The following is a 54,832-nucleotide window of genomic DNA, read 5'->3' on the forward strand; positions in this document are numbered from 1 at the left end:
CCCCCCCTCCCCCGTAAAAAATATGGGGGGGGTTTAAAAAACCGGGGTCCCCCAAAAAAACCCCCCCCCCCCCCCCACCCCCGGGGGGGCCCCCCCCCCCCCGGGGCCCCCACCCCTTTTCCCTTCCGGTCCGCTTCGATGCGCATGATCCGCGCGCCGACGGATATGTCCGGCAGATCGAGCTTCATCGCGAACGTGTCGTGCTGCACCGTGCCGTCCGCGGCATGCGGATGGCGATCAACGTCCGCGTCAGCGACTTCATCGGCGTCGCGCTGCGCGGCAACGACGAGGCCCAGACCCTCGTCCTCGTGCATCGCGATCCCTCGCTCTCCATTCCGCTGCTGGTCAGCGCCGATGGCGACGAACTCGTTGAGGCCTGGGCGATCTGGAGCGAGCTGTTCGCGCTTCCGCAGCTCGACGAAGGCGCACGCCAACCCGCGCCGCGGCGTCGCCGCGCCAACGCGATCCGCCACCGCCGTCCGAAATTTCTGATGCGCCGCCGCACCGGTGTCGCACGCGAGTTGTCGGTGCATCGCGACGAGCGCGAGATCATCGCGCGGAGTTAGGCCGCTCGCAGCACCGCGTCGGCCAGCAAACCCGCAAAGAGCAACAGCCCCGCATCGCGATTCGAGTAGAACAGGCGCTTGCAGAGATCGCCGTCGCTGATATTCAGCCGCGCGATCTGCGAGGCCAGATGCACGGCGAAGGCCCCAAGTCCGAGCCAGGCCGGCCAGCGCGCATCGCCCGACGCCAGCGCCACGCCGATCAGCAGCACCGCCAGGCCGTAGAACAGGATCAGCGCCTGGTGCGTATGCGCGCCGAACAGGCGCGCGGTGGACTTGATGCCGATCAGCGCATCATCCTCTGCGTCCTGATGCGCGTAGATCGTGTCGTAGCCGATCACCCAGGAAATCGCGCCGGCATAGAGCACGAGTGCGGTGACGTCGATGCGCCCGAAGGTGACGGCAAATCCCATCAGGGCGCCCCAGGAGAACGCAAGCCCGAGCACGATCTGCGGCCACCAGGTGATGCGCTTCATGAACGGGTAGATCGCGACGATCAGCAGTGAGGCAATGCCGGTCAGGATCGCGAAGCGGTTGAACTGCAGCAACACCACGAGCCCGATCAGCGCCTGCGCGACCATGAAGGCCAGCGCCTGCTTCGCGCTCACCTGGCCCGACGGCAGCGGTCGCGAGCGGGTGCGCTCGACCTTGTCGTCAAGATCACGGTCGGTGATGTCGTTCCAGGTACAGCCTGCCCCCCGCATCACGAAGGCGCCGATGAAGAACAGGACGATGGTGAGCGGCAGCCCGCGGACGTCATGCGCCATGCCGGCGGCGAGCGCCGCCGACCACCAGCACGGCATCAACAGGAGCCAGGAGCCGATCGGACGATCAAAGCGGGACAAGCGCAGATAAGGCCGCGCCCATTGCGGCGCACGCGTATCGACCCAGTTGCCGGTGGAATCGGCAACTCGGGCGGATGTGTCGCTCATCGCGTCAGGACGTTGCCGTTGAGTGTATCGAAGGTGCTGCCGCCCTTCTTGCCGGCATTGGCCTCGGGCGCCGAGCCCGAACCCAGCACTTCGCTCAGCGACGGACCGGCCGGTCCGCGCGGCTGGTTCTGCATCTGCTGCGCGACGTTGCAGACCTTCGCCGTCATGGCCTCGGTGTTCTTGTGGCCGTCCTTCATCTGCGCGCCGACCTGCGCCGGAATCCCGCATTTCGAGGCGTTGGCCTCGATGTACTTGATCATCTTGGTCTCAGCCTGGCTGAAGTTGCGGATCAGCTTGCAGGCCTCGTCAGGCGGAGCGTGACGGTCGCTCGCGGCCTTGATCAGCTTGCCGCGCTTTTCGGCATCCTCGCGCAGAGGCATGAAGGCCTTCATGCAGTCCTCGCCGGGACCGGCTTGCGTCGGCGGCGCCGCGCTGAAGGCGCCGGCGCCACCGACAGGCGCGGCGCCGTTCACGGGGAAGGACGATTGCGGCGCGCCGCCGACGGAGGCGACGGGCGCCGAGCCGTTCACGGGCGGAAACGCGGAACTTGTTGGAGCCTGGCCCGGCAGCGGCGCAGGGAAACCCTGCGCATAGGCACAAACGGCGCCCATCGTGACCATGGCGGCAGTGATCGGAACCATCAAATGACGGATCATCAAGGCAGTCTCTCCGGCAGGAGCTTGCGGGGTTCGGCGTCTTCCCAATTGAAGCGCAACCAGCGTGCTCGCGATTTTACGATTCCCGCCGGCCCTTAACAACCCGTTGAATAGGGCAGGAGCGCGGCGCGCCGACGCACCATTTTGGCAAAATTTACCCCGAAACTACTGCTTTCGGTTAAGAACGGCGGCAAATCGGACCTTTGAACCATGCCCTCCCACGATTTCCGCGGCCCCCGCCTGTTCGTCGATGCCCCCCTTGCCCAGGACGGCAGGGTCGAGCTCGACCGCGACCAGAGCAATTATCTCGGCAATGTGCTGCGGCTTGCCGCCGGGGCCGAAGTCTTGGCATTCAACGGCCGCGACGGCGAGTGGCAGGCCGCCATTGAAGGCCGCAAACGGCCGGACGGCCTCGTCATCCTCCAGCAGACCCGGCCGCAGGACCGGCTGCCCGACCTCTCTTACGTCTTCGCCCCGCTCAAGCACGCCCGGCTCGATTATATGGTGCAGAAGGCCATCGAGATGGGCGCTGCCTGCCTTCAGCCGGTGTTGACCCGGTTCACCCAGGCTTCCCGCGTCAATACCGAGCGGATGCGCGCCAATGTCGTCGAGGCTGCCGAGCAATGCGGCATTCTCAGCATCGCCACCGTTGCCGAGCCGGTGCCGCTGGAGCGCTTCCTGACCCAGCGCGCCGCCGGCAGGCTGCTCGTCTTCTGTGACGAGGCGGCGGAGCTCGAAAACCCCATTCAGAGCCTGCAAGGCGCAGGCGCGGCAGAGGGAATCGACGTGCTGATCGGCCCCGAAGGCGGCTTTGCCGGGGAAGAGCGGGCGCTGCTGCTGCGGCAGCCGAATATCCTGCGGCTGGCGCTGGGACCCCGGATCATGCGGGCCGACACGGCCGCGGTGGCCGCTCTGGCGCTGGTGCAGGCGGTGCTGGGCGATTGGCGTGGCAAAATGGCCTGATGCCGATATTGGCCGACCGTTAAGCGATTGATCCTTTGGAGGTCGAAACCGCTTTCGGGCCATGCTAAGGCCTGCGGCAATTCGCTCCCCTTGCTTGCCCTGCCCGGTTCCACCGGGACGATGGACCCCGACATGACCGCGACTGCCACCTCAAATGCTGCCGGCTCCGCCGCCTGGGCGGACACGCTGCTGCTGTCGTTCGCGCAGGCGGGCTATGTCAGGGCCGAGCCCGCGATCCTGCAGCCGGCCGAACCGTTCCTGGATCTCTCCGGCGAGGACATCCGCAAGAGCCTGTACCTGACCACGGACCTCTCCGGCGAGGAGCTGTGCCTGCGCCCGGACCTGACCATTCCGGTGGCCCGCGACTACCTCAGCTCTGGCCGTGCCGGCCAGCCGGCCGGGTTCAGTTATCTCGGCCCGGTGTTTCGCTACCGCAACGGCCAGAGCAACGAATTCCTGCAGGCCGGCATCGAATCGTTCGGCCGCCAGGACCGCGCCGCGGCCGATGCCGAGATGCTGGCGCTGGCGCTGGAGGCGACCGCCGCCTTCGGCGTCCGCGACGTCGAGATCCGCACCGGCGACGTAGCGCTGTTCAACGCGCTGCTCGACGCGCTCAACCTCTATCCGGTCTGGCGCCGCCGCCTGGTCAAGGATTTCAACCGCAAGATCAGCCTGGAGCAGGATCTGGAGCGGCTGGCAGCCGCGACGACCGCGACCCGCAGCGAATATGAGGGCGTGCTCGCGGCGCTCGCCGGCTCCGACCGCAAGGCGGCACTCGCTTTCGTCACCGATCTGATGTCGATCGCCGGCACCACCAATGTCGGCGGCCGCAGCACGGCCGAGATTGCCGACCGCTTCCTCGAGCAGTCGACACTGAAGGGCGGTGCGCTGCCGCGCGAGGCCATCGCCGTGCTCAAGCGTTTCCTGTCGATATCGGGTAACCCCGATGACGCCGTCGCCGAGCTGCGCGCGCTCACCAATGACGCGAAGCTCGACCTCAGTGCTGCGGTCGACCAGTTCGAAAGCCGGGTCGGCTTCATGGCCGCGCGCGGCATCGATGTGAAGGGAACGCGCTTTTCGACCGCGTTCGGACGCGGGCTCGACTACTACACCGGCTTCGAATTCGAGCTGCATCACCGCGGCAACGGGGCCGAGCCGCTGGTTGCCGGCGGCCGCTATGACGGGCTGATGACCCAGCTTGGATCGGCCGAGCCGATCCCTGCGGTCGGTTTCTCGGTCTGGGTGGATGCGCTGACCCGGATCGGCCGCAAGGTGGGAGCTTAAGTCATGAGCGCGCCATTCGTTCTGGCCGTTCCCTCCAAGGGCCGCCTGCAGGAAAACACCGAGGCCTTCTTCGCCCGCGCCGGGCTCAAGCTGTCGAAGGCGGGCGGCGCCCGCGACTATCGCGGCACGCTCGCGGGCCTCGACAATGTCGAGGTCGCCTATCTCTCGGCGAGCGAGATCGCCTCGCAGTTGTCCCGCGGCTCGGCGCATCTCGGCGTCACCGGGGAGGATCTGGTGCGCGAGACCATCGCGGACGCCGACAAGCGCGTCTCCCTGATCGAAGGCCTCGGCTTCGGCTATGCCGACGTCGTCGTCGCGGTGCCGCAGGCGTGGATCGACGTCCGCACCATGGCCGACCTCGACGACGTCACCACCGGTTTCCGCGAGCAGCATCACATGCGGATGCGGGTCGCGACCAAGTTCATCAACCTCACCCGCGCCTTCTTCCAGAGCCAAGGCATCACCGATTACCGCATCGTCGAAAGCACGGGCGCGACCGAAGGCGCGCCGGCCGCCGGCAGCGCCGAGTTGATCGTCGACATCACCACGACCGGCGCGACGCTCGCCGCCAACGGATTGCGGGTGCTCGACGACGGCGTGATCCTGCGCAGCCAGGCCAATCTGGTCGCCTCAAGGGACGCCGATTGGTCGCCGCAGGCGCGGGAGACCGCGCGAGTCATCCTCGATCACATCGCGGCGCGGGCGCGGGCCAACAAATACCGCGAAGTCCGCACCCGCTTCCGCCAGTGCGACGCGGCCATGCTCACCGAGGCCCACGAGCGCTTCGGCGTCGAAGCGCCGTTCGGCGGACCGACCTCGTCGGGCATGCTCACGCTGCACTGCCCGCCGGGCCAGCTCTATGCACTCGCGAGCTTCCTGCGCGGGCATGGCGCCGAGACCGTCTCGGTGGTTTCGCTGGATTACGTGTTCGACCGGGAGAACCCGCTGTTCGCCAGGCTCGAGGCGTTCCTGCGGCAGTGAGCCCAAAGTTTGTTGAGCAATTCCGTTCAGCGTAGCGACAGCAAACAGCAGCTACCATATGCTGTCGGGATGACCTTGCAAGAAAACCTGATCGCCTCTGGAACCTTGATCCATGACGCTGGGCTCTGACGTTTCCGGCATGACGACCACCGCGGCCAGCGCCGCCGCGAAGGGACTGTCGATTGTCGTCCCGCTCTACAACGAAGCGGCGGGCCTCGCCGCCCTGCACCAGCGCATCTGCGATCTCGCAAAGACCTTGCGGCAGCGCTATCGCCTGGCTTGCGAGATCGTTTATGTCGACGACGGCAGCGCGGACGCGACACTGTCGATCGCCCGCGCACTGCCGGCCGACGCGGTCGACGTCCAGGTGGTGTCGTTGTCGCGCAATTTCGGCAAGGAGGCCGCGCTGATGGCCGGCCTCGACCATGCCCGGCTCGGCGCGGTGCTGTTCATGGACGGCGACGGCCAGCATCCGCCGTCGCTGGTCGAGCGACTGGTGCGGCACTGGATCGAGGACGGCTACGACGTCGTCTATACCGCCAAGGCGCATCGCGATAACGAGCCGTTCCTGCGGCGGCTCGCCGGACGCGGCTTCTATGCGCTGATCAATTGGGGCGCGCGCCAGAAGATTCCGGAAGACGCCGGCGATTTCCGCCTGCTGTCGCCGCGCGCGGTCGCAGCACTGAGGCAGCTGCCCGAGCGCAACCGCTTCTTCAAGGGCCTCGCGAGCTGGATCGGCTTCCGCCAGATCCGCGTTGATTACGAACCGGCGCCGCGCACCCATGGCGTGACAACCTTCAGCGCCGCGCGCCTGCTTGGTCTTTCGATCGAAGGCGTCACCTCGTTCTCGGTGGCGCCGCTGCGCTTCGCCAGCCTGCTCGGCGTGATCCTCGCCGGCGGAGCGTTCCTGTTCGGTCTGTCGATCCTCTGGGAGGTCCTGACCACCGGCAAGCAGGTGCCCGGCTATCCCTCACTCGTGATCGGCCTGATGACGATCGGCGGCGTGCAGCTCATCATGATCGGCATCGTCGGCGAATATATCGGCAAGATCCTGTCCGAGCTGAAGGCGCGCCCGATCTACTTCGTCGCCGAGCACAGTGAAAAGCATTTCGAAACCGACAAGGCCCAGGATGCTTCAAGCCAGGACGCTTCAAGCCTGGACGCCTCGAAGAGGACGGCGGCCGAATGAGCGCGGCCGCGCCGCCACGGCGGATCTGGCTCTGCGCCGACGATTACGGCATCAGCCCGGGCGTCAATCGCGCCATCCGCGACCTGATCGAACGCGGCCGTCTCAACGCGACGTCGGTAATGATGGTGGGACCTGCGGTCGAGCGCAGCGAGATCGAGGCGCTCCAGGCGGCGGCGCAAGCGAGCCCGCGCTGCGCGATCGGATTGCACGTGACATTGTCGGCACCGTTCCGGCCGCTCACCATGCATTTCCGCCCGCTCGACGGCGACATGTTTCTCCCGTTTCCGAAGCTGCTCCGCGCCGGTCTTGCGCGAAGGCTCGACCGCGAGTTCTTTCGCAACGAGGTCAAGGCGCAGCTGGCAGCCTTCGCGAAAGCGTTCGGGCGCGCGCCTGACTTCGTCGACGGTCATCAGCATGTGCAGCTCTACCCGCAGGTGCGCGACGGCTTTGTCGACGCAGTCGCCGAAGCCGCGCCAAAAGCCTGGGTGCGCCAGGGCGGCCGCGACCTGCCCCTGATGCAGCGGCTGGCCTCGCCGAAAGCCATGGTGCTGGATATCCTCAGCGCGCAATTCCGCCGCCGTGCCGGCAGCGCGGGCCTCAGCTTCAATCCCGGTTTCGCCGGCGCCTATGATTTCACGCAAGCGGCCGATTTCGGCGCGCTGATGCGGCATTTCCTGGAAGGCCTGCCGGATGGCGGCCTCATCATGTGTCATCCCGGCTTCGTCGACGACATCCTCACCGGGCTCGACCCGATGACGGATGTCCGCGAACGCGAGCACGCCTATCTCGCCGGCAATGCCTTCGCGCGCCTGCTGACGGACAGCGGCGTCACGCTGGGGTGAACCGGTGGAAGTTTGCGAGAAAGCCGCCCGCGAGGCAGCTTGTCGCATACCGAAATTTAATCCTGCCGGCACTGTTGGGGCCACAATGGAACCCTACATCTGCCTCGCGCTTGTTTTGCGCAAGGGAGACTGACCATGACGCCGCAGGAACGCCAGCTCGTCGACGAGCTTTTCGATCGGCTTTCGAAACTGGAAAATGCACCGCGCGATCCCGACGCGATCGCCGCAATCTCCGACGGCCTGCGCAAGGCCCCCGGCGCTGTCTATGCGCTGGTTCAGACCACGCTGTTGCAGGACGAGGCGCTGAAGCGCGCCCACAACCGCATCCAGGAGTTGGAGGCGGGGCAGGCGCCCGAGCAGGCGCAGTCCGGCGGTTTCCTGGACACCATGCGCGACACGCTGTTCGGCGGGGGTCCATCGCGCGGCTCGGTTCCGAACGTACCGCCGCGTGACTCGCGGCCGGTCTGGAACAGCGGCCAGGCGATGCAGCAGCCTCAGCCCGGTTACGGCCAGCCGCCTTATGGGCAGGCATACGGTCAGGGTCCAAATCAGGGTCCAGGCCAGGGCTATGGCGCGCCGCCGGTCGGCGGTGGCGGCTCGTTCCTCGGCACGGCGGCGGCAGCCGCGGCCGGCGTCGTCGGCGGCTCGCTGCTGCTGTCCAGCATCCGCGGCATGATGGGCGGACCGCACCAGCAGGCTTTTGGCGACACCAATGCCCTGGGCGACCGCAGCGCTGGTGGAGGCCCCTGGAGCGGCGGCGACCAGTCCGGCGGATCGCTCGCGCGCGATGCCGGCCTCGACGACATCGGCTCGAACCGCGACCGCGGCGATGCGTCCCGCCAGGGCTTCGCCGACCACGCATCGAACGACGACCAGAATTACAACGATCAGAACGACAATGACGACAATGTCGACCTCGCCGACGACGGCGATTTCGGCGGCGGAGACGATGGCGGCAGCGATTACGCCTGACGCTTCTTACCCGTGCTCCAAACGAGAACGGCCGCCGATGAGGCGGCCGTTTTTGGTTCCGGGCACTATGCGCCTACATCACGACGACCTTGGTGCCGACGTTGACGCGGCCATAGAGATCGATGACGTCCTCGTTGCGCATGCGGATGCAGCCCGAGGAGACGTTGGTGCCGATGGTCCAGGGCTCGTTCGAACCGTGGATACGGTAGAGCGTCGAGCCGAGATACATCGCGCGCGCACCGAGCGGATTTTCCGGGCCGCCTTCCATATGCCTCGGCAGGTCGGGACGGCGCGCGATCATTTCCGCCGGCGGGGTCCACGCCGGCCATTCGCGCTTGGCCGTGATCGACTTCACACCGGACCAGGTGAAGCCGGGACGTCCGACGCCAATGCCGTAGCGCATCGCACGACCGCTGCCCTCGACCAGATAGAGGAACTTGTTCGGCGTATCGACCACGATCGTGCCGGCGCTTTCGTTGCCGCTATAGTCAACGAGTTGTTTCTCGAATCTCGGATCGAACTGACGCTGCCGCGGATCGACCGCCTCCTGCTGGAGACCTGCGCCCTGTGTCTGCGGCTCGCCCATCGGCGGCAGGCGACGCTGGTCATAATAACCAGGCTGCTGTTGGTACACCGGCTGCTGCGGAGCGTAGGCCGGACCGCGGCCGGGCCCGTCGCCGAAGATGAACTCGATGAAGCCGCCGCCCATGTTCGAATTGGAGGCGACACGCACCGGCGCAGGCGGCACCTGCGGCTGGTACAGCACCGCGGGCGGATCGTTCGGCACGCTATTGTCGAAGGCGCTGGCGCTGTTGACGCCGGCAATGAAGGTGCAAGCGCTGCCAAGCAGCGCGACAGACATTTTCTTGAACATCGACGTACTCTGTACTGTTTCGTCTAGATCACATGCGTCGTGGCGAGGTGATGGCTGATCCGCACCCGCGACGTGGTCAATAAAGAGCAAAAGGCGTTTTGTTTGGTAAACGGAAACGCCATTTCGATTCACCACGTCGTCGGCAGCGGTGCAATTTGGCGATCAGCGTTTATTTTCGATGAACGCCGCGCACGCATGGTTAATCGCCCGTTTGCAAGCCGTCGCGCACAACCGCACGACAGTTCCGGCTGTGAACTTCGTGTTAAATCGCTTCTGCCTACAAAGACGCGTGAGTGAGGTGGGGGGAGTTCTTGATGGCTATTCACCGCAAACGTTTTCGTGTCGAAGAGGCTATTGTCGGCGAGATGCCAAGCCCCGAAATGATTGAGGAGGCTGCGCCGATGCATAGCGAGATCATGGCCGAGTTGCGTGCGATCCGTGCACAGATGGCGAAGGGCACCGTGCCCTTGTCCGGCAGCGCCGCCATGGCGGCGATCGACGCCTCCACCGCCCATGAGCTCTCCGAAGCCCGTACCATGCTCGATACTTACCGGGCGCAGATCGAGCAGTGCGAGAAGCTGAAGGTCGAGCTCGACCTCATCCACGACGCCATCGACCGCACCAAGCGCGAGATCGCGACACTGCATGGCAAGAGCTTCGACGGCGGCGAAATGGCCAAGGTCAATGGCGAGCTCGGCGCGGTCGTCGGCGGCACCGAACAGGCGACCCAGCAGATCCTCGAAGCCGCCGAGTCGATCGACCAGGCGGCCAGCGCGATGGCCAAGGTGCAATCGGCCGATCAGCAGAAGCGGCTCGCCGACGATATCCAGGAACGCGTCATCTCGATCTTCGAAGCCTGCAACTTCCAGGACCTGACCGGCCAGCGCATCAGCAAGGTCATGAGCACGATGAAGTTCATCGAGCAGCACATCAATTCCATGATGGAAATCTGGGGCGGTGTCGACGCGATCAAGTCCCACGTCGTGCCGCAGGTCGACACCCGCAGCGACGACGACAAGCTTCTCAACGGCCCGAAGCTCGCCGGCGACGTCGGCCACGCCTCGCAGGACGACATCGACGCGCTGTTCGACTGAGCGGACGCGACGCTACGGAAAACAAAACGCCGGCGAGAGCCGGCGTTTTTTTGTTTTGGACGTCATTGCGAGCGAAGCGAAGCAATCCAGATTGTGTCCGCGGAGGCAGCCTGGATTGCTTCGTCGCTTCGCTTCTCGCAATGACGAGTGGCTAGGCCGGCGCCGCGATCACGCCCTCGGCGCGCAGCGGACGTAGACCATGTTGCCGTAGCGGGTGGCGGCGTCCTTGTCGATGAAGCGGGTGATGAGGACGCGACCGTCGAAGGAGACGATCTCGCGGTCCTGCTCGCCGGGCGTCGGACCCGCCGGCCCGATATAATTCTTGCCGCTGGGCGACCCCTTCAGCCGCAGCTCCTGCGGTGTTGCCTGGTCCGCCAGATGCATGATCACGCCGCCGGAGGAGCCGGCGGTGATCACGTAAGGATTTTTGCATTGGGCCCGGGCGGCAGCCTCGGTGCGGGCGCGGTCGGCCGGGTTCTGGAACGAGGCGAGGCCCCAGCGCCCAACGATCTCGTCGGCGCGGATCGACGCGGGCATTTCCGGACCGGTGCCGGGCTCGGCCTCGGGGGGCGGTGAGGACGAAGAAAAGGACGGCAGGCTCATGCCGCCGCCGCAGGCGCCAAGCAGCAGCGCCAGGCAAGAAGCCGCCGCCAGATTGGCGACCGTGCGCGCGTGAGCTGAACTGATCATGGCATTCCCCCGGACAAAACCATGGCCGCACCCCTTCCGCAGCCAAGCGCAAAACCGCTGCCGGAGCAATGACGTCCTTTAATACGCCGGCGCCCCGAACAAGTTTCCAATGTCACCATCCTATATCCGTCTCACCAATCGCTTAACCACCTTTGCTTGACAGGATCGCGGCCAAGCCATATTCCCGGACGCACCATTAGCACTCTGAAAGATGGATTGCTAACGCGCGCCGATCGATCCTCGGGAAGGGTGGACGGAAGCGCCGCCCGCCCACTTTCACTCCTTCCGAAGCGAGCCTCCAAAGGGAAACGTCATGACTAAATCCAAATTTCGTCCGCTGCATGACCGTGTCGTGGTCAAACGTATCGACGCCGAGTCAAAGACCAAGGGCGGCATCATCATTCCGGACACGGCCAAGGAAAAGCCGTCCCAGGGCGAAGTCGTCGCCGTCGGCCCCGGTGGCCGCGACGAGGCCGGCAAGCTGATCCCGATCGACCTCAAGGTCGGCGACCGTGTGCTGTTTGGCAAGTGGTCGGGCACCGAGGTCAAGATCGACAACGATGAGCTCCTGATCATGAAGGAGTCGGACATCATGGGTGTGATGGCCTAAGGCCAGACGCCTGAACGGCCGCTGAATGCATGCCCGGGTCACTCGATCCGGGCATGCATCATTCCGCCGGGTTCGATCGCAGATCCCGGAATGAGGCGACCCAATAAACAAGACACATCACGAAAATAGAAGAGGAATTGCAGACCATGGCTGCCAAAGACGTCAAGTTTTCCGGAGACGCGCGCGATCGCATGCTGCGCGGCGTCGACATTCTCGCCAACGCCGTCAAGGTGACGCTCGGCCCGAAGGGCCGCAACGTGCTCATCGAGAAGTCGTTCGGCGCGCCCCGTATCACCAAGGACGGCGTCACCGTCGCCAAGGAGATCGAGCTCGAGGACAAGTTCGAGAACATGGGCGCCCAGATGGTGCGTGAGGTCGCCTCCAAGACCAACGACCTCGCCGGCGACGGCACCACGACCGCGACCGTGCTGGCCCAGTCCATCGTGCGCGAAGGCGCCAAGTCGGTTGCCGCCGGCATGAACCCGATGGACCTCAAGCGCGGCATCGACATCGCGGTCGCGGCCGTCGTCAAGGACATCGAGAAGCGCGCCAAGCCGGTCGCCGCCTCCTCCGAGGTCGCCCAGGTCGGCACCATCTCGGCCAACGGCGATGCCGCCATCGGCAAAATGATCGCGCAGGCGATGCAGAAGGTCGGCAACGAGGGCGTCATCACCGTCGAGGAGAACAAGTCGCTCGACACCGAGGTGGACATCGTCGAGGGCATGAAGTTCGACCGCGGCTATCTCAGCCCCTACTTCGTGACCAACCCCGAGAAGATGACCGCCGAGCTCGAGGACGCCTACATCCTCCTGCACGAGAAGAAGCTGTCCGGCCTGCAGGCCATGCTGCCGGTGCTTGAAGCCGTGGTGCAGTCGGGCAAGCCGCTCGTCATCATCGCCGAGGACGTCGAGGGCGAGGCGCTGGCCACCCTGGTCGTCAACCGCCTCCGTGGCGGCCTGAAGGTCGCCGCCGTCAAGGCGCCGGGCTTCGGCGACCGCCGCAAGGCCATGCTCGAGGACCTCGCGATCCTCACCGGCGGCCAGCTGATCTCCGAAGACCTCGGCATGAAGCTCGAGAACGTCACGGTGAAGATGCTTGGGCGCGCGGGCAAGGTGGTGATCGACAAGGAGAACACCACAATCGTCAAGGGCGCCGGCAAGAAGCCGGAGATCGAGGCCCGCGTCGGCCAGATCAAGGCCCAGATCGAGGAGACCACCTCGGATTACGACCGTGAGAAGCTCCAGGAGCGTCTCGCCAAGCTCGCAGGCGGCGTCGCGGTGATCCGCGTCGGCGGCGCCACCGAGATCGAGGTCAAGGAGAAGAAGGACCGCGTCGAGGATGCGCTCAACGCCACCCGCGCCGCGGTGCAGGAAGGCATCGTCCCCGGCGGCGGCGTCGCGTTGCTCCGCGCCAAGAAGGCGGTCGGCCGTCTGACCAATGCCAATGCCGACGTCCAGGCCGGCATCAACATCGTGCTGAAGGCGCTGGAAGCCCCGATCCGCCAGATCTCCGAGAACGCGGGCGTGGAAGGCTCGATCGTCGTCGGCAAGATCCTGGAGAACAAGTCCGAGACCTTCGGCTTCGACGCCCAGACCGAGGAGTATGTCGACATGGTCGAGAAGGGCATCATCGACCCCGCCAAGGTGGTGCGCACCGCGCTCCAGGACGCCGCCTCGATCGCCGGCCTGCTGGTGACCACCGAGGCCATGGTTGCGGAGTCGCCGAAGAAGGACGCCGCGCCCGGCATGCCGGGCGGTGGCGGTATGGGCGGCTTCTAAAGCCGTCCGTTCCATTGCAGTGTTGCGAAGGCCGCCTCCGGGCGGCCTTCTTTTTTGGCAATCGTGCCCCGTGCTTTCCAATTCAACCGGCGGCCAAAACCCACTACGGTGACGCCCGATTCGAATTGTTTGGGCATGATCTGATCGGAAAACCGCTCCACATTTTTCCGGATCATGCCCCATTGCCTCAGGGATTTCCTCGATGCGCGCGCTTGTGTTTTGCTCCACGGCCGTTCTGGCGGCTCTGCTTGCAGTTTCGCCTGAGGTCGCATCCGCCCAGATGAAGCTGTCGCCGAAGGCCACGGCGCCCGGCGGCGTCGAGACGCGCTATTTCACCTCGATCGACGGGCTGATGGACGGCAATGCCGACGTGATCCTGAAGGAGACACGCCAGGGCAAGACCGTCACCGCAGCCGTGCTCGACGTCTGTTATCCCGTCGCGAAGAATTCCGACCGCAAGGACCGCTTCGTCGTCAATCTCCAGGTCGCCGGCCAGAACCTGACGGGTACGACGCAGAGCCTCGGCGCGAAGGCGCCGGTCACCGTCAAACTGCTGCGCAAACAGGCCGGAGACACCTTCGAATTCCGCGGCCAGATCAGCATCGGCCAGGCCGTGACCGAGGTCACCTCACCCGACAATTCCGATCTCAGCGAGAAGGAATTCCTCGACAACCAGACCTCCGACGACGGCATCACGCCGCAGCCGAAGGATTTCACCGACGTCTCGCCGGAAGCGATCGCGGTCAAGGTCAAGCTGGATGCCGCGACCGAGTTCCTCAAGAGCCTGAAGGGCCAGGACGTCGAGGTGACGCTGGCGAGCCTCACCGTCGGGTGCGACGCGCTGCGCGCGGGCGAGCAGACCATCAACATGTCGGTCGATCCGGAGCGCGCCAGCGCGCTGCTGGCAAAATTCAAGGCGACGCCCGGCGTCACCGCCGCGGGCTGGACCGCGGGCATGACCGAGATGGACCGCACCATCCGCATTGCCGCCGCCGATTGGCGCGAGGGCGACAAGATCAACCGCGACAAGCTCGCGGCCGCGGTGGCCGGCGTGCTGAGCAGGACGCTGGCGGCAAAGCCGGTCTCACAAGGCTTCAACCCGGCGACCGGCAAGCTCAAGCTGGTGTTCAAGCGGCCGAACCAGGATTTTCCGGCGCTCGAGCTCACCGACACGATCGAGGTCGCGGGCCTCGTCTCGCCCGACAAGCCCGGCACGACCGACAAGCTCATGCTCTGGGTCGGGAATCCCGTGACCACGACCACCGACGAGAGCAGCGGTGCCAAGCTCAATCTCTCGGACGAAGCGACCGCCGACGAGGAAGGCGATCAGCCCGACGACAACGGTTCGGTCGAGGCGCTCGCGAAGGAGCTGAAAGGCCAGCGCTGGGACGCCGACAAGTCGGTGTGGAAGTAGCTCGCTGAACTATCGTGCCCCGGACGCAGTGCGGCACGTCAGTGATGCGCTGCTGAGCCGGGGCCCAGAAGCCGCGCACGAGATCGACGATAGATAACTGGGTCCCGGCTCTGCGCAGCAGCGTTGCACGCTGCAGCGCGTCCGGGACGCGAGAGATCTAATTCCCGTTGACGCGGAAGCGCAGCGGCTTGGGGCCGACGAGCGTGAGCACGTCGCCCTGGCGCTTCCAAGTCTCGACGCTGCCCAGCGCTGCAACGAGATCGTCGTCGGCCTGGGCCCGCGCCGGCGGGCAGGAGCGGTCCTGGATCTGGCCGGGCACGAAGATCACGGTGTTGCCGGCGACCGAGAACTGGCCCTGGCCACCCTTGCACCAGAGCTCCAGCACGACCTCGCCATTGTCGCCGATCTCGATGTTTGGAATCCGCTTCGAGCCCGGCTGCGGCAGCGCCTCCAGCGTCATCTCGGTGCCGAACGGAAAACCGTCCTCCGCACGCGCGAGCGTGGACATCGCCAGCATTGCAACCGCCGCGCACACCGTCTGCCTGAACGAAACCATGAGACCTCTCGACCGACCTGATTTGCGGCACCTTCTATAAGACGGCGGCGCCGTTGAGAAGGTTCGCCCATGCACGACGCAAAAATCCCCGCGAGGACCAACCTCGCGGGGATTTGGCTTGAAGCCGGCGTGGCCTGCTACTTCAGCACCATCGCCGTGAAGGGCCAGACATAGGCCTGCAACGTCACGAACACGCCGACCAACGAGGCCAGCACGATCGAGTGCCAGAACACGAAGCGCAGGATCGTGCCCTCATGGCCGTACCAGTTGGTCGCGGTCGAGGCGACCACGATCGACTGCGCGTCGATCATCTTGCCCATCACACCGCCGGACGAGTTCGCCGCAGCCATCAGGATCGGCGACAGGCCGAGTTGCTCCGAGGTGATCTTCTGCAGGTTGCCGAACAGCACGTTGGAGGCAGTGTCCGATCCCGTCAGGGCCACGCCCAACCAGCCGAGCAGCGTGCCGAAGAAGGGGTAGAGCACGCCGGTTGCGGCGAAGGCGAGGCCGAGCGTCGCGTCGACGCCGGAGAGCCGCGTCAGCGTACCGATCGCGAGCATCGCCGAGATCGTGATCAGCGAGATCGCGCACAGCCGGATGGTACGCCCGTATTCCGTCAAGAGCCGGCCAGGACCGACGCCCATCAGGAAGCCTGAGATGATCGCCGCAATCAGCATGCCCGTGCCGGTGAAAGAGAGATAGGTGAAGCCGAACACCGCGCTCTCTTTCGTCGGCCCTGGCGCGACCGGCGGCATCTTGTTGATCATCTGATGCAGCTCGGGAACGGGATAGTTCCAGGTGAAGATCGAATTCGCCCAGGTCTTGAATCCACCATTGCCCCAGATCAGCATCACGATACAGACGATGATCCACGGCAGCAGCGCGCTGAACAGCTCGCTCTGCGTCAGCGGCGTCTTGTCCATCGGTTTTGCCGCAGCCATGGTGGCGGCCGATTCATCGCGGCCGCGCAGCGCGGGGGACAGCCAGAGCTGCCTCGGCTGCCAGACCTTCAGGAACAGGATCAGCGCGCCCATCGAGATCAGCGATGCGCCGATGTCGACGATCCAGGGATTGATGAAGTTCGAGATTAAGAATTGCGGGACCGCGAACGACACGCCGGTGACCAGGATCGCCGGCCAGACATCCTTCATGCCCTTCCAGCCCGCGAACGCCCACACCACCCAGAACGGCACGATCAGCGAGAAGAACGGCAATTGCCGGCCGACCATCGCGCCGAGGATGTAAGGATCAAGCCCGGTGACCGAGGCCAGGCCCTGGATCGGCGTGCCCAGCGCGCCATAGGCGACCGGCGCGGTGTTGGCGATCAGCGACAGGCCGCTTGCTGCAAGCGGCGAGAAGCCGAGGCCGATCAGGACGGCGCCCGTGATCGCGACCGGCGTGCCGAAGCCCGAGGCACCCTCGAAGAACGCGCCGAACGAGAACGCGATCAGCAGCAATTGCAGCCGCCGGTCCTCGGTGACGCCGCCGACCGCGCGCTTGAGCAATTCGAAGCGTCCGGTGCTCACCGTCACCTGGTAGAGGAAGATGACGTTGAGAACGATCCAGCCGATCGGGAAGAAGCCGGTGACGATGCCCAGCACCGAGGCGCGGATCGACATGTTCGCCGGCATGGTGAAGACGAAGATCGTGATCAAATTGGCCACGATCACGGCGATGACCGCCGCAATATGAGCCTGGACGCGACCGCTCGCGATCAGGACCAGCAATGTGACGACAGGGACTGCCGCCGCGATCGTCGACAGCACGGGGCTGTGCAACGGGTCATAAACTTGATTCCACATGATCTTCCTCCCCCACGCATGTGTGCTGCAGGCGGCCCGCGTGGACAGCCGATCCTGCTTGACGCTGAAGCGATAACCCCCGAGCCGGACGCGAATTCCTCGCGAATGCAGCGGTTCCCGCCCGCTCACAAGCTCGCGAAATCCCGGAGGCCCCCACCCCGCGCCGATGAGCTCCATGCTAGGGTTGCAAGCTGCGACAAGCCAACGCAAATTGCAGCACTTGCGACTTTAGTCTAAGCGTGCCGATTTCCGCCATCGTCCCAGGTCTTTGGCGCGGGCAGTTGTGCACATCCCCTCAGGAGACAGAGCTCTGTGAAGAACATCAGCGCCACGCTCGCGATCGTCTGGCGAATCGCCGCCCCGTATTTCCGGTCGGAGGACAAATGGGCCGGCCGCGGCCTGCTCGCCGCGGTCATCGCAATGGAGCTGGCGCTGGTCGCGATCGACGTCCTGGTCAACCAATGGCAGAACCGGTTCTACAGCTCGCTGCAGGCAAGCGACTGGGATAGCTTCGTCAGGGAGATCTGGATCTTCATCGGCCTCGCCTCCGCCTTCATCGCGCTGGCGGTCTACAAGCTGTATCTGAACCAGTGGCTGCAGATCCGCTGGCGGCAATGGCTGACCCGGCACTATCTGGGCGAATGGCTGCAAGGCGCCACCCACTACCGCATGCAGCTCAAGGGCGATGCGGCCGACAACCCGGACCAGCGCATCACCGAGGACGTCAAGAACTTCGTCGAGCAGACCCTGACCATCGGGCTCGGCCTGCTCTCGTCGATCGTGACGCTGTTCTCCTTCGTGATCATCCTCTGGGGGCTTTCCAACGCCGCGCCGTTGCACCTGTTCGGCGCCGACCTCATGATCCCCGGATATCTCTGCTGGGGCGCGTTGGTCTACGCGATCTTCGGCACGGCGCTGACGCACTGGATCGGTGCCCCGCTGGTCAATCTCAATTTCGAGCAGCAGCGCTTCGAGGCCGACTTCCGCTTCAACCTCGTCCGCGTCCGCGAGAATTCCGAGCAGATCGCGCTGCTCAAGGGCGAAGGCGCCGAGCGCGGCCGCCTGCTGGATCGCTTCGGCTTCGTGATCGGCAATTGGTACGCCATTATGAGCCGTACCAAGCGCCTCACCGCGTTCACCGCGAGCTATCAGCAGGCCGCCGTGATCTTTCCCTACGTGCTGGTGGCGCCGGCCTTCTTCGCCAAGAAGATCCAGCTTGGCGACATGATGCAAACCGCTTCCGCCTTCTCGAGCGTACAGGGCGCATTGTCGTTCTTCGTCACGGCGTACCGATCGCTGGCGGAATGGCGCTCGATCGTCGCCCGCCTCGACGGCTTCGAGATGTCGGTCGATGCGGCCGCGCACCTGCCGCCGCACGAGCCTGCGATTGCCCTCAAGGCCGCCGGCGGCAATCGCAATATCGCCCTCGAACAGCTCTGCGTGAACCTGCCGAGCGGCACGCCGCTGGTCGCCGCCGATGCCTTCTCCGTCCAGACGCCGGAGCGCGTGCTGGTGACCGGACCGTCCGGCTCCGGCAAGTCGACGCTGTTCCGGGCCATCGCCGGCATCTGGCCGTTCGGCACCGGCACCATCTTCGTCCCGGAAAAGGCGAAGCTGATGATGCTGCCCCAGCGCCCCTATTTCCCGGTCGGCGTGCTGCGCGACGCGGTGGTCTATCCGGCCGCGCCGGGCGCGTTCGAAACCTCACGCGTCAGGGATGCGCTGATCGCGGTCGGGTTGCCCGACCTCGCCGAGCGGCTTGAGGAGGAGGGTCATTGGAACCGGATGCTGTCGCTCGGCGAGCAGCAGCGCCTCGGGCTCGCCCGCGCGCTGCTGCATGCACCGGACTATCTGTTCCTGGACGAGGCCACGGCCTCGCTGGACGAGCCGTCCGAGGCCCGCCTGTACCGGCTGCTGGCGGAGAAGCTGCCACAGGCCACCCTCGTCTCGATCGGCCACCGCTCGACGCTGGAAGCCTTCCATACCCGCAAGGTGACGATGGTGAAGCACGGCGCGATCCACGTCCTCGGTGACGGTGGTGTGCCGGTCGAGAAGGAGCCGAGCGCGGCACGCTGAGACGGCTCGACCAAGCCCTGAGGCTATCGCCCTTCGTTGCGGCCATGCTTCGAGACGCCCGCCCTTGGCGGGCCCTCAGGATGAGGTCTGTCCTCGCGGTGAAAACCGTGCCCCCTCATGGTGAGGAGCCCGCCGGAAGGCGGACGTCTCGAACCATGCAGGCCCTCAGCCTGCGCCCCAAAAGTCCCAAAGCAAAAGGGCGGCAGGTTGCCCTGCCGCCCTCATCAAGTCGCTTCGGGAAGAAGCTTACTTCAGGTTGCTCATCGCCGTCAGGTCGAACGACAGCTTGGCAATGCCGGCCGCGCCGCACCAGTTGGATCCAGCGCCGCCCGGATTGATCGCGGTGACGTTGGTGGTGCCGGTGGCGTTGAAGGCGCTGGTGAAGGCGTTGCAATCACCCTTGTTCAGGTCGGTGTCGGAGTAACGCAGGTCCAGCGTGAACACCTTGTAGGTGAAGCCGATGCCGATGTTCCAGGTGTTGTAGTCCTTGTAGGGGATACCGTTGGCGAAAACGGTGCCGACGCCGGTGCCGTAGAAGGCGTCCGAAGTTCCGAACCACTGCCGGCCGAACTCACCCGACACGTACATGCCCATGCCGGAGGGACCGAAGGCCGTGCTGGGCGCCGTGTATTTGGCGGTCAACGAAGCGTAGTTGCCCCAAGCACCCGAGTTCAGGAAGTTCGGCGAGTAGTACTCGGTCGCGCCGACCGTGAAGCTGTCGTTGATGGTGTAGTTCACCTTGCCGTAGACTTCGACGAAGCTGACGTCCTTCTTCATGACGTTGCCGTCGGCGAGGAAGATCGTGGTCGTGCTGACGCCGCAGACGTTGCCGCCGGGAATGCCGCCGGTGAGCACGTTGTCGGCGCAGCTGCCGCCCGGATACAGGTAGCCCCAGACACCGATGTCGAACGCGAAGGCGCCGAAGGTCGGGCGGATACCGCCGTAGATGTCGACTTCAGCAGCGGCGCGATTGGCGAAGGAGATGCTCTCGGCGGACACGCCGACGTAGAGCTGGAGGTCCTTGTTGACGTTGTAGCGCGGCTCGAAATAGGCCGCGACCGACGCTTTGTGGTTCGACTGCGTGACGCCGCGGAAGATGTAGTCGCTCATGATGGCGCCGCCGAAGGCGATATCCCAGGGATCGAACGCAACCACCGGGGCCTTCTTAGCCTTCACCGCCATGTCTGCCGCGAAAGCCGAGCCCGTCACCATTGCCAGCGCCGTTGCCAACAAAGCCACTTTTTTCATTTCGATCCCCATCACCAGTTCTATGACCCCAGCCGGATCCCGGAAGCCCCCGGAACGCACGACCTGATTGCAAATTTCGTAACTGCGGCAATCTGGATGGAGTGGCGCAAACCGAGAAGCAAAAAACGCGGGCATCTGCCGACTTTTTGGGCGTTCTGACGATTCCACGGCAGGTTGTCAGCCTGTGTGTCTTCTCGAACACATTATTTGCAATCCAAAGTGCACTGGGAGGCCCGGGTTAGTACGGGTCCTGCGGCACCGTGCTGCCCGCGCCACGAATCAGGTTGCTTCCGGACAAGACCATCCTCCGCGCGCCGTCGCGCGATGCAAAAAGGCCGCAGCATCACCGCTGCGGCCTTCCTGTTGTCGATCATGGTCGTCGGATTGGACCCAGCCCTTTGGCCTAACCTTGGGCCTGAACCTTGGGCCTGAACCTTGGGCCTGAACCTTGGGCCTGAACCTTGGGCCTAACCTTGTCCTTCGGCCGGCGTCGAGTCCGCAGAAGACGAAGGCATCGCCCAGCTTGTCTCGGCGGCGGGCTCAGGAGCCGGAGCTGCCGGCGTTGACGGCTTCGGCGCGGGAGCTGCCTTCGCCTTCTTCGGCGCCGCTTTCTTCGCAGCCTTCTTGGCGGCCTTCTTGGGCGCAGCCTGCTTAGCGGCCTTCTTGGCCGCCTTCTTCGGCGCGGCCTTCTTCGCAGATTTCTTTGTAGCCTTCTTGGCAGACTTCTTCGCAGACTTCTTGGCTGCCTTCTTTGCGGTCTTCTTCGCCGCTACTGCCTTCTTGGCCTTTTTGGCCTTCTTGCTTTTTTTCTTCTTCGCTTTCGCCATCGTGGTCCTCCTGTTGCCGCCGAACAATGGTCGATCGGGTGTCTTCAGCCGTCACCTCCGGACGAAAGCTCAGCCCTCGAAAGCTCGGTCTTCGAAAGCTCAGTCTTGCGCGTTCAATGCCGGCCGCGACCCGCCCGTAGCCCAATCGAGAAGCTCAATCGTGTGTACGACCGGAACTGACGTGCCACTGGCAATCTGCACCATGCAGCCGATATTGCCTGTGGCAATCATGTCCGGCTTGACGCTCGCGATGTTGGCGACCTTGCGATCACGCAACCGGCCCGCAAGCTCGGGCTGGAGAATGTTGTAAGTCCCCGCCGAACCGCAACACAAATGGCTCTCGGGCACATCTTTCACCACGAATCCGTTATTGGAAAGCAATTCTTTCGGAAGGCCCGTGATTTTCTGCCCGTGCTGCAACGAACACGCCGAGTGATAGGCGACGACGATGTTGTCCTGTCGCGCCGTGGCCGCGAGTCCAAGGCCGGCGACATATTCAGTGATGTCCTTGGCGAGCGCAGAGACCTTCGCCGCATCGGCGGCAAGCGCAGCGTCCTCGCGCAGAAGGTAGCCGTAGTCCTTGATCACGGTGCCGCAGCCGGACGCGGTCACCAGGATGGCGTCGAGCCCCTCGCCGGCCGCTTCCGCGCGCCACGCCGCGACATTGGCGCGAGCCCGCGCCAATGCGTCCTGGTCGTTGCCGAGGTGATGGGTCAGCGCGCCGCAGCACTGCTCGTCCCTGACCAGGACGACCTCGATGCCGTGGCGCGTGAGGAAACTGATGGCAGCCTGGTTGATGCGCGGCGCCAGCACCTGTTGGGCACAGCCCTGGAGCAGCGCGATCCGGCCGCGCTTCTTGCCGAGAGCCGCGAACACACTGCCGGCGGCGGGCCCCGGCGGCGGCAGCCGGCTCGGCGCCAGCGCCAACATCGCCTTCAGGCGCAGGATCAGGCCGGGCGTCGCCGACGGCCGGGGCGTCGGCAGGAACGCGGCCAGCGGGCGGGCCAGCCGCGCCAGCACCATGCTGGCGCGGAAACGCTGCGGGTCCGGCAGGACGAAGGCCAGCACCCGGCGCAGCAGCCGCTCGGCCAGCGGCCGCTCGTAACGCTGCTCGATCCTGACCCGGGCCTGATCGACCAGATGCATGTAATTCACCCCCGAGGGGCAGGTCGTCATGCAAGCCAAGCACGACAGGCAGCGGTCGACATGTTTGACCACTTCGGCGGTCGGCGTCTGGTCCTTCTCCAGCATCTCCTTGATCAGATAGATGCGGCCGCGCGGGCTATCGAGCTCGTCGCCAAGCAGCACATAGGTCGGGCAGGTTGCGGTGCAGAAGCCGCAATGGACGCAGGCGCGCAGGATCTTGTCGGCTTCCGCGATGTCGGGATCGGCGAGCTGCGCGAGTGAGAATTCGGTCTTCATGCCGCAACGCCCCGCGACAGCCGGCCCCGGTTGAGGATGGTCTTCGGATCGAAGCTGGCGCGGACCCGCTCGCTCAAGGCGGCAAGGCCAGGGGCTTGGGGGTGGAATACATCGATCGTGCGCCTGATGTCCTCGGCCGCCCGGATCAGCGTAGCGTGCCCGCCGGCCGCATTTGCACGTTCGCGCACGGCCGCGGCATGCGCGTCCGGCTTCGGTGGCAACGCCGCCCAGATCAGTCCACCACCCCAATCGTAGATCAATTCGCCGCCGGTCTCGCGCGCCAGCAGCGTCCCGAGCGCCGCGCCCGACGCCGGCGGACAGACGATCCGCCAGACTGGCCACGCCCCCAGCGCGCCGTCAGCCGCGAACGGCAGGACGTCGCGGATCGTGGTCCACAGCGCCGCTGACACCGTGTCCTCGACGAGAGTTGCGGTTCCGAACGGCGCCAGCAATTCGCGCAGCGAGCCGGCACGGTGAGCGGCCGAGGCGGTAATGCCCTCGAGCCGCAGCACGGTCAGCGCCTCGCTTTGGCCTGCGATATCGCCGAGACCTTCGATCTTGGTCCGGAACGCCGATGTCGGCAGATGCGCGGCCCCGGAGACGTCGAAGGGCGAGCCGAGCGCCGCCGTCATCGCCTTGTTCGCGGCGGCATCGTCGAGCCCGCGCAGCAACAGCGTCCGCTCCGCCTCCGGCTTCGGCATCACCTTCAGCGTGACCTCGGTCATGATCGACAGCGTGCCCCAGGAACCCGCGAGAAGCTTACAGAGGTCGTAGCCCGTGACGTTCTTCACCACCTTGCCGCCGGTCTTGAAGCTGTCGCCGAAACCGGAGACAGCATGCGCCCCAAGCAGATGGTCGCGCGCCCCGCCCGCCTTGATCCGGCGCGGACCGGCCAGGCCAGCCGCGATCATGCCGCCGATGGTGCCGAGCGCGGGCGTGCCGAGCAGCGGCGCGGTGTTCATCGGCTCGAAGGCGAATTGCTGGTTCTTGGCATCGATCAGCGACAGCACGTCGGCCAGCGGCGCCCCGGCCTGGAGCGTGACAATGAGTTCGTTGGGCTCATAGGCGGTGATGGCATTCAGCGCGGAGACGTCGAGCACGGCGTTGGTCGCCATCGCATGACCGATGGCACGCTTGGACCCATGGCCGATGATCTCGAGCGGCTGCTCATTGGCAATCGCCGCGCGCACCACCTCTTCGACGTCTTTGGCGTCTCGTACCTTGAGCGTATCCACGCCTGTAGCGGGTACCGAAGTTTGCAGCGAAAATCAAATTTGGCGCGTTGCAGCGAGGCGGCTCTAGAACCGCGGAATGTCGGGAAACGCCAGCTTGCCGGCATGGACGTGCATGCGACCGAGCTCGGCGCAGCGGTGCAGGGTCGGAAACACCTTTCCGGGATTGAGCAGGCCCTGCGCGTCGAAGGCGCATTTCAGGCGCTGCTGCTGGTTGAGGTCGATCTCGCTGAACATCTCCGGCATCAGATCGCGCTTCTCGATGCCGACGCCGTGCTCGCCGGTGAGCACGCCGCCGAACTCGACGCAGGCGCGCAAGATGTCGGCGCCGAAGGCTTCGGCGCGCTCGATCTCGCCGGGCTTGTTGGCGTCATAGAGGATCAGCGGATGCAGATTGCCGTCGCCGGCATGGAACACGTTGGCGCAACCGAGCTGGTATTTTTCGGATAGCTCGCGGATGCGCGCCAGCGCCTTCGGCAGCGCACCGCGTGGGATGGTGCCGTCCATGCAGAGATAGTCCGGCGAGATGCGGCCGACGGCGGGGAACGCGGCTTTCCGGCCGGCCCAAAACAGATTGCGCTCGGCCTCCGAGGTCGAGATCTGGCAGGTGGTCGAGCCGCAAGCGTTCGCAATCGTCTCGACCCGCGTGATCAGCTCATCGACCTCGATCTTGGGACCGTCGAGCTCGATGATGAGGAGGGCCTCGACATCGAGCGGATAGCCGGCATGGACGAAGGCTTCCGCGGCGTGGATCGCAGGCTTGTCCATCATCTCCATGCCGCCTGGAATGATGCCGGCGCCGATGATGCGCGCCACGCATTCGCCGGCCGCCTCGACTTGCGCGAATCCGACCATCAGCGCACGCGCCGTCTCCGGCTTTTGCAGGATGCGCACCGTGATCTCGGTGATGACACCGAGCAGGCCTTCCGAGCCGGTGATGACGCCCATGAGGTCGTAGCCGGAGTTCTCCGCCGATTTGCCGCCGATGCGCATGATCTCGCCGCTCATCAGCACGATCTCGCAGCCGAGCACGTTGTTGGTGGTCATGCCGTATTTCAGGCAGTGCACGCCGCCGGAATTCTCCGCAACATTGCCGCCGATCGAGCAGGCGATCTGCGAGGACGGATCCGGCGCGTAGTAGAACCCGGCATGGGCGACGGCCTGGCTGATCGCGAGGTTGGTGACGCCGGGTTCGGTGACGACGGCGCGGTTGTCGAAATCGATCTCGCGGATGCGCTTGAACTTGCCGAGGCCCAGGAGCACGCCGTCTTCCAGCGGCAGCGCGCCGCCGGAGAGCGAGGTGCCCGAGCCGCGCGGCACCACCTTGATGCCTTGTCCGGCACAATATTTCAGGACGAGCGAAACCTGCTCGGTCGTGTCGGGCAGCACCACGACCATCGGCGGCTGCCGATAGGCCGTCAATCCGTCGGATTCATAGGCCCGCATCTCGGCAGGCGTATCGATCACGCCTTCGCCTGGGACGATTGCGCGCAATGCAGCCACGATCTCGGCGCGGCGCGCGAGCACGGCCTGGTCGCTCGCAGGCATCATGATGGCCATAACATTTCCTTCATGGCGTATCCTTCCGGCTGAGGCCGCACGATCGAATTGTCGCGGCAAATCAACCACGTCCGCGGTGGTTTGGGTAGGCCATCCGAAAGTCGGATCGACGATCTTGCACGAGTTCGCTCTGGGACAAGTAGGAAATCGTGAAACCTGCCATGGTTTGGCGGCTTGTCCAATCCGGACAGGCCTGCCAAAACCGGCAGGTCCGACCATTGCCGATCAGGCATGCAACTGACCAGACCCCAGGGAAGAGACGAAGAGCACCCGATGACAAAACTGATTTTTGGCGCACTGACCATCCTCACCGCGATTGCCACCGCACCTGCCGCGATGGCGCAGGATGCCGCGGCCGGCAAGTCTTCGTTCAACAAATGCCTGGCCTGTCACGCGATCGGCGAAGGCGCCAAGAACAAGGTCGGCCCCGAGCTCAACGGCCTCGACGGCCGCAAGTCCGGCACCGCGCCGGACTACAATTATTCCGACGCCAACAAGAATTCCGGCATCACCTGGAACGAGGCGCTGTTCAAGGAATACATCAAGGACCCGAAGGCCAAGATCCCCGGCACCAAGATGGCGTTCGCCGGCATCAAGAACGAGAACGAGATCAACAATCTCTGGGCCTATGTGTCGCAGTTCGACAAGGACGGCAAGATCAAGCAGTAAGCGCGTAAGCGGCGGCCGCTAATCGGCGGCCGCCTGCGCCGGGACGATGTTTCCGATCATCGTCTCGATCTCCGTCTTGACGAGATCGGGCACCGCGTTCTGCACCATGTGGCCGAGATCAGGCAGCACGATCAGCTTGGCATTCTGCACGGTGGCAGCGAACGGGCGCGCGTGAATGTCGGTCTTCACCGTCTTGTCGGGTTCGCCGGCGATGATCGTGACTGGCGCCGATATCTCGCCGTAGCGGACGACCTGCACGGCGACCGCTTCCTTCAGCGTCACCAGATCATAGGCATTGGCGATGAACTCGCGCGGGCGCAGCAGCAGCGGCGTCGCGGAGTCCCGCACGAAACCATCCGGCATCATTTGCGGCAGGAAGACGTTGCGCGCGCCGGGCTCGCTCAGGAAATAGCCCAGCGGCAGGGTTATGGTGTAGGCGAGCAGCGGGCCGATCACGGGCGTTGCTATGATCTCGTTGTAGCGGCCGACGCCGCCGCGCCAGGGATGGGTGACGGGCGCGAGCATCACAAGGCCCGCGACGCGGCCAGGATGATCGAGCGCCAGCCGCGCGCCAAGCGCGCCGCTCCAGGAATGCACCACGAAGACCGCGCGATCGATCCCGAGTTTGCCGAGCGCCTCATCGATCATCCGCGCCTGCACCTCCGGGGTCGAATCCTGCCGCCGCGCCCGCGTGCTCCAGCCATGACCGGGACGGTCGATCAGGATGACGCGATGATCCCTGGCGAGGAGATCGCCGAGCGGCCGCCGCATCGCCTCGAGGTTGGAGCTCGCGCCGTGCAGCATCACGATCGGCAGGCCCGAATCGCGCGGGCCGATATCGACGAGGTGAAGCACGGCGCCATCGACCTCGATCATCCGGCCTTGCGGTGGAAAGGCGCGTTGCACAGCGAGGACGCCGGCCTGCGTGACCAGCGCCAGCACAACCAGCGCGGTCACGACTGACATCACGATCATGGATGGAATCCGGGCGATCCAGGGCACAGGGCAGTTACGTGGCTTGCGGGCGGCAGTTTCGCCCGGGGAGCCCCGCGCTCCACTTGAAATACCGGGGCTGTGGATATGTGCATAATTCAAGCGGTAAAAACGCAACGAAATCAATGCTACTCCCCGCAGCACGCAAGCCTCGAAACAGGTTCATGCAGTCGTCATCGCGGCGTCCATATAATCGCCACGGTCGGTTCCGCCATTTAGACGCAGGTGGGCGCCGATCCTGCTCGCAACCCTCTGGGATGCGGGAAAGACCGGCAGGATTTATCCTGATTTGAACCGGAGAATTTCGATGAGCCTGAGATCCAAAGATACTGCGATCGACGAGATCGTGGCAAGCTGCCACGGCGACCTGCGCGGTGCTGTGCGCGCGCTGCTGCTGATCAACGAGCACCTCGAGACGGAGCTTGCAAAGGCCTACGCCGCAGCAGTCGATCGCGGCCTCGCCGAGCGCGAGGGCAGCGTTTTGCACTAGGTCGCTGTCGACCTAGTTCGTGCTGTCCTCGTCCTTTTCCTCGTCAGGCGTGGGTGCGGGACAGGCGCGGATGGTCGAACGGGCAAGCTTGGCGTCGGCCTTCGATTTGTAAGGACCGTCACCGAACCAGACGTCGCCGATGATCACGGGATTGCTGGTCACGATGTTGCATTTTCCGGTGGCGCGATTGCCAACCACCCAGAACAGTCCGTCGGCGAGGCTCGCCGTGCCCGACGCCAACAGCAATGTACCTGCAAAGATCAAACGCTTCATGGCTGTGCTCCCGCCATGAAGGTAGGCCTGCGGCGGTGCCACCCACACCCCTCGTGACGCAGCGCGTGTCATCGTGGTTAATCCGCCTGCGTTGCATTCGCTCGAGCAATGATCGACTTGTCCGCTAAATATCGCGGCCTTCGACCTTCTCGGTCAGCGCCTTGACCTGATCGGGGATCTTCTCGAGGTGCGGATTGACGGCGAGTGCCTTGCGGTAGGCCTCGAGCGCGCGCTTTTCGTCGCCGACCTCCTGCATGATCATGCCGAGGCCTGCGAGCGCGCCGAAATGGCGGGGCTCGCGGATCAACACCTCGCGAATGTCGGCGAGCGAACGGCCATAATCGTTCTGCATGTAGTAGAGCGTCGCGCGACGATTCCAGGCCTCGATATAGTCGGGCCTGAGCTTGACGACCGAATCCAGCAGCTTGATCGCGACCTCGATCTTCTTTGCGTCGACCGCGGTCTTGGCCCGCGCCATCAGCAGCGCCGCGGTGTCGCTCGGGGTCTGGATCCAGATCGCCCAGATCCGCGCCTCGACGTGCTTGGCGCTGGCCTCGTCGGGCGCAGCTTTCAGCGCGCCGAACAGGAAATCGAGATTCTTGGTGCGGTCGACCTTGGGCAGCTTGGCCGGCGCTTCCGGAAGTTTCTTCTGCTTGCCGGGCGGGCTCGGTGGATCAATCTGCTGCGCCAGCGCCGGAGCGAGTCCGGCGGCTCCCAGCACAAGAGCCAGACACAGGGTGCGCGCGACGAAGAATCTCACTGCCATGGCCGAAGTCTAAACGCGCAAAGCCGCCCTTGCAAAGCAGGGGCGGCGTCAAACTCGTGTGAGACCGTGGTCTTGCGGGGCGCTCGCGAGCGTCCGGCAGGGCGAAATCAGCCCTGACGTGCCTTGAAGCGGCGCTGCACTTTGTTGATCACATAGACCCGGCCCTTGCGGCGGACCAGGCGGTTGGCGCGATGGCGACCGCGCAGCGATTTCAGCGAGTTACGGACCTTCATGGCAGAATCCTGAACGTTCGAAAGGCCGTGTTCGGCACTACCGTTTCGGCACGCGCGAATGAGGCAAAATGAGATTTTCCCGCTGGCGGACCGACCGCCCGGGACGGGGCGGTTCTTAAGGCATGGGAGGACCGGATGTCAATGTTAACTGGCCCGATCCCACCCAGCAAATTCAGGAAAACAACCCCATGCAAAGTAGAAGCGGCCGGATCGGCCCAATCAGCATCTCGGGCGACGCCTGTCCCACGACGCCTTGTCCCACAATGCCTTGCCAAATTCGTTATATCATATAATCAATTCGACAACCCGTCGGGAGGAAACCCATGCCGAAGCTGAAGCTGCCCAATATCGACGACGTCGTCGCCATCGATATCCACACCCACGCCGAGGAGCCCTGCGGCACCCATCCCGACGACGGCTATGACGATTTCCAGGCGCAGATGGCCGACTATTTCAAGTCGCCGCACAAGCATCCGCCGACCGTGCCGGAGACTGCCGCCTACTATCGATCCAAGAACATCGCCGCGGTGATCTTTCCGGTCGACGCCGAGCGCGAGACCGGCTTCCGCCGCTACAAGAACGAGGAGATGCTGGAGATCGCCTCCGACCATCTCGACGTTCTCATCCCCTTCGTCTCGATCGACCCGCACAAGGGCAAGCTCGGGGTGCGCGAGGCGCGCAAGCTGATCGAGGAATACGGCGTTCGCGGCTTCAAATTCCACCCGACCATGCAGGGCTTCTACGCCAACGACCGCATGGCCTATCCGCTCTATGAAGAGATCAACAATGGCGGCGCGATCGCGCTGTTCCACACCGGCCAGACCGGCGTCGGCTCGGGCATGCCCGGCGGCATGGGCATGCGGCTGAAATATTCCAACCCGATGTACATGGACGACGTCGCGGCCGATTTCCCCGACCTCAAGATCATCCTCGCGCATCCCTCTTTCCCCTGGCAGGAGGAAGCACTGTCGGTCGCGACCCATAAGCCCAACGTCTACATCGACCTCTCGGGCTGGTCGCCGAAATATTTCCCGCCGATCCTGGTGCGCTACATCAACTCGATCCTGCAGGACAAGATGCTGTTCGGCTCGGACTGGCCGGTGATCACGCCGGACCGCTGGCTGTCGGATTTCGCCAAGATCGACATCCGCGATGAGATCCGGCCGAAGGTGCTGAAGGCGAACGCAAGGAAGCTGCTGGGGATCTAGGGGCGCACTCGTCAGCGCATTGAGGGCTTCGACGCTGCTATCGAAGCCCTCATGCTCAGGTCCTCAAGGCTTAAGACTCAAGGCCGATGCTCGCGCCGCGCAGGTCCAGCACCCAGCTGCGGCCCAAGTTGCGGATGGCGGCCTTGGCGCGGTGAATCCGATGGCGGCGTCGCGCGCGATCAGTTCACGCTTGCGAGGAAGCCGGCCAGGATTGTCCGGCTTTCGCTGAGCGTCTCGATACGTTCGTCGATCAGGCCGACCTGCTGAGTGAGTATTTTTCGCAGCTCGTTGCACGGCGTGAAAGCCGGATCGTTGTTCCTTACGCAGGGGAGCAACCGCTTGATGGTTTCGAGCGTCATCCCCGCGCCGCCGAGCATCTTGATGCGCCGTACGGTTTCCTCTTCGGCCGTGCCATAGTCGCGATAGCCGGAGTTCGTCCGCAGCGGCGCAAGCAGTCCTTCGCCTTCGTAGTAGCGCAGCATTCGGACGCTGACCCCCGTCCGTCGGGAGAGTTCGCCGATTTTCATCTGAAGCCTCTTGACCCTCACAGCGCTGTCAGACCTTACAGACTTCGCTCGTCCAAGTGAATGCCACTTGTGAAGGGAGCAACGATGAAAGCCTACCATTTGAATGGCCATGCTGGTGCTGGCCGCCTTGCGTGCGTCGACGTCGGCAAACCCGAACCCGCCAATGGCGAGGTCCGCATTCGGGTCGAAGCGGCAAGTCTGAATTACCGCGACCTCCTGGTCCTCGACCGTGCAGGCCAAGGCGAGCTCAACGGACGCGTTCCACTCTCCGACGGTGCGGGTGTCGTTGACGCCATCGGCGCCGGCGTCGCGCAATGGCGGCTCGGGAACCGCGTCGCTGCATCGTTCTTCCGCGATTGGATCTCCGGGCCGTTCAAGTCCAGCTACATTCCGTTATCCCTCGGTGGCAACACGATGGACGGAATGCTGGCTGAGTATGTCGTGCTGCCGGCGACCGCGCTGGTCTCAGTGCCGGCGCATCTGTCCGCGGTGGAGGCAGCGACCCTGCCCTGCGCCGGCGTCACGGCTTTTCATGGCCTCATCGCACGCGGCGGGATGCGCAAAGGCGACACGCTGCTGGTCCAGGGAACAGGCGGCGTCGCGCTGTTCGGGCTTCAATTCGCAGCGGCGCTGGGCGCGCGCGCGATCGTGATATCATCCTCGGACGAAAAACTCGCCCGCGCCAAGGCGCTGGGCGGTTCGATCCTCATCAACTACCGCGACACGCCGGACTGGGATGTCGCCCTGATGAAGGCGACGAATGGCGCCGGCGCCAGTCATATCCTCGAACTCGGCGGTCCCGGCACCTATGACCGATCGCTGCGATCGGTCGCTTCGGGTGGCAAGATCGTTCAGATTGGGGTTTTGACGGGGTTCGGTCCCAAGCCCGACCTCGCACGCCTGCAGTGGGAGAATGCCGACATCATCGGTGTCACCGTCGGATCGGCCGAACACTTTGTCGCGATGAATCGCTTCCTGACCGAGCATGCGATCCACCCGATCGTCGATCGGGTCTACGACTTCGACGAGGTTCCCGAAGCATATGCGCACCTGCGGACCGGCTCACATTTCGGCAAGGTCGTGATCAGGCTTTAGAAACCAGAGGCCCAAGTCGCGATTGCCTCTTGGACCGATTTCGCTGCGCCTTGTATAGTCCGTGGACCGCAACGATCCCGAGGGACAGGTGAATTGAGTCTCAAAGCCGTTGTCTTCGACGCCTACGGAACGCTTTACGATATCCAATCGGTCGCGGAGATCACCGAGGATGCGTTTCCCGGCTACGGTGAGATCATCACGCAGATCTGGCGGATCAAGCAGCTCGAATACACCTGGCTGCGCTCGCTGATGCGGCGCTACCAGGACTTTGCAGCCATCACGCGCGACTCGCTCGCCTATACGTTGCGCGTGCTCGGGCTCGCTTACGAGAACGAGGCATTCGAGCGCGTGATCGAGAAGTACCTGCATCTCGATCTCTATCCGGATGCGACGGCAGCGCTCACGGCTCTGAAACCGCGAAAACTCGCCATCCTCTCCAACGGCAGTCCGGACATGCTGAATGCGCTCGTGCGCAACTCCGGTCTCGACGCCCTGCTCGATGCCACGATCAGCGTCGACGCGAAGAAGATCTTCAAGCCGAGCGCGGAGGCCTATGAGCTGATCGGCGAGGCGCTCGGCACCGCGCCGGACGAGGTGCTGTTCGTCTCCTCCAATCCCTGGGATGTCGCAGGCGCGAAAGCATTCGGACTGAACGTTGCCTGGATCGAACGGGTGAGGCCCGAAGCGATGGCACTGGCTTGCGTCGAGAACGAACTCGTGGCACCGCTGACGATGTTCAAGGCGATCCGCACCCAGATGGACGAGCTCGGCTTTGCGCCGGATCATCGTGTCCGGGCGCTCTCTGAGCTGCCAAGGATTGCTTAGGCGTCGCCGCCCGCCCTTAAGTCTGGAATGAGCCGACCTGAATGAGCCTTCAATCCGTTCGCGATTTCTTCGCCGAAAAAGCCCCCGACATATCAGTCATCGAATCCCCGATCAGCTCCGCGACCGTGCCGCTGGCCGCCGAGGCTTATGGCGTCGAGCCCGGACGCATCGCCAAGACGCTGTCGTTACGGATCGGCGAACGCGTCATCCTGATCGTCGCGGCCGGCACCTCGCGCATGGACAACAAGAAGGTGAAGGCGGCGTTCGGCGGCAAGCCGAAGATGCTGGGGCTGGAAGAGGTCGCGGAGGTCACCGGCCACGAGGTCGGCGGCGTCTGCCCGTTCGGACTGAAGGCGCCGCTGCCGGTCTATTGCGACATCTCGCTGAAAGCGTTCGACGTGGTGGTGCCGGCTGCCGGCTCGACCCATAGCGCGGTACGGATCACGCCGGAGCGGATGGCCGAGCTGACCGCGGCGGAATGGGTCGATGTCTGCGAGACCAGATCCGAAGCGCGCTAATCATCCTCGTCGTAAGGCCGGGGCTGGGTCGCCGGAGGCGGCGGCGCAGCATTGTATCGTGGCGCCGGCGCGGCGCGATTGCCCGGAACCTGCTGCTGCGGCGGCATCTGGTTGTTGGACTGGAACACCGCGCGACAACCGCTGGAGAGCTGGGGCGTATTCTGCCGCAAGCAGGCCGTAATGCGGCTCACATCAGGGATCTGGTCGCTGCACAGCCGCCATACATCCGGCGTGCAGGCCATCTGCTGCTCCATGGTTCCGCGATACTCTTCAGCGGATGCAACGCCCTGCGCGGCGATGCCGCCGATCGCAAGCGCCACACCCAGCGCAATCCGCTCTGTTCGCATGTCCGATTCCTTCGCGAGTCTTTCGAATTCTGCTGAATCAATGAGACGCGGGGAGGTTCTGGACCAACAAAAAATTGTGAAAACGGGCCAGGAACCTATTCGACCTTGCCGATCTTCTTCACCGCCGCAATCAGCCGCGCGCTGTCGACCGCCACGAACTCGGCAAACGCCGGCGCGTCCTGATAGGCAACGAGACTGCCCGACGTTTCGAAGGCCTTGAGCACGTCGGGGCTCGTCATCACCTGCGCCATTGCCTCGCGCAGGCGAGTCGCGATCGGGGCAGGAAGAGCATTCTGGGCAAAGAGTCCGGCCCAGATGTACATCTCGACGTCCTTGTAGCCGAGCTCCTGGAAGGTCGGCACGTCGGGGAAGCTTGCGATGCGCTTGGCGCCGCAATTGCCGAGCACGCGCAGCTTGCCGTCCTCCACTTGCGGCTTCAGCGTTCCCGGTGCGGCGGCGATCGCCTGCACGGTGCCGCTGAGCAGCGCGGTGAGTGCCGGTCCGGCGCCGCGAAACGGCACATGGAGCAGCTTGATGTCGGCGCTGCTCGCAAACATCTCCATCGCCACGTGCAACGTGCCGTAAGGCCCCGACGAGCCATAGGTGATCTGGCCGGGACGCTTCCTGGCATCCTCGACGAAATCCTGCGCGGTCTTCCACGGCGCCGAGGCCGGTACCGCGAGCAGCGTGGGATCGGCCAGCACCCGCGCGATCGGCATGAACTGCGAGAGCTCGTAGGCGACCGGACGGTCGAACAGCCGGTCGGCCTCGGGCAGCACCGCGAGCGAGGACAGCGTCATCAGCAGCGTGTAGCCGTCAGGCTCGGCGCGCGCCGCCGCGGCGTTGCCAACGGATCCACCGCCACCGCCGGCGCGGTTGTCGACGATGACCGCCTTGCCGAGGATTCGCTCCAGCGCCTGTGCGACGGGGCGCGCCGCGAGATCCGCCTGGCCGCCGGCTGGAAACGGCACGATCATGGTGACGTTGCGAGTGGGATAGGCTTGCGCGAAAGCCGCGCTCGACAACACAGGCAACAACGGCAATGCGGCAGCGGCGCGCAGGACATCGCGGCGATCCATGGCAGACTTCCCCCCTGTTTTCTTGTTTCGCTGCCAGCCTAGCGTGACCCTCCGCAAGAACAAGCCGCGCGGCGGGATTAACGAAGCATTATCCATGTTCCGCCCGGTCAGGAACGCCCCCTGGACTCTACCGTTGCCTCCCAGGGAGTGGAGCGATGAATAGACTTCAGACCATTGACGTGGCGCTGGACGAGATGCTGGTGAATCTCGCCGCTATCGTGTTGCGGCTTTCAAAGCCTGACGTGACACGAACGCCGGAAGCGCAACGCGCATTGGCGCAATCCGTGCATCAATACGCGGTGTGTGCGGCACGCTCGAGCGATCCGCGCGTGCACGAATTGAAGACACAGCTGGAGGGGACGTTGCGGCCGGCCTTGCGCGTGGTCGCGATCGACGGCGTGAAGGTATCGTAGTCGAAGATTGGTGGGCACGCTTCGCTTTGCCCACCCTACGATAGCTGTGCGGCGAGGTGCCGTAGGGTGGGCAAAGGCGCGCTCTTCGCGCGCCGTGCCCACCATCATTCGCCGAATTGCCTGGCAACGTCCCGCATATCCCCTCCCCAATCCACGGGAAGGGTGCCCTGCTCGACATAGCGATGGAAGCTGCTGTGAGGCCAATCGCGCACACGCGCGACGAGGCCATGCTTCACGGGATTGAAGTGTATGTAATCAACGTGCCGCTCCAAGTCAGCATCGTCGCGAATTGAGTGCTCCCAGAAGCGGCGCTGCCAGATGCCCTTCTCGCGCTTCCTCGACTTACTGATTGAACGCTCGCCGGCCTCCAGCCGCCGCGCAAACCCACCCTTGATCAGATTCCATCGCGACGAAAAGTCGGCGTCATCCTAAGGCAACGCCCAGATCGCATGGAGGTGGTCAGGCAAGATACAAATCGCGACGGTCTCGAACGGCCGGCGTTGCACGACCGTTCGGTAAATCTGGCGTAGGCGATCAACCTGGTCGACGAGTAGCGTACTTGACCGATCAGCTAGCACGACGGTGAAGAAGAACATGTTGCCTTGCGCTCGGCGGTACTGAGGCACTTGCGATTCCTCGCGTGAATTGGTGGGCACGCTTCGCTTTACCCACCCTACGGCACCTACGCTGTTCGCTCGCTCTTCTTCACCCGCCGTTTGCACGTACCCGGCAGCTTTGCCGCGAGAAAATCGCCGAGCGCCTCGACGCGTGCGGGGCGCGGGCCGCCGGGTGGCGTCACCAGATGCACGGCGCCTTCGACCTGCTTCCAGTCCTTCAGGATCACTTCGACCTCGCCGGAGGAGATGGCGTCGCCGACGATGAATTCTGGAAGGTCGGCGATGCCGAGGCCGGCGATCAGCGCCGGCATCACCGCGTCGCCGTTGTTGGCACGGAGCTGTCCGCCCGGACGCACGCTGGCCTGCTCGCCGGCCGCATTGGTGTAGTGCCAGACGTTCGGCGTCGAGAGATAGGCGTAGCTGAAGCATTTGTGCGCGGCCAGATGCATCGGATGCGTCGGTCGTCCCTCGCGCTTCAGATAGGACGGCGCGGCCACAGTGAAACGCGGCATGGTGAAGAGGCGCCGCGCGATCAACGAGGAATCCGGCAGCCGCGCGATCCGCACAGCCATGTCAAAGCCCTCGCCGATCAAATCGATGGTCGCATCGCTCAGATGCAGGTCTACCGAGACTTCGGGATAGGTTTCGAAGAACTCCGGCAGCAGCGGCGCCACCGCCTTGATCCCGAATGTCATGGGCACGGCGAGCCGCACCAGGCCGCGCGGCGCGACCGACTGCGCCAGCGCCTCGTTCTCCGCGGCTTCGCCATCGGACAGCAGGCGCGTCGCACGCTCGGCGAGCTTATGGCCAGCATCGGTCAGCGCGAGCCGGCGTGAGGTGCGGTTGAACAGCCGGGCGCCGAGCCGCTCTTCGAGGCGCGTGACCGCCTTGGACACCGTCGCCTTGGACATCGCGAGCTCGCTCGCGGCCCCCGCAAACGACCGTAATTCCACGACTTTTGCGAAAATCGCGAGTGCCTCGAAATCGGGAAGTTTGGCCATCGCGGGTCCGATCGGGATGTTTTTGGAAACAATACGTTTCAACAGTTTCTATTTATATACCACAGGCGGAGGCTTATCCAAGGGTGATCAGACATTCAGGGCTGGAGAAATCCAATGACCAAGAAGCTCTCAGGCAAGGTTGCCCTCGTCACCGGCGGCTCGCGCGGTATCGGCGCGGCCTCTGCCCGCGCACTCGCCGATGAAGGCGCTGATGTCGCCATCAGCTACGTTGCCTCTCCCGAAAAGGCGGAAGCGGTCGTCACCGAGTTGAAGGCCCGGGGCGTCAAGGCCCGCGCCTTCAAGGCCGACCAGGCCTCGGCCAAGGACGTGACGCAGCTCGTCAAGGCCGTCGCGAAGGAGTTCGGCCATCTCGACATCCTCGTCAACAATGCCGGCGTCGCGAGCGGCGGCGCGATCGACGATGCCAATGCCGACACCGAAGCGCTCGCCCGCCAGGACGCGGTCAACGTGCATGGCGTGATCGCGGCGATCCGCGCCGCTTCGCAATTGATGGGCGAGGGCGGCCGCATCGTCACCGTCGGTTCGATGCTTGCCGACCGCGCCTCGTTCCCGGGCCTTGCCGACTACGTCGCCACCAAGGCGGCCATGGTCGGTTACACCAAGGGCGCAGCCCGCGACCTCGGCCCGCGCGGCATCACCGTGAACGTGGTGCAGCCCGGCTCGATCGACACCGACATGAATCCGAAGGACGGCGGCGAGTTCGCCGAGACCCAGCGCAAGCAGCACGCGCTGCAGCGCTTCGGCCGTCCCGAGGAAGTCGCCGCCGGAATCGTCTTCCTCGCAAGCCCGGAAGCCTCCTTCGTCACCGGCGCGGTGCTCAACGTCGACGGCGGTTTCGGCGCCTGATCAAGGCGCCACCCGCCAAAACAAGGAATTACGCAGATGATCGAACTCAGACCTTTCGCAAAGCTCGGCGGCGCCGATCACGGCTGGCTCAACGCCAAGCATCATTTCTCCTTCGCAAGCCATTATGACCCCGACAACATGGGTCACGGCGCCTTGCGGGTGTGGAACGACGACGAGATCGCGCCGAACACCGGCTTTCCAGCCCATCCCCACGCCAACATGGAAATCATCACCTATGTGCGCGAGGGCGCGATCACCCACCAGGACAGCCTCGGCAACGAGGGACGCACCGAAGCGGGCGACGTGCAGGTGATGAGCGCCGGCAGCGGCATCCGCCACTCCGAGTACAATCTCGAGCCGACCAAGACACGCATCTTCCAGATCTGGATCGAGCCGACCGCGCGCGGGGGGCAGCCGACCTGGGGCTCGAAGCCGTTTCCGAAAGGAGACCGCCCCGGCAAGCTCGTCACCATCGCGAGCGGCTTCGAGCAAGACACCGACGCGTTGCCGATCCGCGCCGATGCGCGGGTGCTCGCCACCACGCTGAAGGCAGGCGAGAGCGCGGAGTACGTGCCGCACAAGTCGCGGCACCTCTATCTCGTGCCCGCGGCGGGGTCGGTCGAGATCAACGGCGTGCGCGTCAACGCCCGCGACGGCGCCGCGATCCGCGACGAAGACAGGCTGAAGATCACGGCTCTGGAAGATTCCGAGATCGTGCTCGTCGACGCGGCTTAGCAACGCATTCGTCATGCCGGCTTGTCCCGGCATGACGCTCCCGACACCCACCATCAAATCTGCATCCAACGGAGATCATCATGACCAAAGTTCTCGTCCTCTATTATTCCGCCTATGGCCACATCGAAGCGATGGCCAATGCCGTCGCCGAGGGCGCGCGTGAAGCCGGCGCCACCGTCGACATCAAGCGCGTGCCCGAGCTGGTGCCGGCCGAGGTCGCGAAAGCCTCCTATTACAAGGTCGACCAGACCGCCCCCGTCGCGACGATCGAGGACCTCGCCAATTACGATGCGATCATCGTCGGCACCGGCACCCGCTTCGGCCGCATGGCCTCGCAGATGGCGAACTTCCTCGACCAGGCCGGTGGGCTCTGGGCCAAGGGCGCCCTGCACGGCAAGGTCGGCGGCGCCTTCACGGCGACCGCGACCCAGCATGGCGGCCAGGAGACGACGCTGTTCTCGATCATCACCAACTTGTTGCATTTCGGCATGGTCGTGGTCGGCCTGAACTACGGCTTCTCCGGCCAGATGAAGCTCGACGAGGTCACCGGCGGCGCACCTTACGGCGCCACCACGATCACCGGCGGTGACGGCAGCCGGCAGCCCAGCGCCAACGAGCTCGCCGGCGCACGCTATCAGGGCCGCCAGATCGCGGAGACGGCCAGGAAGCTGCACGGCTGAGCGCGGTTAAGCTTTACGCCTGAACCACTGCATGGCAGGTGCGATCTGGGCGGCATTCTCTTCGGGGGATGCCGCCCCATCTCTGTGGTCGGGATATTTCACCAAAAGCGATACGAATGGCTTTCGAACTCTTGTTGATCGCGCAGATGATCCGCAGGCCCGCCCAGGCGCTGGCGCGGCGATGGTATTGCCGCAGCCTGTTCCGCGCCTCGCGCGGCCGCTTTCATTGTGCCGGCTGCACGAAGGCGTGACCGGCTAGGCCTGCGTGATGTCCGCGTTGGGCTTGATGGGCGCAGTCGCGACAGGCGCCGGTGCCGTCGAGAGCCACCAGCCGTCACCGCCGAACCAGCACGTCTCGTCGGGAGCGCCCTCTCTCCGCAACGACTGCACGCCCTCCCATCCCCTTGCGAACGCCTCCGCCAGTCGCCGGGCAGCATCCGCATCCTGCAATCCCGCGCAGCCGATGAATTGGGCACGCCCGAGGAATTTGGCGGGCCAGGCTGCCCGTTCGTCCGGGCGCGTGATCATCAGCATGCCGCCGAGCATGCCTTCAGGCGCGAGCGGAAACACCAGCCGCCCACCGGGCAGCAAGGCATCGAGCCATTCGGCAGCCGGCTGCGCCGCACCCGCGCAGACATAGATCACGTCGGCTCTGGGCAGATCGGACGCGATGCCCGAACGATCCCACACATCCACATGGTCGATGTCCTTCAGATTCTCGCGCGCGAGCCCTGCCAGACGTTCGTCGATCTCGTAGGCATGGACGCGGCCGCCGGGGCCGACGAGATGCGCGAGGATCGCGGTGTAGTAGCCGCTCCCCGCGCCGATCTGGATCACGGTCTCGCCTTCCTTCACCGCGCAACCGCTGAGCCAATAGGCGTGCGCGCCGGGCATCCCGATATTGAGACCCCGCGCGCTGTCGAGCGCGAGCAGCGTGTTCTGGTAGAGGAAGGCGGGATCATCGTCGGGCGTCACGACATAGGGGTGTCCGCCAACCGAGATCGACCACGGCCCGGGTCCGGCGAACGGCTCGCGCCTGACGGTGCGATAGGCTTCCTCGATACGGGGGTCTGTGGCCCTCGCCGCGGCGCAGATCAACTGCGCATAGAATGCGCGATATTTTGCCGAACGATCTTTCATGTCGCCTCCGGGAAACAGGCGACGATAACACAACGATTGCGATAATCGCGTGACCCTGCAATCCAGGGCAGCGCGTCAGCGCGCGCTCTTGCCCATCGCCTGCGCCGCAAAGGCGGCAAGCCTGGGGTGACGGCGCAGGCCCTGCGCGACATGGTCACGCCACGCGAAGGGCATGCCGCGCCAGGACAGCGCGACGCTGACATCAGTCAGCGGCACCGGCTCGGCGCCGAAGCGGCGCTTGTAGTCCTGGTTGCCGATGCTGAGGTCGAAACGGCGCACGCCGTCCGCATGCAGCGCCGCCATGGTGCGCTCGGTCACGAGCAGCCCCGGCGAGCAGCTCGACCAGGAATCGCCGGCGTGGCTGATGCGCAGCAGGAAATAGGTCGCACCAGACCTGACGCCGAGCGTGGTGGCAACGACGGCCTCGTCGCAGACCAGCGCCGAAATGACGGCGTAACCGTCCGCAGCACCCTGGCGGGCGACCTCGCGATAGAACTGCGCATGGGTTTCGTCGTTGAGGACAAAGCGCGAGCCGAGCTTTCGCATGCGCGCCTGCTGCTGGGCATCCATCACGTCCAGCAGCTCGCGCGCACGCGCGACATCGGTGGCGATCTCGAATCGCGCGCCGGCGTGACGGCTGAAGACGCGCCAGCAGCGTGGCATCTGCATGCGCTTGATCGAGGCCTGGTAGGCTTCATAGTCGTCGCCGGTCAGCACGAGGTTGCCGTTGAGCGAGCAGGATCCGATCCGGCCGAGCGACACCAGCGGGTTCGGGTTGCTGCCAATCTGGGCCGGCATCTTCTTCAGGCGCAGCAAATCGAAGCGGTCCGGCAATGCGCGCAATGCGTCGATCAACGCCTTGCCGATCGCATCCGCCGCCGCCGCGTCCAGCGCGGCATCGAGCGCCAGAATCGGCGCGTTGTTGTCGGAGACGCCGAGATCGGCGAATTCGACGATGCGGATGCCGCGCCTGAGATGGCTGATCATCGGCACCATTGCGATGTCCTTGCCAGTCGTGGCATCGGAGATCAATGCAATCAGCGGCGAGAGATCGTGGAACGCCTCGTACCAGGCGCTAAGCCAATAGCCATGCTGGAATGCAGTGCGATGGCCAGCGTTCAGGCGCGATGCGGCCTGCTTCCAGTCACGCACGAAATCGACCGCGATTCCCGACGCGCTGGACACAAGATCATCTGGTTGCTCGACGCTGAGGATCGTCATCCGCGGGACATGCGATTACTGGGTGTTTCCAGATAGATTATGTTTTGTCGCGGCCACAAGTGACCTCACCGCTTATCGTTAAGCCGATGCCACTGCGGCAGCACCGGCTGCGACAAGTCATCCGTTTCCGCGACGCATTGGAACCTGGCCAGGAAGTGCAGGCCGGCCACGGCAACAGCGAACATGAACCAGATCGGATTCTGCCGTTCGAGCAGGAAGGTCTCGGTGGCCCCGTAGTACAGGCCGAACAGCCACACGGTCAGGAACAGCTTTGCCAACGCACCGCTGCGGTTGTGAGTTCGGGCCGTCTGGAAATTGCCGAGCGGCGCGAGCACGAAGACGAGGATCACCAGCAACAACCCCGGAAGGCCGATGGTGACCGCGAGGTCGAGATAGCTGTTGTGGCTGTGCGCGGCGCTCGTTGCCCATTCGGCGCCCTGGACGGTCTGCCGTGCCGTCACGTCGTCCCAGAACGCGGCGTAGCCGTGACCAATGGTCGGCTTCTCGGCGACGGCTGCGAGCGCGAACTCCCAGATGGCAGAACGGCCGGTGAAGGTGGGATCGAGCGGAAGCAGCCGCGTCATCGCCCCGAGCGCCGGGCTCAGGACGCTGCCGACTGTCAGCAGGTTCATCACGATCAGCGGCACGAAGCAGATCATCCGCCTCAGCCACAGGCTCGGCGTGACGCAGACCAACGAGGCGAGCGCGTAGATCGCAAGACACAGCACCGACGACGTCTTGCCGCCGGTAAAGATCAGGAAGATTCCGGCCAGCGCGGCGACGGCCGGGCCCATCACGAACGAGCCGACGCCGGACAGATAAATGCCGACATAGATCAGGATGGTCATCACCGGCGAAGCGATGTTCTTGTGACCAAAGCTGCCGCGCCAGTCGCCGGCCAACTGCGGCTCGGTGACGTCGAGTGCGGTGTGCATCGAGTATTGCGGCGCCAGGAAGACGCCGAGATAGCAGAGCGCAAGCAATACGAGCGCGGCGCCGCCGAGACACAGGTTGAAGCTGCGCTGCGTCGGCGGCAGCAACGGCAAAAGCACCGCGAGCGACATCACGCTGGCTGCGAGCACGAAGCGCTGCATCGAGACTCCGCGATTCTCGGAGAAGACGATGTTGATCAACAGCCATCCGACCAGGCAGAGATGCAGCGGCGTCACCAGCGTCTTCAGCGCGGGCGCATCCGTTGCGGCGACCAACAGTACCGCGACCGCCGCCAGCAAGCCCCAGGAGACATAAGTGAGCGCCATCCGTCCGCCGACGACGGTGGTGACATCCTCGTTGCGCAGGTCAGGAAACGGATCGAGCGTCACCAGCACCAGGAGCAGGGCTGCGACTGCGACGAGGCAGCGCGCCGCCCGCACGGCGTCGATCCCCGCAAGCCCATCGCGCAGGACGCCGCCGAACGATCGGGCCTCGACGTCGGTCATATCAGTGGCGCTGCGATCCATGGCTCGAGAGTAGTGGTGAAGCCGGGGGAAGCTCCAAGAGTTAGCCGATCCCTGTTAAGCATTCGTCAACCAGTCCAACGGGGCTCTGCGGCACCGCCTGCGGCCGCACGATGCTCCGCGCGATTTCGTAATATTGAAGCGCGCGCTGTTCCAGCGTGAGGTTGTCGAGCACGAAGCCGCGCGGATCGAACGTATCGGCGGCGCACCCGGCCCAGAAATCATCCCAGCCCGCCTCGAACCCGGCGATGTCGACGAACTTGGCGCCGCAACGATCGTCCCAGTACGGCACCGACGAGACCGGGGCGAACTGGACGCGATGCGGATAATAATCGGGGTCCCGCCAGGGGCCGCCGGGATCCCAGGCGAGCACCGGGACGCCGCAAGACAATGCCTGCTGATAGGCGATGCCCTGGCTCTCGTTCTGGCAGAGGAAGATCATCGCACGCGATCGCGCGAGCGCGGCCCGATAGTCCTCTTCCTTGTAGCTGCCGTAACGCAGCTCGGTGAACGAGCGGCCTTCCCTCGTGAGCCGGGCGCGGACGGGTTCGATCAGCTCCGCCGCGTAGCGATCGCGGTCCCAATGCACCTTGTCGTAGATCAGGACGTCGACACTCTTTTGCGAGGTCGGCGACGGTGCCCAGAGATCCGTGTCGATGCCGATCGGCCAAGCCTCCGTGTCGGGCCAATGCGGCCGATACATGTCGGCGTACCACGGGCCGGGCACCACGACCTTCTTGACCGGCAGGCGCTTGAACAGGTCGGGATCGTCGAGCGGATGATTGTGGGCGGCAACGCCGAGCAGGATCGGATTTTTCCAGGCGAACTTGTCGAGCAGGAAGGTGCGGCCGATGATGCAGGCGAGTTCGCCCGGATGCCGCGCGATGTAGCCATAGTCGTTGACGCGATAGCGGATACCGAGCCGATCGAGCCCCGCACAGAGATTGAGGAACACGCGGAGCTGCCCGCTCATGCGCGGCTCGCCGAGCAGCATGCGACGCGCCACGCGCCGCAGATGCCGGTCGCCGGGAAACCAGCGATCGTCCTTGTCCTCGTAGAACAGGTTGAGGACCATATCGTCCGGATCGTAGTCGAATGTCTTTGCGGGCACTGGGGTCCATCCGCGGCGGTCTGGCGCACATTCTCGCATGGGACCGGCTGTCGCACTCTTCCAAATTTGCCACAGGCTTAATGCCGGCGGCTTAACGCTAATTGACGAAACCAACACTGCGGCAGCCTTCGTGGCGACGCTTTTTTCCCAATGCGAGTATCATTCGCGACGGCCAAGGTTGCGATCGATCGCATTACCAACTCGCAGAAGCGCCCTGGTTAACAGACCGTTAAAGGCGAGCCGTATCTTGATCAGCGCGGAAGAAATTCTCGAATTACCGGCGACATCGCGCGTCGCTCCGGCGGCGCGCCTCCCGCTGCAGGTCGGCTCAACCACATCGGTGTCCGTCGTCATTCCCGCCAAGAATGTTGCGGCCTATGTCGGCGAAACCCTCGCCAGCGCACTGGCGCAGGCCGAGGTCAACGAAGTGATCGTCGTGGACGACGGCTCGACCGACGACACCACCGCCATCGTCCGCGCCATTCGTGACCCGCGACTGCGCCTGATGATCAACGGCGCAGCCGGCGTATCGGCTGCGCGTAATCTCGGCGCACAGCATGCGAGCAGCCAATGGCTGCTCTTCCTCGATGCCGACGATCGCCTACGACCCGGCGCGGTCGCGGCCCTGCTGGCCGCTGCGCGTGCCGCGCCGCGAGCGGTTCTTGTCTACGGCGACTACAACACGATCGACAGCGAGGGACGGCAGATCGGCCGCCGGGATCTGCTGAAAGGACGCCGCAAACCGTCCGGCGACGTGCTGGCGCGGCTCGCGGCCGGAAACTTCATCGTCAATGGCGGCATTGCGCTGGCACGTGCAGAGGCCTTCCGCGCTATCGGCGGCTTCGACGTCTCGCTCAGATATTGCGAAGACTGGCACTGCTGGTGCCGCCTTGCCGCGATCGGCGAATTCGAATTTGCGCCAAACCTTCTGCTCGACTACCGCCTGCACACGGCCAACACCATGAACGCGGCGGTGCGGACGCCACAGGATTTCTTTCCGGCGATCGCACGAATATTCGACGACGGGTTGATCATGGCGCGACTGCCCGCGGGCATGGCAGCCGGGCTGCGCCAGGCCGCCGAGGTTCATCTCGTCACGTATTCGGCGATGCAAGCGGTCCGCTTCGGCAGATATCGCCAGGCCTTCGCCTATCTCGGGATGGTCGGGCGCCGCTCGCTCAAATCGCTGCCGCGTTCCGCGGTTAGGGTCGCCCTCGCCTGCTTCGGTATTTAGACCGCGACCTCGGCGTCAGGACGCGATCTTCGAGGCCTTATAGGGTTTCGGCTCGATGCCGAACGCGGCGAGCGCCGAGCCGAGCGCGACCATCACGGGATGCATCGCGACGAAGGCTTTCGACGATTTCAGCAGAGCGGCCGCGCGCACCAGCGACAACGGCAACCTCCCGAGCATCTGCGCAAACACCCACACTCGCGCCGGGGCGCCCTGCGCGGCCTTGGACTGCACACGATAATTGATCGCGCCGATGCGCAGGCCTCGCTTCACGATCCAGCCGAAACTGGTGCGGCTTTGCGGCACCGTCTCGGTGATGACTGCCTCCGCCGTCCAGTGGAACGTCATGCCGGCATTGCGGCAGCGCACGAAGAAATCGCAGTCGCCGCCCCCGAGGAAGTTGAAGCGCGGGTCGAAGGCCGGACGGGCGAACCTCTCGAACGCCGCACGCGTGATCAGGCAATTGCCGCAGCCGTAGATCAGGGGCACAGCGCCGCTGTAATCATAGGCGGGGCAGAAAACGGGGTGGCGCGAAAGCCAGGGCATGCTGCGATCCTCGAAGACCGGCAGCACCGGCCCGCCGACCAGATCGGCGCCGGTCGCCTCCGCGGTGCGAACCATCAGCTCGAGCCAATCGGGCGAGGCGATCTCGTCGTCGTCGATCATCAGGAACCGGGTCGCGGCGGGAAACAGCGCCAGCGCCGTCTCGAACGCGGCGTTGATCGCCTGGACGTTGCCTTGCCGTTTCTCAACCAGGCAGACACCCTGAAGCCTGCCATCGGCGAGATATTCCGCGGCCACCGGCGCGCTTTCGCGCCGGACCGCATCGTTCTCGACCATGACGACGGCGAAGGAGCGCGGGGTGCGCTGGCTGGCGAGCGAGTCCAGCGTCGACCGCAGATGCTGCGGGCGGCGGAAGCAGGGGATGCAGACGACGATACCAACCGACAGGTCGATAATCCGGGAGCTGGCCGCGATCTCCCGGTGGGGATCGCGCACGGCATCCGAGATACGCGTGGCAGACAGGTCTGTCGGGATCAATGTCATGACGTTCTAGATGTCCGAGATAGATTGAAAAAGCCCTGCTTCGATCCGGGGATCAGCGCCGTCCCGCGACGGCACATCGCCGCGGGACAGGCACGTCCCAAAATGAACGGCCGGTTTGAGCCTCGCGACGGCGCCACGCCGCCGATTTTCCGCCATCCATGCACTTAACTGATTTCGGGTGTTTCTGCTGCGAAGCCTTGCGCGCAGTGATGCTGCAATTCGCGGTCCACCGTGCCGATGGCGGCTGGCGTGGACGATACCGTAGTTAACGCACATGCTCATTAACCCGATCGTAAGTACCGCGACGGGTGAAGCGTCGCGGTATCGGATTTGCTCTACGGGCACACGAGATTTTTCCTGTAAATTTAAGTCGAACAAGCGCGGTCAGAAAATATGAACAAGCCAGCCACGATCGATTTCGCGACAGCCACGACGGTCCAAATTCCCGCGGCCATTGCACACACTCAGGCGCTGCACGATCTCGTCCCCGGTGAAGCCCGCGACAGCTTGCTCGCCGTCCACGACGTACTGCGCCGCGGACTGCCGCAGGGCCAGCTCGCCACCTACGAAGCCGGAGGCGGCTCGTGCAGCGTCCTGCCACCGGAATTGCTGAGCCGCAGCAAGGTCACCGTCGTCGATATCGACGAGGACCAGGTCCGCAACAACAGCTACGCGGACGAAGCGATCCTCGGCGATGTCCAGACCTACCGCTTCGGGCGCGAGACCTTCGATCTGGTGATCTGCTACAACGTGATCGAACATCTTCCCAACGTCGACGCCGCACTCCTGAATTTCCGAGATGCGCTCAAGCGCGGCGGGATGATCCTGATCGGCGCGCCCAATCCGCGCTCGTTGTCCGGGGTCGTCACCAAATACTCGCCGCACTGGTTCCACGTCTGGTTCTACCGGCACATTCGAGGCATCAAGGATGCCGGCTTGCCGGGCGAGCCGCCGTTCCCGACCTTCTTCCATCCCCTGGTGTCGCTACCGAGGCTCGAAGCGTTCGCCGCCGCCAATGGCCTCGAGATGATCTACCGCCGTGAGGTCGAGAGCCCGCGCTATCCCGAGATCCGCCGGCGCAAGCCGCTGTTCGCAGCCCTGGTCGACGCCGGCGCCGCCGTGCTCAACGCCATGCTCCCGCGCGGGACCGACGTCCGCCGCGGCGATTATCACGTCATCCTGCGGAAAAGCTGACGGCCATGGTGCGCGCGCAGCCGATCGCAAGACCAGCGAAGCCTCGCGGCCACGATGCACGCGGTAACGAACCGTTAATCTCTGAAGGACCGCGCCATCGCATGCGTCACGGCGACGCGTCGAAGAGTGGCATGCGCTTAAACGCTTTGTTTGCCATTTCGGTGAATAGTCCCTCAATGAGTATGGTTAATTTTCCCTGTTGCGTTGAGTGGGCACCTATATCTGAGGTGCGTGGCGTAGAGCGAAGAGTACCCCCTCAGCTCGCGGCACTTGGAATGAAAGCTGGGGATCATGCTTGACTATAACCAGCCGATAGATCGGGCCGGACCGGAGGCCCCGCAGCAGCGGCCTCGGGTTGGCTTCAACGTGCTGGAGCTGGTCAATCTGCTCTGGCGGCGGAAGGTCGCGATTGCCGTTGCCGCGCTGCTCGGTGCAACGGCCGCCGTCACCGTGGGCAAGAGCCTGACGCCCCGCTACACCGCCACCGCCCAACTCTATGTCGACCCGCGCGAGCTTCAGCTCGTCGATCGCGAGCTAACGCCTCGCGCGCAGGACGTCTCCGGCATGTCGATGGTGGTCGAGAGCCAGGCGCGCCTGATCACCTCCAACAGCGTGCTGCTCCAGGTGATCCAGCAGGCTGATCTGGACAAGGATCCCGAATTCGGCGGCGGCGCCGACGGCAAAGGCGTGATGTCCTCGCTGCTCGGTCTGATCGGCCTTCAGCCCCGCGCGCCCTCCGCCACGGAGAAGAGGGAAGTGCAGCTCGCCGCCCTCGAGGCGCTGAACCGGCACATCACGATCCGCAAGACCGAGAAGAGCTTCATCGTCGACATCGAGGTCTGGTCGACCGATCCGGCGAAAGCGGCGATGCTCGCCAACACGCTGACCAGTGCCTACCTCGCGGAATCCCGCAACTCGCAGGCGTCAGCCGCGCGGCGCGCCACCAACGATCTCTCCGGCCGCTTGAAGGAGCTGCGCGAGCGGCTGCGCAACGCCGAGACCGTGCTTGCGACCTACAAGGCCCAGAACAATTTCGTCGGTACCCAGGATGCGCTGATCAGCGACCAGCAGCTTTCCGCCAGCAACCAGCGGCTTTCCGCCGCCCGCGCCGCGACCATGGACGCGCAGGCGCGCCTCGATCAGATTGAGGCGAGCCGGCGCACCACGGCAGATGCGGGCGCGAACTCCGAAGCGCTGCAATCGCCGACCATCGCGAACCTGCGCGCGCAATATGCCGATGCGCGCAAGAAATATGCGGAGCAGGCCGGCGAGCTCGGCCCACGTCATCCGGCGCTGCGCCAGACCGAGAAGCAGGTCGAAGATCTCAAGCGCACCATCAACGAAGAGATCGACCGCTTCGCGCAGTCCGCCAAGAACGATTTGACGCGTGCCCGCGACTTTGAAGCCTCGCTCAGCCGGGCGCTGGAGGCACAGAAGCGGCAGAGCGTCCAGCTCAGCCAGGCCGCCGTGCGCTTGCGCGAGCTCGAGCGCGAAGCCGATGCCAGCCGTGACGTCTATCAATCCTTCCTCAAGCGTTCGCGCGAGACCGAGGAGCAGGAGACGCTGAACACCTCGGCGGCCCGAATCATCGGCGAAGCGACGGTGCCGCAGCGGCGCTCGTTCCCGCCGGCGATGAGCCTGTTCGCCATGATCGGCTTCATCTTCGGCGCGATCGCTGCATCGAGCTGGTTCGTCGCGGCCGAACTGCTGTTCGCCGGCGCATTCGCGCCGGCACCGGCGCCGGCCCGGCCCAATCGCACTCCGTTGCCGCAAGCTCCGCGAGCTTCAGAGCCTTCGCGAACGGCGGAGACCGCCCGGCCCCACCCGGCCTCGCGAGCCCCGGAAGCCGCGGAGGCGCTGCCGGAACTCGCTGCTCCGCCGCTCCAACCCTCGATGGTCGAGAAGCCCCTGATCGAAAAGCCGCTGATCGCGCGCCTCCAGGAGGCCGACGTCATCCACACGCTCGGTGCCATTCTCGCCACCGGCGGCGGCATCGACCTCACCCGGCTAGGCTGGCCGACGCTGCGCCCCGGCTTTCCCCTGACGACGCTGCTCAACGCCTGGCGCGACATGCGCGCTACGGCGGGCCGGCGCGTCGGCGGAAAGACAATGCCTGTTATCGCGCTCGTCGGTGCCAGTGAGACCACCGGGCGCAGCGTGACCGCGCTGAATTTCGCGCTCGCGGCCGCGCGCGACGGCGCTCGGGTACTGATGATCGATGCCGACCACCAGGCCCACTCGCTCTCGAACAAGGTCAACCGTCCCGGCAAGAGTGAGCCGAGCAAGGTTGGATGGCTTTCGATCGGCAGCAAGGCCGCGCGCGAGATCAAGACACTCAACGGCATCTCGGTATTGCCGGCCGCCGAACGCGACGCGGGCAAGGCCACTGACGCCATCCGCAAGGCCATCGAGCAGGCGCGCTCCGCCGGCGGTTATGACCTCGTGATCCTCGACGGTCCCGCGGCGCCACTCACGACCGGCAGCCGCAAGCTGCTCGATGATGCCGACGCGCTGGTGGCGGTGCTGCCGACCAGCCTCGACATCAACGACGGCCTCGAAGAGATATTGAGCACGCTCGGCCGCGCCGAGCGCAAGCTCGTCGGCGTCGTGCTCGACGAACTCACCCCTATGGCCCAAGCTCGCCAACGAGGCAGACAATATGCTTGAGCGCCGCATCAATCTCGATGGCCGGACCGCAACTGCCGACGTGCCGCGGATCACCATCGGCGGCCTTCGCATGGCCGCACTCGACCTGGAAGCGACCGCGGATTTCATGATCGAGGCGACCGATCCGCGCCATCGCATCGGCCGTCCGCTGCACCTGACCTCGGCCAACGGCGAGGTGCTGGCGCGGTGCTCGACCGAACCGGAGACCGAGCGCCTGTTCCGCGGCGCCGACCTCATCAACGCCGATGGCCAGCCGCTGGTGGCGGCGTCGAGGCTGCAATCCTGGTTTCCGCTGCCCGAGCGCGTCGCCACGACGGATCTGTTTCACGTCGTCGCGCGCAAGGCCGAAGCGGTCGGCCGCACCTTCTACATGTTCGGCGCGAGCGAGGACGAGAACGCCGCTGCGGTCGAGAACGTCCGGAAGATGTATCCAAACCTCAAGATCGTCGGCTACAGCCACGGCTATCTCCGTGGCGATGCACTGCGCGCGAAGGTCGACGAGATCAACGCGCTAGCACCGGATTATCTCTGGGTTGCGCTGGGCGTGCCAAACGAGCAGGCTTTCGTCGAGGAATTCACGCCGCATCTCACCAATGTCGGCGTCATCAAGACATCCGGCGGCCTGTTCAACTTCTTGTCGGGAAGCCGCGCCCGCGCGCCGCGATGGATGCAGAAGATCGGCCTGGAATGGGCCTGGCGCACCTTGCTCGAGCCCCGCCGCCTGTTCTGGCGTTATTTGACCACCAATCCTCGCGCGATCTATCTGCTGTTCAGCCGCAATCGGCCCCTTAATCGCTGAGTAGAACGACATGACCGCCGCCGGTTATCAGCCCCGCCTGCGCTGTTTCAACGCCGGCGGCGCCGGTATTGCGCCTTGCGGGTCGGGCTCATAAGCGGCTAAAGAGACTGTCACAGTCGGCGCCGGCAACTTTCGCGGCCGCCGCATGTTTTTGTATGGCCGCCGACACAAGCGGCACAATCGGCTCAGCCAATAGCGCGAGCCAGCTTTTCACAGCGAAGGCCACGATCGAGTCCGCGCATCGGCCTGCTTTCAGGCGCGACCCAAGGGAGCACGGAACGAATGCATCAGGCCGCAAGCCTGCAATTCGAGCGCATGATGGACGAGCTCATCCTCTGGCATGCCGTGCCGGAGGACGAACGATCGCCGGCGCCGGCCTGGTGGTGGGGTCCGGCGATGGCGGTATTCGACACGCACGAGCCGATGCGACAGGCCTGGTGTCGTGAGCTCGGCCTTAACGACGGATCGAGCTTTGCCGAAGGAGCGCATATCCTTATCGCGCTCTTCGCCGAACAAACCTCGCTTCCGTGGCCGGATGATTTTCCACGCAAGGCGGAGATCAGGGAAGAGGACGTCCGCGAGCTCCACCCGCAGCCATCAGACGACAGCGCTTTTCAACCGTAGCGCCGCGGCCGCGGTGGCGGCATGGTCCGGCTCCGGCTGGAGCGGCGGCGCGACAGACGGCTCCGTCGGCCGCAGCAGCTCGGCCATCTGCCGCGCCGGCACCGGCTTGGAGATCAGGAAGCCCTGCATCTCGTCGCAGCCATGAGCGCGCAGGAACGCCTCCTGTTCAGCGTTCTCGACGCCTTCCGCCACCACGGTCATACCGAGCGCCTTGCCCATGCTGATGATCGCCTGCGCGATCGCCTGATCCTCCGCATCCTGCGGCAGGTCGCGCACGAAGGAGCGGTCGATCTTGATGGTGTCGATCGGAAAATGCTTCATCAGCGACATCGACGAATATCCGGTGCCGAAATCGTCGATCGCCAAGCGAATGCCGCGGCTCTGGATGGCGTCGAGCACCTTGATCGCACGTCCGACATTGCGCATCATCATACTCTCGGTGACTTCGAGCTGGAGCAGCACCGGCGACATGCCGCTTGCGGCGAGCGCTTCGTCGACGTCCTGCAAGAGATGCTCGTCGACGAACTGGCGCGGCGACAGGTTCACCGCCATGGATACCGGCAAGAGGCCGCGCCGCTGCCAGGCCATGGCCTGCGCGCAGGCCTCCTTCATCACCCAGCGGCCGATCGGCACGATCAATCCGGTCTCCTCCGCCAGCGGAATGAACTGCGCCGGCGAGATATTGCCGAGATCGGGATGCGTCCAGCGCAATAGCGCTTCCACGCCGGTGATCTGGCCGGTCACCATGTCCACCTTGGGCTGGTAGTTCAAAGTGAACTGATCCCGCTCCAGCGCCCGGCGCAGCGCGCTCTCCAGCGACAGCCGCTCGATCGACTGCGTGTTCACTTCCTTGGAGAAGAAGCGATAGCCGTTCTTGCCGTCTTCCTTGGCGAGATACATCGCCATGTCGGCATTCTTGGTCAGCGTCAGCGCGTCGGCACCGTTGGCCGGATACATCGCAATGCCGATGGAGGCGGTGGTGTGGCACTCGTGGCCGGCCAGCTCCATTGGCTTCGCGAGCACGCGGAGCAGTTCCGTCGCGATGCGCTGGACGTCGTCGATCTCGCCGCACTGGTCGAGGATAACCACGAACTCGTCGCCTCCGAGGCGCGCCACCACGTCGCTCGCTCGCAGCGCGCTGCGCAACCGGTCGGCGACTTCGAGCAGGAGCAAATCGCCCGCCTCGTGGCCGAGCGAATCGTTGATGACCTTGAACCGGTCGAGATCGATGAACAGCACCGCGAAACGATGGTCATGGCGCTCCGCCGCATCGATTGCCGCGCGCAACACGGCACTGAATGTCTCGCGGTTGGGCAGGTTGGTCAGGCTGTCATAGGAGGCGAGATACTCGATCCGTTCGTCGGCCTTGTTCTTCTCGTCGGCGCGATCGAAATTCTCCATCGCGAAGGAGACGTTTTCGGCGAGACGCTGCAGCAGCTCGACGAACTCGTCGGTAAAGGCGGCAGGCTCCGCCGACAAGTAGATCATGACGCCAACTGCCTGGTCGTGGGCGACCAGCGGGAATGCCGCTCCCGAGCGCGCGCCGTCGCCGCGGACGATGGCGTGGAAGGCGCGGACGCGATCGTCGTTGAGATAATCGTTGCTGATGCAAGGCTGGCGCGTGCGGAATGCCGTGCCGCTCATCCCACGACCTTCCGGGCAATCGGGGTCGATGGAGAGGCGGACGGTGCGCGTGGTGCCGGCCGCGGGTCCGGCGCTGGCGACGATTTCCAGCTGGTCGCTCTCGGCGCTCGCGAGCGCGATGGTGGTGGAGGTGAATTTTGCGCCATTCGAAGCAGCAAGGCAGACGAGGTCGAACAGTTCGGCGCGCGACTTCGCCCGCATGATCGCCTCGTTGGTGGCGCTCAGCGACGCAAACATCCGCGTCAGGCGTTCCTTCTGCGCTTCGGTGCGGGCCTTCTCCTCGGCACGATCGAAATTGTCGAGGGCGAAAGAGACGTTTTCAGCCAGACGTCCGAGCAGCTCGACCAAATCGGGTGTGAACGTATTCTCTTCCGGTGCGAGGAAAAGCAGGATGCCAATCGGCTCCTGGCCGCCCCGCAGCAGCGGGAAGCTGGCAGCAGCCCGGGTTCCATCCTCGATCGCCTTGGAATGCCAGTACACCGATCGCGGATCATTCAGATAATCGTTGATGACACTGGCCCGGCGGGTCCGCAGCGACATCCCTATGATTCCCTGGCCTTCAGGATGGTCGGCGGAAACAAGGCAGGTGCGTCCCACCATTCGTTCCTGCAGGCGTCCCTTCACGGCGACGACCCGGACAAGTTCACGTTTGTCGTCCAAAGTGGCGATTGTCGCGGAGGCGAACACCCCGCCGAGCACGGCGGCCTGGCACGCGACCTCGAACAGCTCCTCGCGCGTCTTGGCGCGCATGATGGCTTCGTTGGTCGCGCTCAGCGCCTCGAACATGCCACTCAGGCGATCGCGCTGCTTGTCGGCCCGCGCTTTTTCGTCGGCTCGATCGAAATTCTCGAGCGCAAAGGCGACGTTGGCCTGGAGCTTACGCAGGAGCTCGACGAACTCGTCCGTGAAAGTGCCGCGCTCGCGCGAGTTAAACAGGAATACGCCTTCGACCTTGTCGCCATTGAACAGCGGCAGCGCGGTTGACGACGCAATGCCGTTGCGACGCGCGCTGGCGTGCCAGGGCTCGAGGCGGGCGTCTGCCAGGATGTCGTTGCTAATGCAAGCCTTCCGGGTCCGGAACGCAGTGCCGGTCAACCCACGTCCCTCCGGCACCTTGTCGCTGACCGGCAATCTGAAGGTTCGTACCTCAGCGGCGTTCGGTCCAAAGGATGCGACAACGCGAAGCAGTCCCGCGTCGCGGTCGAGCAACGCGATCGAGGTCGAGGCGAACTTCGCGCCCTGCGCCGTGGCTTCGCAAACCAGGTCAAACAGTTCGCTGCGGGATCTTGCCCGCAGAATGGCCTCGTTGGTCGCGCTTAGCGCCGCGTACATGCGCGCCAGCCGTTCCTCCTCCAGCGCGATCTGGGCCTTCTCCTTGTCGCGGTCAAAGTTCTCGAGCGCAAAGCATACGGTTTCGGTCATCCGCAGCAACAGTGCGACGATGCCTTCGTCTTTCGCCCAGGCTTTGCTCACAAAGAAAAACAGCACGCCGATGCTGGTGCCACGCTTGATCAAGGGAGCAGCCACGCAGGCGACGGCGCCGGCATCGACGTTGGTTTGCTCCCAGGTCGTCCCCTTGGTACGATTGAGGAGGTCGTCCTCGACGATCGCTTTCTGAGTCCGGAACACCTGGCCGGAGATGCCCTTGCCATAGGGACTCTCCGCATCGATCGAGTAGCGCGTGCGTCTGATCAGATCCAGATTTTGTCCGGTCGCTGCCACCGGCGTCAGCCATTCGGAATCCGGCTCGCGCAGCAGAACGAAAGTGGCAAGCGATTTGCCGCTATGCACAGCGG

The 54,832-nt window shown here is 64.7% G+C and carries 54 protein-coding genes and 1 pseudogene (1 of these 55 only partly in view); 28 read left to right on the forward strand and 27 right to left on the reverse strand.

Annotated elements, in window-relative coordinates:
* Positions 1-20 precede the first annotated feature (20 nt).
* Positions 21-566, forward strand: a complete 546-nt coding sequence (locus AC0L30_RS15635; RefSeq protein WP_473404690.1) for a DUF6101 family protein — start codon at positions 21-23, stop codon at positions 564-566.
* On the opposite strand, the gene ubiA is transcribed toward AC0L30_RS15635, so the two are convergent.
* Both ubiA and AC0L30_RS15645 read right to left on the reverse strand, forming a co-directional pair.
* Positions 563-1,495, reverse strand: a complete 933-nt coding sequence (gene ubiA, locus AC0L30_RS15640) for a 4-hydroxybenzoate octaprenyltransferase (RefSeq protein ID WP_219685363.1) — start codon at positions 1,493-1,495, stop codon at positions 563-565. The two genes, AC0L30_RS15635 and ubiA, sit on opposite strands and share 4 nt — an antisense overlap.
* Positions 1,492-2,151, reverse strand: coding sequence for a hypothetical protein (locus AC0L30_RS15645; RefSeq protein WP_007596938.1), 660 nt, complete (start codon positions 2,149-2,151; stop codon positions 1,492-1,494). The genes ubiA and AC0L30_RS15645 overlap by 4 nt, the downstream gene beginning before the upstream one ends.
* Before the next feature lie 210 nt (positions 2,152-2,361).
* Between AC0L30_RS15645 and AC0L30_RS15650 the strand changes: the two genes are divergently transcribed.
* The 6 genes from AC0L30_RS15650 (at position 2,362) to AC0L30_RS15675 (ending at position 8,382) form a co-directional block, all read left to right on the forward strand.
* Positions 2,362-3,114 carry a 16S rRNA (uracil(1498)-N(3))-methyltransferase gene (locus tag AC0L30_RS15650; protein WP_354201626.1) on the forward strand — a complete coding sequence of 251 codons (753 nt, stop codon included), beginning with the start codon at positions 2,362-2,364 and terminating at the stop codon, positions 3,112-3,114.
* 132 nt (positions 3,115-3,246) lie between these two features.
* On the forward strand, positions 3,247-4,398 hold the full coding sequence (locus tag AC0L30_RS15655; protein WP_007596942.1) for an ATP phosphoribosyltransferase regulatory subunit: 1,152 nt from the start codon (positions 3,247-3,249) through the stop codon (positions 4,396-4,398).
* Positions 4,399-4,401: 3 nt separating this feature from the next.
* Positions 4,402-5,379 (forward strand): ATP phosphoribosyltransferase, encoded by a 978-nt coding sequence (gene hisG / locus AC0L30_RS15660; protein ID WP_473404661.1) that lies wholly within the window; start codon positions 4,402-4,404, stop codon positions 5,377-5,379.
* 112 nt (positions 5,380-5,491) lie between these two features.
* On the forward strand, positions 5,492-6,568 hold the full coding sequence (locus AC0L30_RS15665; protein ID WP_473366919.1) for a glycosyltransferase family 2 protein: 1,077 nt from the start codon (positions 5,492-5,494) through the stop codon (positions 6,566-6,568).
* Positions 6,565-7,410 carry a ChbG/HpnK family deacetylase gene (locus tag AC0L30_RS15670; protein ID WP_473366920.1) on the forward strand — a complete coding sequence of 282 codons (846 nt, stop codon included), beginning with the start codon at positions 6,565-6,567 and terminating at the stop codon, positions 7,408-7,410. Before AC0L30_RS15665 ends, AC0L30_RS15670 begins: the two co-directional genes overlap by 4 nt.
* A gap of 135 nt (positions 7,411-7,545) precedes the next feature.
* A complete protein-coding gene (locus AC0L30_RS15675) occupies positions 7,546-8,382 on the forward strand; it encodes a DUF2076 domain-containing protein (protein WP_219685365.1) in 837 nt (278 codons plus the stop codon).
* Positions 8,383-8,455: 73 nt separating this feature from the next.
* On the opposite strand, the gene AC0L30_RS15680 is transcribed toward AC0L30_RS15675, so the two are convergent.
* Positions 8,456-9,256, reverse strand: a complete 801-nt coding sequence (locus AC0L30_RS15680; protein ID WP_007596951.1) for a L,D-transpeptidase — start codon at positions 9,254-9,256, stop codon at positions 8,456-8,458.
* A gap of 314 nt (positions 9,257-9,570) precedes the next feature.
* On the opposite strand from AC0L30_RS15680, the gene AC0L30_RS15685 reads away from it, so the two are divergent.
* On the forward strand, positions 9,571-10,350 hold the full coding sequence (locus AC0L30_RS15685; protein ID WP_007596952.1) for a protein phosphatase CheZ: 780 nt from the start codon (positions 9,571-9,573) through the stop codon (positions 10,348-10,350).
* 168 nt (positions 10,351-10,518) lie between these two features.
* Here AC0L30_RS15685 and AC0L30_RS15690 read toward each other — a convergent pair whose 3' ends face one another.
* Positions 10,519-11,040, reverse strand: a complete 522-nt coding sequence (locus AC0L30_RS15690; RefSeq protein ID WP_007596953.1) for a hypothetical protein — start codon at positions 11,038-11,040, stop codon at positions 10,519-10,521.
* 313 nt (positions 11,041-11,353) lie between these two features.
* On the opposite strand from AC0L30_RS15690, the gene AC0L30_RS15695 reads away from it, so the two are divergent.
* Positions 11,354-11,650, forward strand: coding sequence for a co-chaperone GroES (locus AC0L30_RS15695; protein ID WP_007596954.1), 297 nt, complete (start codon positions 11,354-11,356; stop codon positions 11,648-11,650).
* Between the two features lie 146 nt (positions 11,651-11,796).
* Positions 11,797-13,428 (forward strand): chaperonin GroEL, encoded by a 1,632-nt coding sequence (gene groL, locus AC0L30_RS15700; protein ID WP_007596955.1) that lies wholly within the window; start codon positions 11,797-11,799, stop codon positions 13,426-13,428.
* Here the strand turns inward: groL and AC0L30_RS15705 are convergent.
* Positions 13,425-13,604 carry a hypothetical protein gene (locus tag AC0L30_RS15705; RefSeq protein ID WP_354168628.1) on the reverse strand — a complete coding sequence of 60 codons (180 nt, stop codon included), beginning with the start codon at positions 13,602-13,604 and terminating at the stop codon, positions 13,425-13,427. The genes groL and AC0L30_RS15705 overlap by 4 nt on opposite strands.
* A 26-nt stretch (positions 13,605-13,630) precedes the next feature.
* Between AC0L30_RS15705 and AC0L30_RS15710 the strand changes: the two genes are divergently transcribed.
* Positions 13,631-14,842, forward strand: a complete 1,212-nt coding sequence (locus tag AC0L30_RS15710; protein WP_473366921.1) for a hypothetical protein — start codon at positions 13,631-13,633, stop codon at positions 14,840-14,842.
* Between the two features lie 157 nt (positions 14,843-14,999).
* On the opposite strand, the gene AC0L30_RS15715 is transcribed toward AC0L30_RS15710, so the two are convergent.
* Together AC0L30_RS15715 and AC0L30_RS15720 are read right to left on the reverse strand one after the other, a co-directional pair.
* Entirely contained in the window at positions 15,000-15,398 is a 399-nt protein-coding gene (locus AC0L30_RS15715; protein WP_007596957.1) for an META domain-containing protein, read from the reverse strand.
* Between the two features lie 137 nt (positions 15,399-15,535).
* Positions 15,536-17,200 (reverse strand): L-lactate permease, encoded by a 1,665-nt coding sequence (locus tag AC0L30_RS15720; protein ID WP_354201632.1) that lies wholly within the window; start codon positions 17,198-17,200, stop codon positions 15,536-15,538.
* A gap of 312 nt (positions 17,201-17,512) precedes the next feature.
* Here AC0L30_RS15720 and AC0L30_RS15725 point away from each other — a divergent pair, with 312 nt between their 5' ends.
* Positions 17,513-19,276: an ABC transporter ATP-binding protein/permease gene (locus AC0L30_RS15725; protein WP_219685367.1), complete on the forward strand. Its 1,764-nt coding sequence runs from the start codon at positions 17,513-17,515 to the stop codon at positions 19,274-19,276.
* A 246-nt stretch (positions 19,277-19,522) separates the two neighbouring features.
* Here AC0L30_RS15725 and AC0L30_RS15730 read toward each other — a convergent pair whose 3' ends face one another.
* The 5 genes from AC0L30_RS15730 to AC0L30_RS15750 all read right to left on the reverse strand — a co-directional run bounded on the left by AC0L30_RS15730 (position 19,523) and on the right by AC0L30_RS15750 (position 25,565).
* Entirely contained in the window at positions 19,523-20,524 is a 1,002-nt protein-coding gene (locus AC0L30_RS15730) for a TorF family putative porin (protein WP_007596962.1), read from the reverse strand.
* Positions 20,525-20,991: 467 nt separating this feature from the next.
* Positions 20,992-21,351, reverse strand: coding sequence for a hypothetical protein (locus tag AC0L30_RS15735; protein ID WP_007596963.1), 360 nt, complete (start codon positions 21,349-21,351; stop codon positions 20,992-20,994).
* Positions 21,352-21,450: 99 nt separating this feature from the next.
* Positions 21,451-22,773: a glycolate oxidase subunit GlcF gene (gene glcF / locus AC0L30_RS15740; RefSeq protein WP_473404662.1), complete on the reverse strand. Its 1,323-nt coding sequence runs from the start codon at positions 22,771-22,773 to the stop codon at positions 21,451-21,453.
* Positions 22,770-24,008, reverse strand: coding sequence for an FAD-binding protein (locus tag AC0L30_RS15745; RefSeq protein ID WP_473404663.1), 1,239 nt, complete (start codon positions 24,006-24,008; stop codon positions 22,770-22,772). The genes glcF and AC0L30_RS15745 overlap by 4 nt, the downstream gene beginning before the upstream one ends.
* A gap of 63 nt (positions 24,009-24,071) precedes the next feature.
* On the reverse strand, positions 24,072-25,565 hold the full coding sequence (locus AC0L30_RS15750; protein WP_473404664.1) for an FAD-linked oxidase C-terminal domain-containing protein: 1,494 nt from the start codon (positions 25,563-25,565) through the stop codon (positions 24,072-24,074).
* Positions 25,566-25,838: 273 nt separating this feature from the next.
* Here AC0L30_RS15750 and cycA point away from each other — a divergent pair, with 273 nt between their 5' ends.
* Complete coding sequence (cycA, locus tag AC0L30_RS15755; RefSeq protein ID WP_219685371.1) at positions 25,839-26,234, forward strand: cytochrome c-550 CycA; 396 nt, start codon at positions 25,839-25,841, stop codon at positions 26,232-26,234.
* A gap of 18 nt (positions 26,235-26,252) precedes the next feature.
* Here the strand turns inward: cycA and AC0L30_RS15760 are convergent, their stop codons facing one another.
* The gene (locus tag AC0L30_RS15760; RefSeq protein ID WP_354128666.1) at positions 26,253-27,209 is read right to left on the reverse strand and encodes an alpha/beta fold hydrolase; all 957 of its coding nucleotides are present in this window, start codon (positions 27,207-27,209) and stop codon (positions 26,253-26,255) included.
* Positions 27,210-27,534: 325 nt separating this feature from the next.
* Here AC0L30_RS15760 and AC0L30_RS15765 point away from each other — a divergent pair, with 325 nt between their 5' ends.
* The gene (locus tag AC0L30_RS15765) at positions 27,535-27,717 is read left to right on the forward strand and encodes a hypothetical protein (RefSeq protein ID WP_007596968.1); all 183 of its coding nucleotides are present in this window, start codon (positions 27,535-27,537) and stop codon (positions 27,715-27,717) included.
* Positions 27,718-27,729: 12 nt separating this feature from the next.
* On the opposite strand, the gene AC0L30_RS15770 is transcribed toward AC0L30_RS15765, so the two are convergent.
* The 3 genes from AC0L30_RS15770 to ykgO all read right to left on the reverse strand — a co-directional run bounded on the left by AC0L30_RS15770 (position 27,730) and on the right by ykgO (position 28,989).
* On the reverse strand, positions 27,730-27,990 hold the full coding sequence (locus AC0L30_RS15770) for a hypothetical protein (protein ID WP_007596971.1): 261 nt from the start codon (positions 27,988-27,990) through the stop codon (positions 27,730-27,732).
* Positions 27,991-28,114: 124 nt separating this feature from the next.
* The gene (locus AC0L30_RS15775) at positions 28,115-28,756 is read right to left on the reverse strand and encodes a tetratricopeptide repeat protein (protein ID WP_219685373.1); all 642 of its coding nucleotides are present in this window, start codon (positions 28,754-28,756) and stop codon (positions 28,115-28,117) included.
* A gap of 107 nt (positions 28,757-28,863) precedes the next feature.
* The gene (ykgO, locus tag AC0L30_RS15780; protein WP_006611362.1) at positions 28,864-28,989 is read right to left on the reverse strand and encodes a type B 50S ribosomal protein L36; all 126 of its coding nucleotides are present in this window, start codon (positions 28,987-28,989) and stop codon (positions 28,864-28,866) included.
* Between the two features lie 323 nt (positions 28,990-29,312).
* On the opposite strand from ykgO, the gene AC0L30_RS15785 reads away from it, so the two are divergent.
* On the forward strand, positions 29,313-30,197 hold the full coding sequence (locus tag AC0L30_RS15785) for a 4-hydroxyphenyl-beta-ketoacyl-CoA hydrolase (RefSeq protein WP_007596981.1): 885 nt from the start codon (positions 29,313-29,315) through the stop codon (positions 30,195-30,197).
* 179 nt (positions 30,198-30,376) lie between these two features.
* Here the strand turns inward: AC0L30_RS15785 and AC0L30_RS15790 are convergent, their stop codons facing one another.
* Positions 30,377-30,724 carry a MerR family transcriptional regulator gene (locus tag AC0L30_RS15790; RefSeq protein WP_219685374.1) on the reverse strand — a complete coding sequence of 116 codons (348 nt, stop codon included), beginning with the start codon at positions 30,722-30,724 and terminating at the stop codon, positions 30,377-30,379.
* Positions 30,725-30,808: 84 nt separating this feature from the next.
* On the opposite strand from AC0L30_RS15790, the gene AC0L30_RS15795 reads away from it, so the two are divergent.
* From AC0L30_RS15795 to AC0L30_RS15805, 3 genes are all read left to right on the forward strand, one after another.
* A complete protein-coding gene (locus AC0L30_RS15795) occupies positions 30,809-31,819 on the forward strand; it encodes a zinc-dependent alcohol dehydrogenase family protein (protein WP_473404665.1) in 1,011 nt (336 codons plus the stop codon).
* 93 nt (positions 31,820-31,912) lie between these two features.
* Positions 31,913-32,644, forward strand: coding sequence for a haloacid dehalogenase type II (locus AC0L30_RS15800; protein ID WP_354201637.1), 732 nt, complete (start codon positions 31,913-31,915; stop codon positions 32,642-32,644).
* A gap of 41 nt (positions 32,645-32,685) precedes the next feature.
* On the forward strand, positions 32,686-33,162 hold the full coding sequence (locus AC0L30_RS15805; RefSeq protein ID WP_007596986.1) for a YbaK/EbsC family protein: 477 nt from the start codon (positions 32,686-32,688) through the stop codon (positions 33,160-33,162).
* Here the strand turns inward: AC0L30_RS15805 and AC0L30_RS15810 are convergent.
* On the reverse strand, positions 33,159-33,509 hold the full coding sequence (locus tag AC0L30_RS15810) for a hypothetical protein (RefSeq protein ID WP_007596988.1): 351 nt from the start codon (positions 33,507-33,509) through the stop codon (positions 33,159-33,161). The genes AC0L30_RS15805 and AC0L30_RS15810 overlap by 4 nt on opposite strands.
* A gap of 95 nt (positions 33,510-33,604) precedes the next feature.
* A complete protein-coding gene (locus tag AC0L30_RS15815) occupies positions 33,605-34,588 on the reverse strand; it encodes a tripartite tricarboxylate transporter substrate binding protein (RefSeq protein WP_354201638.1) in 984 nt (327 codons plus the stop codon).
* Between the two features lie 155 nt (positions 34,589-34,743).
* On the opposite strand from AC0L30_RS15815, the gene AC0L30_RS15820 reads away from it, so the two are divergent.
* Complete coding sequence (locus AC0L30_RS15820) at positions 34,744-35,001, forward strand: hypothetical protein (protein ID WP_007596992.1); 258 nt, start codon at positions 34,744-34,746, stop codon at positions 34,999-35,001.
* A gap of 104 nt (positions 35,002-35,105) precedes the next feature.
* Here the strand turns inward: AC0L30_RS15820 and AC0L30_RS15825 are convergent.
* Positions 35,106-35,627: pseudogene (locus tag AC0L30_RS15825) on the reverse strand (REP-associated tyrosine transposase).
* A 56-nt stretch (positions 35,628-35,683) separates the two neighbouring features.
* Positions 35,684-36,619 (reverse strand): LysR family transcriptional regulator, encoded by a 936-nt coding sequence (locus AC0L30_RS15830; protein WP_007596993.1) that lies wholly within the window; start codon positions 36,617-36,619, stop codon positions 35,684-35,686.
* Positions 36,620-36,733: 114 nt separating this feature from the next.
* Here AC0L30_RS15830 and AC0L30_RS15835 point away from each other — a divergent pair, with 114 nt between their 5' ends.
* The 4 genes from AC0L30_RS15835 to AC0L30_RS15850 all read left to right on the forward strand — a co-directional run bounded on the left by AC0L30_RS15835 (position 36,734) and on the right by AC0L30_RS15850 (position 39,152).
* Positions 36,734-37,486, forward strand: a complete 753-nt coding sequence (locus AC0L30_RS15835) for an SDR family NAD(P)-dependent oxidoreductase (protein ID WP_473404666.1) — start codon at positions 36,734-36,736, stop codon at positions 37,484-37,486.
* 36 nt (positions 37,487-37,522) lie between these two features.
* Entirely contained in the window at positions 37,523-38,221 is a 699-nt protein-coding gene (locus AC0L30_RS15840; RefSeq protein ID WP_473404667.1) for a pirin family protein, read from the forward strand.
* 80 nt (positions 38,222-38,301) lie between these two features.
* Positions 38,302-38,901, forward strand: coding sequence for an NAD(P)H:quinone oxidoreductase (wrbA, locus tag AC0L30_RS15845; RefSeq protein ID WP_473404668.1), 600 nt, complete (start codon positions 38,302-38,304; stop codon positions 38,899-38,901).
* A 116-nt stretch (positions 38,902-39,017) separates the two neighbouring features.
* Positions 39,018-39,152: a hypothetical protein gene (locus AC0L30_RS15850; protein ID WP_354201641.1), complete on the forward strand. Its 135-nt coding sequence runs from the start codon at positions 39,018-39,020 to the stop codon at positions 39,150-39,152.
* Positions 39,153-39,156: 4 nt separating this feature from the next.
* Here the strand turns inward: AC0L30_RS15850 and AC0L30_RS15855 are convergent, their stop codons facing one another.
* The 4 genes from AC0L30_RS15855 to AC0L30_RS15870 all read right to left on the reverse strand — a co-directional run bounded on the left by AC0L30_RS15855 (position 39,157) and on the right by AC0L30_RS15870 (position 43,830).
* Positions 39,157-40,041: a protein-L-isoaspartate O-methyltransferase family protein gene (locus tag AC0L30_RS15855; RefSeq protein ID WP_473404669.1), complete on the reverse strand. Its 885-nt coding sequence runs from the start codon at positions 40,039-40,041 to the stop codon at positions 39,157-39,159.
* Between the two features lie 75 nt (positions 40,042-40,116).
* Positions 40,117-41,262 (reverse strand): GNAT family N-acetyltransferase, encoded by a 1,146-nt coding sequence (locus tag AC0L30_RS15860; RefSeq protein ID WP_473404670.1) that lies wholly within the window; start codon positions 41,260-41,262, stop codon positions 40,117-40,119.
* Between the two features lie 65 nt (positions 41,263-41,327).
* A complete protein-coding gene (locus AC0L30_RS15865; RefSeq protein ID WP_473404671.1) occupies positions 41,328-42,722 on the reverse strand; it encodes an O-antigen ligase family protein in 1,395 nt (464 codons plus the stop codon).
* Between the two features lie 40 nt (positions 42,723-42,762).
* Positions 42,763-43,830 carry a glycosyltransferase gene (locus AC0L30_RS15870; RefSeq protein WP_473366926.1) on the reverse strand — a complete coding sequence of 356 codons (1,068 nt, stop codon included), beginning with the start codon at positions 43,828-43,830 and terminating at the stop codon, positions 42,763-42,765.
* A 247-nt stretch (positions 43,831-44,077) separates the two neighbouring features.
* On the opposite strand from AC0L30_RS15870, the gene AC0L30_RS15875 reads away from it, so the two are divergent.
* Complete coding sequence (locus AC0L30_RS15875; RefSeq protein ID WP_473253576.1) at positions 44,078-45,064, forward strand: glycosyltransferase; 987 nt, start codon at positions 44,078-44,080, stop codon at positions 45,062-45,064.
* Between the two features lie 15 nt (positions 45,065-45,079).
* On the opposite strand, the gene AC0L30_RS15880 is transcribed toward AC0L30_RS15875, so the two are convergent.
* Positions 45,080-46,108 (reverse strand): glycosyltransferase family 2 protein, encoded by a 1,029-nt coding sequence (locus AC0L30_RS15880; protein ID WP_473404672.1) that lies wholly within the window; start codon positions 46,106-46,108, stop codon positions 45,080-45,082.
* Positions 46,109-46,501: 393 nt separating this feature from the next.
* On the opposite strand from AC0L30_RS15880, the gene AC0L30_RS15885 reads away from it, so the two are divergent.
* From AC0L30_RS15885 to AC0L30_RS15900, 4 genes are all read left to right on the forward strand, one after another.
* Entirely contained in the window at positions 46,502-47,302 is an 801-nt protein-coding gene (locus tag AC0L30_RS15885; protein WP_473404673.1) for a class I SAM-dependent methyltransferase, read from the forward strand.
* Between the two features lie 291 nt (positions 47,303-47,593).
* On the forward strand, positions 47,594-49,969 hold the full coding sequence (locus AC0L30_RS15890; RefSeq protein ID WP_473404674.1) for an exopolysaccharide transport family protein: 2,376 nt from the start codon (positions 47,594-47,596) through the stop codon (positions 49,967-49,969).
* Positions 49,962-50,768 (forward strand): WecB/TagA/CpsF family glycosyltransferase, encoded by an 807-nt coding sequence (locus tag AC0L30_RS15895; protein WP_007597006.1) that lies wholly within the window; start codon positions 49,962-49,964, stop codon positions 50,766-50,768. The genes AC0L30_RS15890 and AC0L30_RS15895 overlap by 8 nt, the downstream gene beginning before the upstream one ends.
* Before the next feature lie 282 nt (positions 50,769-51,050).
* Positions 51,051-51,392, forward strand: coding sequence for a hypothetical protein (locus AC0L30_RS15900; protein WP_219680722.1), 342 nt, complete (start codon positions 51,051-51,053; stop codon positions 51,390-51,392).
* Here the strand turns inward: AC0L30_RS15900 and AC0L30_RS15905 are convergent.
* Positions 51,366-54,832, reverse strand: the 3' portion of a protein-coding gene (locus tag AC0L30_RS15905; RefSeq protein ID WP_473404675.1) for a GAF domain-containing protein. 649 nt of this gene lie beyond the right edge of the window; 3,467 of the gene's 4,116 nt are visible here — the last part of the coding sequence; its start codon lies beyond the right edge, outside the window; it ends in the stop codon at positions 51,366-51,368. The two genes, AC0L30_RS15900 and AC0L30_RS15905, sit on opposite strands and share 27 nt — an antisense overlap.

Source organism: Bradyrhizobium sp. MI1.11, assembly GCF_055811255.1.

What these genes read in the sequence shown, in the direction of transcription:
- AC0L30_RS15830 (WP_007596993.1), bottom strand. Translation starts at nt 36,619, where the DNA reads ATGGCCAAACTTCCCGATTTCGAGGCACTCGCGATTTTCGCAAAAGTC.
- AC0L30_RS15785 (WP_007596981.1), top strand. Translation starts at nt 29,313, where the DNA reads ATGCCGAAGCTGAAGCTGCCCAATATCGACGACGTCGTCGCCATCGAT.
- AC0L30_RS15765 (WP_007596968.1), top strand. Translation starts at nt 27,535, where the DNA reads ATGAGCCTGAGATCCAAAGATACTGCGATCGACGAGATCGTGGCAAGC.
- AC0L30_RS15880 (WP_473404672.1), bottom strand. Translation starts at nt 46,108, where the DNA reads ATGACATTGATCCCGACAGACCTGTCTGCCACGCGTATCTCGGATGCC.
- cycA (WP_219685371.1), top strand. Translation starts at nt 25,839, where the DNA reads ATGACAAAACTGATTTTTGGCGCACTGACCATCCTCACCGCGATTGCC.
- AC0L30_RS15675 (WP_219685365.1), top strand. Translation starts at nt 7,546, where the DNA reads ATGACGCCGCAGGAACGCCAGCTCGTCGACGAGCTTTTCGATCGGCTT.
- AC0L30_RS15840 (WP_473404667.1), top strand. Translation starts at nt 37,523, where the DNA reads ATGATCGAACTCAGACCTTTCGCAAAGCTCGGCGGCGCCGATCACGGC.
- AC0L30_RS15735 (WP_007596963.1), bottom strand. Translation starts at nt 21,351, where the DNA reads ATGGCGAAAGCGAAGAAGAAAAAAAGCAAGAAGGCCAAAAAGGCCAAG.
- wrbA (WP_473404668.1), top strand. Translation starts at nt 38,302, where the DNA reads ATGACCAAAGTTCTCGTCCTCTATTATTCCGCCTATGGCCACATCGAA.
- AC0L30_RS15820 (WP_007596992.1), top strand. Translation starts at nt 34,744, where the DNA reads ATGAATAGACTTCAGACCATTGACGTGGCGCTGGACGAGATGCTGGTG.
- ykgO (WP_006611362.1), bottom strand. Translation starts at nt 28,989, where the DNA reads ATGAAGGTCCGTAACTCGCTGAAATCGCTGCGCGGTCGCCATCGCGCC.
- AC0L30_RS15670 (WP_473366920.1), top strand. Translation starts at nt 6,565, where the DNA reads ATGAGCGCGGCCGCGCCGCCACGGCGGATCTGGCTCTGCGCCGACGAT.
- AC0L30_RS15685 (WP_007596952.1), top strand. Translation starts at nt 9,571, where the DNA reads ATGGCTATTCACCGCAAACGTTTTCGTGTCGAAGAGGCTATTGTCGGC.
- AC0L30_RS15705 (WP_354168628.1), bottom strand. Translation starts at nt 13,604, where the DNA reads ATGATCCGGAAAAATGTGGAGCGGTTTTCCGATCAGATCATGCCCAAA.
- AC0L30_RS15835 (WP_473404666.1), top strand. Translation starts at nt 36,734, where the DNA reads ATGACCAAGAAGCTCTCAGGCAAGGTTGCCCTCGTCACCGGCGGCTCG.
- AC0L30_RS15885 (WP_473404673.1), top strand. Translation starts at nt 46,502, where the DNA reads ATGAACAAGCCAGCCACGATCGATTTCGCGACAGCCACGACGGTCCAA.
- AC0L30_RS15890 (WP_473404674.1), top strand. Translation starts at nt 47,594, where the DNA reads ATGCTTGACTATAACCAGCCGATAGATCGGGCCGGACCGGAGGCCCCG.
- AC0L30_RS15710 (WP_473366921.1), top strand. Translation starts at nt 13,631, where the DNA reads ATGCGCGCGCTTGTGTTTTGCTCCACGGCCGTTCTGGCGGCTCTGCTT.
- AC0L30_RS15805 (WP_007596986.1), top strand. Translation starts at nt 32,686, where the DNA reads ATGAGCCTTCAATCCGTTCGCGATTTCTTCGCCGAAAAAGCCCCCGAC.
- groL (WP_007596955.1), top strand. Translation starts at nt 11,797, where the DNA reads ATGGCTGCCAAAGACGTCAAGTTTTCCGGAGACGCGCGCGATCGCATG.
- glcF (WP_473404662.1), bottom strand. Translation starts at nt 22,773, where the DNA reads ATGAAGACCGAATTCTCACTCGCGCAGCTCGCCGATCCCGACATCGCG.
- AC0L30_RS15790 (WP_219685374.1), bottom strand. Translation starts at nt 30,724, where the DNA reads ATGAAAATCGGCGAACTCTCCCGACGGACGGGGGTCAGCGTCCGAATG.
- hisG (WP_473404661.1), top strand. Translation starts at nt 4,402, where the DNA reads ATGAGCGCGCCATTCGTTCTGGCCGTTCCCTCCAAGGGCCGCCTGCAG.
- AC0L30_RS15695 (WP_007596954.1), top strand. Translation starts at nt 11,354, where the DNA reads ATGACTAAATCCAAATTTCGTCCGCTGCATGACCGTGTCGTGGTCAAA.
- AC0L30_RS15665 (WP_473366919.1), top strand. Translation starts at nt 5,492, where the DNA reads ATGACGCTGGGCTCTGACGTTTCCGGCATGACGACCACCGCGGCCAGC.
- AC0L30_RS15645 (WP_007596938.1), bottom strand. Translation starts at nt 2,151, where the DNA reads ATGATCCGTCATTTGATGGTTCCGATCACTGCCGCCATGGTCACGATG.
- AC0L30_RS15795 (WP_473404665.1), top strand. Translation starts at nt 30,809, where the DNA reads ATGAAAGCCTACCATTTGAATGGCCATGCTGGTGCTGGCCGCCTTGCG.
- AC0L30_RS15775 (WP_219685373.1), bottom strand. Translation starts at nt 28,756, where the DNA reads ATGGCAGTGAGATTCTTCGTCGCGCGCACCCTGTGTCTGGCTCTTGTG.
- AC0L30_RS15730 (WP_007596962.1), bottom strand. Translation starts at nt 20,524, where the DNA reads ATGAAAAAAGTGGCTTTGTTGGCAACGGCGCTGGCAATGGTGACGGGC.
- AC0L30_RS15900 (WP_219680722.1), top strand. Translation starts at nt 51,051, where the DNA reads ATGCATCAGGCCGCAAGCCTGCAATTCGAGCGCATGATGGACGAGCTC.
- AC0L30_RS15760 (WP_354128666.1), bottom strand. Translation starts at nt 27,209, where the DNA reads ATGATCGTGATGTCAGTCGTGACCGCGCTGGTTGTGCTGGCGCTGGTC.
- AC0L30_RS15680 (WP_007596951.1), bottom strand. Translation starts at nt 9,256, where the DNA reads ATGTTCAAGAAAATGTCTGTCGCGCTGCTTGGCAGCGCTTGCACCTTC.
- AC0L30_RS15655 (WP_007596942.1), top strand. Translation starts at nt 3,247, where the DNA reads ATGACCGCGACTGCCACCTCAAATGCTGCCGGCTCCGCCGCCTGGGCG.
- AC0L30_RS15860 (WP_473404670.1), bottom strand. Translation starts at nt 41,262, where the DNA reads ATGACGATCCTCAGCGTCGAGCAACCAGATGATCTTGTGTCCAGCGCG.
- AC0L30_RS15715 (WP_007596957.1), bottom strand. Translation starts at nt 15,398, where the DNA reads ATGGTTTCGTTCAGGCAGACGGTGTGCGCGGCGGTTGCAATGCTGGCG.
- AC0L30_RS15750 (WP_473404664.1), bottom strand. Translation starts at nt 25,565, where the DNA reads ATGGCCATCATGATGCCTGCGAGCGACCAGGCCGTGCTCGCGCGCCGC.
- AC0L30_RS15865 (WP_473404671.1), bottom strand. Translation starts at nt 42,722, where the DNA reads ATGGATCGCAGCGCCACTGATATGACCGACGTCGAGGCCCGATCGTTC.
- AC0L30_RS15720 (WP_354201632.1), bottom strand. Translation starts at nt 17,200, where the DNA reads ATGTGGAATCAAGTTTATGACCCGTTGCACAGCCCCGTGCTGTCGACG.
- AC0L30_RS15690 (WP_007596953.1), bottom strand. Translation starts at nt 11,040, where the DNA reads ATGATCAGTTCAGCTCACGCGCGCACGGTCGCCAATCTGGCGGCGGCT.
- AC0L30_RS15650 (WP_354201626.1), top strand. Translation starts at nt 2,362, where the DNA reads ATGCCCTCCCACGATTTCCGCGGCCCCCGCCTGTTCGTCGATGCCCCC.
- AC0L30_RS15810 (WP_007596988.1), bottom strand. Translation starts at nt 33,509, where the DNA reads ATGCGAACAGAGCGGATTGCGCTGGGTGTGGCGCTTGCGATCGGCGGC.
- AC0L30_RS15770 (WP_007596971.1), bottom strand. Translation starts at nt 27,990, where the DNA reads ATGAAGCGTTTGATCTTTGCAGGTACATTGCTGTTGGCGTCGGGCACG.
- AC0L30_RS15895 (WP_007597006.1), top strand. Translation starts at nt 49,962, where the DNA reads ATGCTTGAGCGCCGCATCAATCTCGATGGCCGGACCGCAACTGCCGAC.
- AC0L30_RS15855 (WP_473404669.1), bottom strand. Translation starts at nt 40,041, where the DNA reads ATGAAAGATCGTTCGGCAAAATATCGCGCATTCTATGCGCAGTTGATC.
- AC0L30_RS15815 (WP_354201638.1), bottom strand. Translation starts at nt 34,588, where the DNA reads ATGGATCGCCGCGATGTCCTGCGCGCCGCTGCCGCATTGCCGTTGTTG.
- AC0L30_RS15850 (WP_354201641.1), top strand. Translation starts at nt 39,018, where the DNA reads ATGGCTTTCGAACTCTTGTTGATCGCGCAGATGATCCGCAGGCCCGCC.
- ubiA (WP_219685363.1), bottom strand. Translation starts at nt 1,495, where the DNA reads ATGAGCGACACATCCGCCCGAGTTGCCGATTCCACCGGCAACTGGGTC.